A 48,177-nucleotide genomic window follows, 5' to 3' on the forward strand; every position below is an offset into this window, starting at 1 on the left:
TTTGGCTTGTATGTCTCGGGATTTTGGCATATTTATGCCAAAACACCTCGCGGGACAGTGGCATGTGAACAGTAACGCGATCTCTTCTATCACACTCACACATATACCATGTTTTTCAATATAATCTCTTCTGCACTAACTTTTATATTATTCATTAACCCAACCCACTTCATCTGATCCTGTACCTTTAATTCTTCAGTTACACCCTTTTTTTCTGCCATCTGTTTCATAAGCATTTCCACCTGTTCTCTGGCTTCCTGATCTGTCTGGTTCAGATGTTCATTCAGTTTTCCAGTCAATAACAGATACTGATACCTTGCTGATCTGTGTTCTTTTAAGAACTGCTTTCGTAACATTCCATATGTCGGTTCTGCTTCGTTCAAAACCAGATCCGGCAAATAGTAATCTCCATGCAACGTATAACTCATTCCGTTTTTCTCATACTCTGCAATGTTGCACCCTTAATTTATTCCGGCTTAACTTTATCTAAATCCCAATACCATGAATTACCGATTCGTCTTGCCTTAATTCCAAGTTCCTTTTTTGCATTTTCCAGTGTTCTTTTAGAAATATTCAACTCTTCTGCCTTATCAAAGATTTCACTGCTTTGCACAGAAGCTGATGTTTTTGCCAGTTCCCTCAGCATCTTCTTTGCCTGTTCCAGTTTATTTACCTTTGGGGCAATTCCACCAAGCACCTCATCTGCTGTGATTTCATAGTCACCTATCCACTCAAATCCTGTTTCTGTCAGGTGAAATGCTTTGGAATGCCCAAATGCAGCCAGATTATTTTTAATCTGAACCACTGCTATTAAATCCGATTCTCCCTCTATTCTTCATACCAGTAATACGCTCCTGGCTACCGCAAAAAAGTCAATCGAACCCATTCCTCTATGTGCAGCTTTATTTCCCCCAGCTTTATTCATGTGTCCGATTAATAAAATTGCACATTTATACTTTTCTGCCAGCAAGCTCAATCTTTTTGTCATATCCCTTGCTTCATTTGCCCGGTTCATATCCATTGTTCCTCCAAGGTATGCCTGAATCGGATCTAAAATAAGCACTCTCGCACCAGTCTGTTTGATAGCAGATTCCATTCTCTCATCAATCATGAATCCAATGAACTCTGGTATGAACTGGATATAAATAATAAACTTCCCGGTGATATAGAAACAGAAACACAGAAATGGTATGCCGGACTTCGCTTTTATGGAAATAATCCGGAACATTCTTTAAACGCAGATATGTGTAATTTTCTTGCTGATCTGCAGGAGAACAGAGAAAGCCTGGAATCTTATTTCACAGGCAAAGATATGTTTGATATGTGGAAAAAGCAGACGTTGGAATACTACACTTCCAAACCTGTCACCCATAAAGAAATTGAAGAACTGGATTTTGAGACACGAATCCGTAAACGAGATGAACTTTTAACACAGAAATTTTCCAATAACGAACAGAAATAGTATCATAACAGTATCACAGCCAGATTTTCATGAGCTGTCAACTTTCCGGTTGCAGATTCCCACCTTGACTGTTATAATCGAAACATGGGTGCTATCATAACGGTAGGCGGTTAGTCCTTCAGCAGAGGGACTGTGACCCTCTGATTACATAGAAACTCGAAAGAGAATCCACTGGAAAGGAGGGCTAAGCCAATGAGTATTGTGGACTTTATTGCAGTCGTGAGCTTCGGCATCACCTGCTTTTGTGCCGGATACACATTCGGCAAAGATAATAACAAGACACAAAAATAACCGCCCCAGCCTCGCAAACTGAACGGTTATTTTTAATCAATTAAGTATGTGGACTAACCGTCTATCGGTAGCACTCTTTATCTATAATCATATTAGCACGCATGTGTGAAAATGTCAAAAATTTTCTTCATTCTCTTGGTTATTAATCTCCTTAATCAGCTGTACTGCCTTCTCTGCATCATCGGTTTTCACGAATATATCCACACCATATATTCCAAATCCAGGTGCCCCATGCATTGCAACATTCGCACCTGCTTCCTGTGAAAAAGCTGCTATTCCATTTTGCTTTAACATTTCTACAAGTTGTTCTGTCTCTACTATATTCTGTGCATTATAAATTTTTGTCCATTCTACCTTAGATAGGGAAGTTTCCTTTTTCTCCTGAACATTTGACGAATTCTGGTTTCTTTTTCGATTAATAAATGCCAAGAGCCTAAGAATAATAAATGCCACAATAGTAATACCAATCAGAAATCCCAATGCTAATCGTGTTATCTGTGTTTCTGTAGCTCCCATTCTGAATAAGCATACACCATAGATGACGGTAAAAATTCCTGCAAATATCACACTGGTGAAAAAATCTCGCCATCTAGTAGCACTTTTTGGCAAACATTTATCCCATATTCCATTGTACACCATAATAGAGGCGTACAGGATTCCTCCTACCAAAGCAGTTGCTGTCTCTCCTAAAACCAAGCGAATATCCACCGTTAATAACATCTGAATAATAATCGCTAACACACTAATCACAAACATTGATGCAAATGCAAGATTTCCAGCCTTTAATGCTTTTTGTTTCACCCATTCTTCATACACCGCAACTTTGTCCAGTGTTTCTTTCATCTCTTTATTCATAGTCTGGCTCCTTTCTCCATCCAGGAGCTCTCTCATCTCAACATCGTAATATTCAGCAAGTTGAACAAGTATACTGAGATCTGGCATATTTATTCCTGTTTCCCATCTGGAAACTGTTCTTGCAGATACTCCAAACTTTTCAGCAAGCTGCTCTTGTGTAAGCTTCTTTTCTTTACGACATTGCTTTAAAAAAGCTCCAATCTTTTTTGTATCCATGTCTCTACCTCTCTTCCACTTACAGCTTACCAATATATACCAAAATTACCACGACATAAAACGAGAATCCGCTAATTTTCAACTAGACATCGTATGTCTAAAACAAATCAACGGTATTTTCACCTCGAAAACATTCTATTCCTCTATAAATTAACTTTCTCTTTTATGTCTGTCTATAAGCAACTGAATAAACATAACAAACCATATCGCCCATGCAATTAAACAACCGATTTCCGGATACCAAATGCCTATAATCATTCCTGCAATAAAAGGAATTGACATAAATATCATTCTTTTCCCATACACCTTACACATAGCATTTTCATCATATTTCTTTCGTTCTTCTGCTGATTTCATATTATAACCAGACAAGAATTTAGATGCTTGTCCCTTTGACCTATAAAACCATATTCCAAATAAAAGCATAATCACTGCCATTGCAAAGTCAAAAATAATATAAATATAGAACATATAATGCCTTCCTTTCAGTCAATTCCTCAAACCAGAAGTTATTACTTTTTGCATAGTGTGTTTTCTAAAATGATAATAACCACGACATCAACTACAATGATTCCCAATGCAATATATACAAAAAATGCAGGCAAAATATTTTCAAGCAAGCCCATAATTAATGCAAGAATTGCTATAATAGACATTCCAACTCCCATTGTTCTGCATAACTTCTTTTCATCATATTTTTTCTTTTCTTCTTTTGAAGCTGCATTATATCCAGAAATAAACCAGCTTCCGTGTCCAGAAAGTAAAACTATAGAAAGTACAGCAAATATTACAAAGACAATCCACACTATCCAATCAGAACCTGTTGCTAAATCTGCTAATTTCAATTATAGACCCCTCCCTAAATTCCGTTTTTCTTAATTCTAAAAATCTGAAAGTTGTCTTTTAAGATTTCAATTTCGTTAAATCCTCTAAATACATTTCTGTATAGCCACATTCTGGGCAGACTGCAACTCTAACATCATCTATAGTTGTCGCCTTTTGTTTTTCATCTACACGAACAACCATCCCATAGCCACCGCCATTAACTTTAAGTCTTAAATCTAATTTCATACTTGCTCCACACTTTTCACATTTCCTCATTGTTTATACCTTCAAATCCCGAATTTGAGAAAAAGCCCAAAGGACTTTTAATGTCCCTTATGCTTTTCTCTTTTCTTTCGCTGTTTTAGTTCAAACATTCGCTGTTCTTCCGCCTCTTTTTTCTTTCTTTTTTTTTCTTTACGCTCCTGCTTGTTCTGTTCCTGTTGTAATTTCAACGCTTGTTGCGATTTTGTGCCAATGCCAGTTTCCAGTATCTGTTTTTTTGCTGCACGCTGCATCCGTTTCGGATTTCTTTTTATATCCTTTACAATAGCTTCAACAGCTGGACTGAATTTCAAACCAAAATAGTATTTTTGAACATATTCCTGCACTTCATAATCTTTTGGTTCTGCACCAAATGTTACCTTTGCCACAGATAATTTTCCATCTTCAATACGCTCAAATATACCTACCCAAAATGGTTCTTCAAAATATACCGTCAGTTTTCCATTTACTTTGTCCATAAAAATCCCTCCTAAAATTTATTGGGCAAAGAATGGACAACCCGGAGGGGCAGGTTACTTACCCTATTTACATAGGACGGCCGGGCTACCTACCGGCTCTGGCACATCAAAGATGCACGTTGCGTTTTTATCTTTGTTTTGATAACCAAGCCATATGGCACGATTAACTTAATTCGGTAACTTTCGATTTACCTTCACTTTATTTTACCATAGTGCTTTCTAAAGTGCTATTCTAATATATACAAAAGTGTAAAAGGGCAATCTTATCGACTGTCACTTACAATCACACACATACCAGGTTTTTCAATACAATCTCTTCTGCACTGGCTTTTATATTATTCATTAACCTAACCCACTTCATCTGATCCTGTACCTTTAATTCTTCAGTTACACCCTGTTTTTCTACCATCTGTTTCATAAGCATTTCCACCTGTTCTCTGACTTCCTGATCGATCTGATTCAGATGTTCATTCAATTTTCCGGTCAATAACATGTATTGATATCTTGCTGATCTGTGTTCTTTTAAGAACTGCTTTCGTAACATTCCATATTTTCCATATGTCGGTTCTTCTTCTCTTAAAACCAGATCCGGCAAATAGTAATCTCCATGCAACGTATAGCTCATTCCATTTTTCTCATCATAAATCTGTTTTTTCATAGTCTAAATCTCCAATCCTTTGTATTTTGTTTTATTTTTCTTACGTTGTTGGTTTTCAATCTGGCTCTTTTGAGTTGCCCATTCCAACTGTTTCAGAACGCTTCCCTTTGGCATTTGTTCCATTCGACGCTGCTCTTCCAATTCCTTTTGTTCTTTAATATCCTGCTGCACTACATCCTCTACAACTTCTGTTCCCAGAATACGCACCACTCTGTCATATCTGTCCGAAGTCTCCTGTAAACGTTGATTATCATTTGATAATTTTCCATTTTCCTTACGTACATCGTCTAACTGTTTCTGGATATTATCACATTCCTCAACAGATTTTTGATATTTATTTTTCCAACTTTCTACCATTTTGTTAAGTTCTACAACCTTTCCAGCTAATGCAGCAATCTGATTTTTCATCTTGATAAACAATGGCTTGATTTTATTCTCCCTGTAAGGTACTGCACGTTCAAATGTTCCTGCCTCCGGTAAAAACGTCTTAATCATTCCATATTCTTTTATTTCCTTACTGGCATTATCCATAATTGGTTGTAGCACATTCCGTCGATCTTCCAGACTTTTTAGTTCTTTTTCTACGTCCTCTGCCCTTTGTTCTGCTTCTTGCTTCTCCCTAATTGCCTGTTCCTTATCGTCTTTTAAAATCTGGATATCTGCTCTGGATTCCGCAATCTGTGCTGTCAGTTCTTCATTTTCTGCAGTTAGATACTCTTTCTCCTGCTCCAGCTCCTGTACTTCCTTTTTTCGTTCTTTCTTCTTGAAGTTATAAACATCCAAATGTTCCTCATGAGTACCTTTCTGTTCCCATTCAATGCCATGTTGTTTTGCAATCCCTGCCAGAACTTCTTTTTCATGGTTCATCCACTGGTTTAACTCAGTATCATGCTTATTCCCACCTTGAAATCCAAGACTTTTTAATGCCTGTTTCAGCGAAACTCTGGTGTCCATTCCTTTTCCTTTCCAATCAGTTACATAAGGAATAAAATCAATATGTAGATGTGGCGTAGCTTCATCCTGATGTAGATAACAACCAAATACCCGTAGCGTTGGATTCCGTTTCTGGAAGTCCTTTACATACTCATCCAGTACTTTTACAGCCTGACCTCCTTCTGCTGTTCCGACAGCCATATCTTCTCGATTTCCAATCTGGAAAATCACTTCATGGAACAATTTTTCCTGTTTTCCCTGCCGGATTTTTTCATAGTAATTTGTAATCTGCCGATCTTTTCTTTTTCCGATGTTGTATCTCCCCACAGCATCATCAAATAACTCTTTATAGACTTCCTTCAGATTTTCATTCTGGTAACAAATATTTAATTGTACTCTGTCCGGTTCTACATTCTCTGCGAAAAACTCTCTCCTGTTATGAGCCAGAGAGCCTTTCCCAATCATACCGCTAATTGTTCGTTTTATCATAATATTTCTCACCTCTTCTCTGAGCAAGTGCCAGATATGACACATAATTTTTATTTACGCCAGTCATGGCGATATTAAGAAACTTTCGCCGGATACGGCGGTTTTGTTACTTTTGTCAAAAGTAACGCAAAAGCACTTTCGACAGCCGTACCGTCCATCAAAAGTACCCTTGCGCCCTGCCGGGGGCTATCCAATCAAATTATTCCGGTATTCTTGCCTGTACATATTCCAGATCTCCGCAATATGATGTTCCCACCAGATACCATTCTCTTGCCGGATTCATCTCCATTCTTGTCCGTACCCACTTATCATCAACCAGCACCTCAAGACCTTCTCCACAGTGAAATCCCGTATCAATCCATAAGTCTGATGCCAACAATCCATATCTGTCATTACTGCTGTTATATCCTAATCTTCCCTGTTTCATTATATCTTTCTCCCTTCTTCACAACTATCAAATTTACAGTAATCTCACATTCCAGCCATAGTTTTCCGTCTGCACCTTACCAACTTTCTCCTTGTTTACTTCTCACAGGTGCGTGACACGCTCCTGTAAAAAGATAGTCAATAAGAACTGTTACCATCGAAAGCTCTCTTGCATTCCTTTTCTGTCCAGATACTCCTGCCGGAACTTTTCCCGTTCTTCTTCTGTTGGTGCAGTTTTGGATTTACTGTATACCTCACGATTTACCATTGCATCCAGTTTTTTCTCTAAACCTTTTCTTATATCATCTGCTTCCTGTTCCTGATCCAGTAAATGATATTTTATAATCTTTCCAAATAACTCCTCTGGAATCATAACGTTTTTCAAGTTCTCACCTTCTTACAATTTATGTAAGGACGCAACACTACAATGTCTTTACAGATTGCAACCTTGCATTTTAATTCCGCATTTTCTATATACTCTGCAATGTTGCACCCTTAATTTATTCCGGCTTAACTTTATCTAAATCCCAATACCATGAATTACCGATTCGTCTTGCCTTAATTCCAAGTTCCTTTTTTGCATTTTCCAGTGTTCTTTTAGAAATATTCAACTCTTCTGCCTTATCAAAGATTTCACTGCTTTGCACAGAAGCTGATGTTTTTGCCAGTTCCCTCAGCATCTTCTTTGCCTGTTCCAGTTTATTTACCTTTGGGGCAATTCCACCAAGCACCTCATCTGCTGTGATTTCATAGTCACCTATCCACTCAAATCCGGTTTCTGTCAGGCGAAATGCTTTGGAATGTCCAAATGCAGCCAGATTATTTTTAATCTGAACCACTGCTCTTAAGTCCGGTTCTCCCTCTATTCTTCCTACCAGTAATACGCTTCTGGCTACTGCAAAAAAGTCAATCGAACCCATTCCTCTATATGCAGCTTTATTTCCACCAGCTTTATTCATATGTCCGATTAATAAAATTGCACATTTATACTTTTCTGCCAGCAAGCTCAATCTTTTTGTCATATCCCTTGCTTCATTTGCCCGGTTCATATCCATTGTTCCTCCAAGGTATGCCTGAATCGGATCTAAAATAAGCACTCTCGCACCAGTCCGTTTGATAGCAGTTTCCAGTCTCTCATCTATCATGGAAAGTGATTTTTCTGTTTCATCTATAACCATGATTCTTTCACAGACCGCTTCTGCCAGCTCCAGTCTGGGTTTTACCGTATCTGCCAGCCCATCTTCCGCTGTCTGATAAATAATATTTACTGGTTCTGTTACTTTCATATCGTTATCCAGACCTTCTCCTTTAGACAATCTCGCTGCAATATTTAATATCAGCGTAGTTTTTCCATCGCCCGGATCACCCTGAATGATCGTTAATTTCCCATAAGGGATATATGGATACCAGAGCCAGTCCACTGTCTGAGACTGGACATCTGACATCTTTATCATTTTCAATTCTGTTTTATTCTCATTTCTCTGTTCCATAAATTCCTCCATTTTCCCAACTGTTCTCGCCAATTCTCTGTTGTTCTCTGGAAGAATCCCTGCTATAATCAACTTGTCTAGGGTTGACATTTGTGGATTCGTCCCCATTTGTCACATTGCTCCGGTTGTTCGTACTTCCGGAGCTTTTTATATTTTCATCATCCAGCATATCTGCCACCACTTTCTGCTGATCTGGATATAAGTGCCCATAAGTATTCAATGTAATGCGAATGTCCGTATGTCCAAACCTTTCTTTAATCATCAATGGTTGCACTCCCTTATTAATCAGAAATGCCGCATGACTGTGACGAATGTCGTGTACTCTTATCTTTTTTACTCCGGTCTTTTGAACCACCTGTTTTAACTTATGCTGTACCGCTTCATGAACCATTGGAAAAATCCGTTCATCTTCGGGCAACTCATACAGTCTGCTAATATAGTCCTGAATCTCTTTTTTCAGAAATTCCGGTATGGAAATCGTACGGTTCGATTCTTCTGTTTTGGGAGATGTAATCACGTCCTCTCCATGCATACGGTAGTAAGTTTTATTGATATGAAGTAGATTCCTTTCAAAATCAATGTCAGCAGGTGTAATGCTGAGTGCTTCGCCTTCTCTCGCTCCTGTCCAGAATAATAATTCAAACAGCACATAATATTTGCTTCCCGGTTCGATTCCGGTCATAAACTGCCGATATTCTTCAATTGTCCAAAACTTCATTTTCTTTTTTGAAGTCTTTCCCATACGTTTTACTTTGTCACAGGGATTATCTGCCAGATTGTAGATATTCTTCGCATGATTGAACAATGCCGTCATCTGATTCTGTATTGTTTTCAGATAATCATCTGAATATCCTTTTTCAATAATCGTATTCTGCCACTGGATAATCTCTGCTGGTGTGATACTGTTCATCGGTCTGTCCTTAAAATACGGTAACAGTTGAGCATTCATCGTATCTCTTTTGTTCTTGATACTCCTGTCCTTCAATGACTGAGACTTGTCTCGGAAGTAGACTTCTACAAACTCTCCCATTGTCATATCCATGTCTGCTTTCGCTGTTCTTTTATACTCCGCTTCAAAATTTAATGCTTCTTTCTTAGTGCGGAATCCTCTTTTTACTTTTCGCTTTTTGGCTCCTGTCCAGTCCTCATAATAAAATGAAACATACCAGGTTCCTCTTTCTTCATCTTTGTATGCTGCCATACTTTCTCACCCCCTTACATTGCAATCTGGGAATATCCATAAAATTTCTTTTCCCAGAATGCCCTCGGTATCTTGCCCGAAACGGTTACATATCCCTGATCTGCAAGCTCTTTGTTCAGTTTGCGAAGCAGTTTGTAAGCATATCCAAGTGAAATCCCCATGCTCTCTGCAACTTCTTCCGCTGTAATCATATAGTTCTGTCTCTGCATATCATTTCCTCCTTATCTATAATTATCATTTTCACTGATACTATATCATTTTAAATAATCATTGTCAATAATTTTTATCTGTATGAATGATATTTTTCTATATTGTTGATTTTTATCATTTGTGATATACTAATCATAGCTTTTAAGGAGGTGGATAATATGCAGGAATCATCTATTTCAGAAAAAATAAAAGAGCTGCGAACTGATCTGAAGATGAATCAGAAAAACTTTTCCGCAGCTATCGGTATACGTCAGTCAACTTTATCCAGTTATGAAAATGGTGTGGTTACTCCCTCCAATGATGTGTTATTGACTATTGCTCAGAAATTTCATGTCTCACTGGACTGGTTATTTGGATTATCTGAAAATAAAGTACAGATTTCTACTCTCAGCGATATTATTTGGGTTTTATTGCAGATGAATGAATCCAATGAACTCCGGTATGAACTGGATATAAATAATAAATTTCCCGGTGATATAGAAACAGAAACACAGAAATGGTATGCCGGACTTCGCTTTTATGGAAATGATCCGGAACACTCTTTAAATGCAGATATGTGTAATTTTCTTGCCGATCTGCAGGAGAACAGAGAAAGCCTGGAATCTTATTTCACAGGTAAAGATATGTTTGATATGTGGAAGAAACAGACGTTGGAATACTACACTTCCAAACCCGTCACCCATAAAGAAATTGAAGAACTGGATTTTGAGACACGAATCCGTAAACGAGATGAACTTTTAACACAGAAATTTTCCAATAACGAACAGAAATAGTATCATAACAGTATCACAGGCAGATATGCGAAGGTTTTCATTTTCTTCCCATACCTGCCTGTTTTTAATTTATTCGCTATTCTTTACAGCCTTATTTTAATCTTCTGTTCAACAGAAAAACCCCGGAAACCTTACGGTTCCGGGGTATCTTACGTTTGGACACAATGTACCTTGCGGTACTCAATATATATTAGTCAGTGATTACTCGATGATTGTAGCAACACGTCCTGATCCTACAGTACGTCCACCTTCACGATACTTTAATCCCGTTTTACCTCATATTTTTTATGGTTTTCTATCCAAAATACAGTGAAAAACGGCTGATTTGCACCATCTATTTTTATTTGCCTGATTTCTTGGCACCGTTTTGGCACCGGAGAATACTCAAACCGATTCTCTTCTGTAGATACTAGATACTTCTCTACCAACTTTATATTGCACCGGTAATTTTTAACTGTTATAATCGAAACATGGGTGCTACCATAACGGTAGGCGGTTAGTCCTTCTCCAGAGGGACTGTGACCCTCTGATTACATAGAAACCTGTAAAGGAATCCAGTGGAAAGGAGGGCTAAGCCAATGAGTATTGTGGACTTCATAGCAGTAGTGAGCTTCGGCTTAACCTGCTTTAGTATCGGATATACATTAGGCAAAGATAATCATAAACCACAAAAATAACCGCCCCAGCCTGCAAACTGAACGGTTATTTTTGTAATCAATAAGTATGTGGACTAACCGTCTATCGGTAGCACTCTTTTTCTATAATCATATTAGCACGCATCTGTGGAAATGTCAAAAATTTTCTTCTTTCTCAACTACATCTATTTCCATACATTTTTACAACCTATTTCAAGTGTTCCTCAAAAATTGATTCGAGTTCCTTATTCCCCCTCAAGAATTCATACTCTTTCTTATTTTCAATTTCCGAATACAATTCACGAACAAAATTTTTTCCAAGTCCCGAAAAAGCTTTTCCCTGTGCAGTATCTTCATACCTGTAATACAAAGGGGATTGTGTCATATTCCAAGGCTTCTGTGATTCACTTAATAATCGCTTAATTAACTGGATACATTTTTCTACATCTTTTCGATATCCAGCAATCAGCAGATATGGAACTGTGTTGCCATAATTCCATAGTCCAAACAATGATATCATGTGATCTGTAATCTCAGCAATTTTCTCTGCTTTATCATGATTTCCTGTCTCTTCTTCCATTTCTATTAACTTATACAAGTAGCTTTGGATATTGATAACTGCCTGTAGCAATTTCCCTTCTAAGAATAATGCAGCAGTATCTGTTCCTTCCTGATGTGCTAATACACTTGTTTTCATAATCGTTGCATCAATTACAGTATCAGGAATTTTTTTCAAAAGGGCATTTGCTTCTTCATATTTCTCCATTTGGACATATTTTGTTGCAAGTATAAAAACGCTTGAATTTCTCACTCTTTCATCCTGACTATCTGCTGTTCGTTCCAGCCACTCAATAATAGCTGTATTATATTCCATTCGTTCTTCGTCATTAAGATCTGACAAAGTCAAAGATCCGTTCAGAACGGTTGCGATCGTATATATTAATAAGTCGCAATGAGGATACTCCTGTATTTTACGAGATGCCATCTCGAAAGCCTCTGTAAAGCTGTCCAATGAAACTTCCGAAAGTTCATTCACAAATTGTCCAATCTCTTTTTCTGTCAATTCTTCATGAAACGAAAACAATTCATTCATATCAATTTTCAATAGTCGTGCCAAAGCTGGAAGTAATGAGATACGGATATATGGTAACGCTGTATCAGCTCAAAGAATATCTGTAAACTTGGGTGCTGCCCCTTGTTCTCAATGTTCGCAAGGTAGCGCGGCGAGATAAACATTTCGTCGCCTACTTTCTTGCGGCTTTCCTTGCGTCCTTCACGCGCTGCCTTTATCGCTGCCCCAAAAGCCTTGAAGTCGTATTTTGGTACTGGTCTTTTTGCCATAGTTATTCACCCTCTTACATTTTACTGTTCCCCTTTCTTCTTGGATATGTCTACATAGTTCTATCAGTTAGCCAAAATAATTCATATATATATATGTTGACAACAAGCTGCTTTTGTATATAATATTATATAAAAGGGGGGGAATGTTTATGTTACATAGCATGCGTATTCGATAAGCATTGAAATCAAAAAAGATTTTTCCCATTTTCAATATGGGCTTTTTTGTCATGCTTATTTTGCGTATGCTATACAACAAAACTAACGACGTATAGACATAGTATAAAAACTATGCCTTAATTTTGTTGTAGTATTATATGTATAAATGCAGGTCAATGCTCATGTTGAGAATTGACCTGCATTTTTTTGCGCAAAAGGAGAAATATTATGCTTGAAAAATATTGGATAAAATGTCCAATTTGTAACGGAAAGACGAGGGTTCAAGTATTTTATAATACGGTATTAAGAAATTTTCCTCTTTTCTGCCCTAAATGTAAATTAACGCATATCGTTGATGTTGAAAAACTAGAAATCATAATCAAAAACTCTGAAAAACAAACTTTTTAATTTTGAAAAGGAAGGATATTTAAATGAAACACTTACCTAAAAGTACACCTACGGAAATATTGAATGACCCATACGGATTTACTTACAAAGAAATGTCGGAAGTAATTGGAGAGGATAAAGCAAGAGCCTTATATACGGAATTGTATAAACAGCCATTTCACAAAGAAAATCTATCAATATCAACAAAAAAAGTCTATAAAAGTAGCGATACTGAAAAGTATGTTTATGAATTGAAAGATAACAGGTATATTGAAACGGTTTTTATTAAACGGCGAGATGGTGGGACTGTTTGCGTAAGTACGCAAGTTGGTTGTTCTGTTGGCTGTATTTTTTGTGAGTCCGGACGCAATGGTTTTGTTCGTAATCTAACACCGTCTGAAATTGTGCAGCAGGTTGTATTGATACGTCAAAAAGTAAATCGTATCGTTTTTATGGGAATGGGAGAACCTTTATTCAATTACGACAACTTGATTGCAGCAATCCATATTCTTCGAGATAGAAATGGACTTAACTTTCCAACCGACGGCATTACCGTATCAACAGTTGGTCCAGTTAATCAATTAAAAAAATTGCGCGAAGAACATCTAAAAATTCAGTTGACAATATCTTTACATGCAGCAACACAGGCTGCGAGAAACTGTATCATTCCTCATATGCACATGTACGCTATTGAAGATGTTGTTAAGCAAGCATTGTCCTATTCTCAAAGGCATAATCGAAAAGTGGTATTTGCGTATTTGCTTTTACCAGGTATAAATGACCGTTCCTCAGATATAAGGCAACTTGCAAAATGGTTTAAGGGCAAAAATGTTATGATTAACGTGCTGCAATACAACCCGACGAGTAATTCAAAAATTAGAGCACCACAAAAACAAGAAATGGTTGCGTTCAAACATCAATTAGAGCAAACAGGACTTGAAGTTACCATGAGAGTTTCTCATGGTAGAGAGATTAAAGCAGCTTGTGGACAGTTAGCTAATACATATAATAAAGCCAAAAAACAACAGAAATAATTTAATTAAAAGAGCCAGACGCACAGACGCAGAGCCGATAATATGCAGTTTGAAATACTGCTGTTATCGGCTCTTTTTTGATTTTAATTTGTGCCCCTAATAACCATATTGGAGCAAAATCAGAACTGTTGCTTGTCGTTCTTTGATTTCCGCAGCAGCTTTGAAAAATCAAAGCCGCCGTTTCTTTTTATCTTCTAATGAAATGACGCGGTATCACTGTTAAAAGCGGCGGCTAAAGGAGGTAGCCGCCATGAAGCACATACCCTATCGACAAAATCCGACGGTCATTGACATATCAAAAAAAGCCCGACCACCGCCGGGAACCTCTCTACCCTTGACTATGAACTGTCTAATCATCTAAATACTGCTTACAATACCTATACGCCTGTCCGGGCTTTTCGGACAGGCGTATTTTGCTGCTCAAAAAATTTTTTGAAAAAATTTCAAAAAATCTTCGGCGTTTTTCAAAAACGCCGTATTGCCCCGCGAAAAGGGGGAAGCACCACCAACTTTCCAACGAGAAAGGAGGTGAGAATGTGGAACCTAATAGCAGGGAGTTTTACAAACAATGTGCTTTTCAGAAGTTTCAACACCATTTCTTCTGCACTAGCTTTTATATTATTCATCAGTCTAACCCACTTCGTCCGATTCTGTACCTTTAATTCTTCAGTTACGCCCTGTTTTTCTGCCATCTGTTCCATAAGCATTTCCACCTGCTCTCTGCTCTCCTGATCAATTTGATTCAGGTGTTCCGTCAGCTTTCCAGTCAACAACAAATATTGATATTTTGCTAATCTGTGTTCCTTCAGAAACTGTTTCCTCAGCATTCCATATTTCCCATATATCGGTTCTTCTTCATTCAATACCAAATCCGGCAAATAATAATCTCCATGCAAAGTATAGCTTAATCCGTTCTTTTCATCATAAATGTGTGTTTCCATAATCTTATCTCTCCATTTCTCTGTTTTTTGATTTAGTTTTCTTACGCTGCTGATTCTCCATCTCGCTTTTTTTCATTCCCCATGCCAATCTTTCATGAATATTTCCCTTCGGCATTTGTTCCATCCGTCGCTTTTCTTCCAGGACTTTCTCGTTTTGAATATCCTGCTGTACTGCTGTATCTACAGTTTCTATTCCAAGAACACGCACAACACGATCATACCTATCAGAAACACCTTGTAATATATCTTTTTCTTCTGACAATTTCTGATTATCTTTACGTATATCATCCAGTTCTCTCTGAATAGCATTATATTTTTGTTTCACCTTTTGATATTTTCTCTTCCAACCTTCCACCTCTTTCGTAAGTTCTTTAACCTGAGCCGCCATTACAGCAACCTTATTCTTTATTTGAAGAAACAGTGGTTTAATTTTTTTATCTCGATAGGTTACTGCCCGTTCTAGCGTGCCCGCCTCCGGCAGTAACATTTTAACCGTTCCATATTCTTTGATTTCTTTGCTCACACTATCCATAATCGGTTGTAGCTGTTCTCTGCGATCTTCCAGGCTTTTTAGTTCTTTTTCTGCGCTCCCTGCCTTTTGTTCTGCTTCTTGCTTCGCCTTGATTGCCTGTTCCTTATCGTCTTTTAAATTCTGGATATCTGCTCTGGATTCTGCAATTTGTGCTGTTAATTCTTCTTTTTCAGCAGTTAGATGCTCTTTCTCCTGCTCCAATTCCTGTACTTCCTTTTTCCGTTCTTTTTTCTTGAAGTTATAGACATCCAGATGTTCCTCATGAGTACCTTTCTGTTCCCATTCAATTCCATACTGCTTTGCAGTCTCTGCCAGAACTTCTTTTTCATGATTTATCCACTGATTCAGTTCCGTATCATGCTTATTTCCACCTTGAAATCCAAGACTTTTTAATGCCTGTTTCAGTGAAACTCTGGTATCCATTCCTTTTCCTTTCCAGTCCGTCACATAAGGAATAAAATCAATATGGAGATGTGGAGTAGCCTCATCCTGATGCAGATAGCAACTAAATACCCGAAGTGTCGGATTCCGTTTCTGGAAATCTTTTACATACTCATCCAGTACGTTTACAGCCAGATCTCCTGCTTCTGTTCCAACAGCCATATCTTCTCGGTTTCCAATCTGGAAAATCACTTCATGGAACAACTTTTCCTGTTTTCCTTGGCGAATCTTTTCATAATAATTTGTAATCTGCCGATCTTTTCTTTTCCCGACATTATACCGTTCTACAGCTTCATCAAACAGCTCTTTATAGACTTCTTTCAGATTCTCATTCCGGTAACAAATATTTAATTGCACTCTGTCTGGATCAACATTTTCTGCTATAAAATCTCGTCTGTTATGAGCCAGAGACCCTGTCCCGATCATACCACTGATTGTTCGTTTCATCGTCATATTCCTCACCCCGCTTTCTAAAACCAGTGCCAGACATGGCACATAAATTTGTATCTTTGCCAGCTATAGTATAAAAAGAAATATTCGCCGGATACGGCGGTTTTGTTACTTTTGTCAAAAGTAACGCAAAAGCACTTTCGACAGCCGTACCGTCCATCAAAAGTACCCTTGCGCCCTCCGGGGGTACAGAGACCTTTACTCCGGTATCCTTGCCCGAATATATTCCAAATCACCACAATACGGTGTCCCTACAAGATACCATTCTCTTGCAGGATTCATTTCCATTCTGGTCTGAACCCATTCATCATCAAGCAACACTTCCAGGCATTCTCCACAGTGAAATCCTGTATCAATCCATAGATCTGATGATAATAATCCATATCTTTTGTTATAACTGTTATATCCTAATCTTCCTTCTCTCATTGTGCCAATCTCCTTTCATCTACCGTTTCCGCAGGGGCGCCCTGAATCAGGGCTCCCTTTTGAAAATTCTCTTCTACGCCAGTCAACTCCCGACTACACCTTACCAACATTCTCCTTGTCTGCTATCTACAGGTGCGTGACACGCTCCTGTAATAAAGTGTTCAGAAAGAACCTTTACCATCGAAAGTTCTCCGGTATTCCCCGTCTGTCCAGATATTCCTTCCGGAACTTTTCTCTTTCTTCTTCCGTTGGTGCTGTTTTGGATTTGCTGTATACTTCACGATTCACCATTGCATCCAGTTTTTTCTCCAATCCCAACCGTATTATTTCTTCACCATCGTAGTTATCCATCAAAAAATATTGCAAGAGCTGAAAGAATAACTCGTATGGAATCTGTACACTTTTATTTTGCATCTATTCTCCTTTCAAGGTAGCAAGATCCCCTCTTCTTAAGAAATGGTAATCTTGCCATCTTCCATTTTTATTCTGGCAACATCCAATACCATTGCTTTCCACGTTTTACGGAATCAATTTCAAGTTCCCGTTTGGCGTTCCATAGCGTTTTACTTTTGATTCCTCTGGCTTCTGCTTCTTCTGCAATTTTCTTCTGAGTCATTCCTCCATTTGCCAGTATCTCAAGGAGAAATTCTTTTGCTTTCCGACTTTTCTGTCCTCTTCCGTCTCCATTAAGAAGTTCATCGGCACTGATATCATATTCTCCAATCCATTCAAACCCATTATTCTTATCCAGTCTGAATGCAATGGACGTTCCTTCCGGTGCAAGAGAACTCTTCGTATGACATACCACTCTTACTTCCGGTTCATCTTTCACTCGCCCGACAATCAGAACACTTCTTGCAGCAGCCTGAAAATCAATGGAGCCAAGTCCTCGATAAGAAGATTTGCCGTTGCTGTTTTTGTTCATATGACCGATTAAAATAACTGCACAGTGATATTTTTCTGACAGCACTGCGATACGCTTCATCAGTGGTCTGATCTCATTTGCCCTGTGCATATCTACGTCCGCTCCCAGAAAGCCCTGTATCGGATCAAGAACAACCATTTTTGCTTTTGTCTGCACGATTGCTTCTTCCAATCTGACATCTGCCATTGTCAGTGGCTGGTCACTGTCATCAATCACCAGCACCTTTGAACAATCTGCACCTGCAGCAAGTAATCTGGGTTTGATAGTATCTCCAAGTCCATCTTCTGCTGTCTGATAGATTACATTTACAGGTGACACAGAAGACTGTTCCTGCATATTATCTTCAGCATCTAAATCTTCATTCTCACTATCGACTTCATCACTTCGTTTTTCTTTTGTTTTCGTTTTATCAGTAACAGGAAGAATCGGCTCTCCTCTGGTCAGTTTTGCAATAATCTGAAGTACCATCGTTGTCTTGCCTTCTCCTGGATCTCCCTGTATAATGGTCACTTTTCCATAAGGAATAAACGGATAAAGCAGCCATTCTACCTGTTCCACCTCTACTGAATCCATATTGATCAGTTTCAGTTTTGGTTCTATTCTACAATTCTCAATTTTATTTTTTTCATTCATATTCATTCCATCATCTCCTCCTGCCCTTCCGGGCAAGTCTCTGATGAACAGATATTCGGGAATTGTCGTATTTCCCGATTCGTGATATACTGAATCTGCCAAGATGGTATATCAGTGAATCTGATTATCAGAGAACTTGCTCAGATTATTTATCTGGGCTTTTTCTTTTGCCTTTTCAACATTCATCTCTTTCTTCTCCCAATCCGGTAACAGCATTTCCATTTTCATTATCCAGAAGATTTGCAATCTTTCTCTGCTGATTTGGATAAAGATGTCCATAAGTGTTCAATGTGATACGAATATCTTTATGACCTAATCTGTCCCGAATCAATAACGGTTCCACACCTTTCTCAATAAGATAAGCCACATGGCTGTGCCTGATATCATGCACTCGAATTTTCTTCACTCCTGCCAGCTCAATCTGCCGTTTCATCTTATGCTGTACCGCTTCCTGAACAACCGGAAATAATCTTTCTGTATCCGGCATTCCGTAATGACCATCTACAAATTCCTTAATTTCCTCTTTCAGAAATTCCGGAATTTCGATTGTCCGAAAGGACTGTTTTGTTTTCGGTTCTGTGATAATATCCTGCATTCCTGTCCGGTAATAAGTCTTATTGATACTAAGCTGATTCTTTTCAAAATTGATATCAGCTTTTGTAATCGCAAGCAGCTCCCCGATCCTGCATCCAGTCCAGAACAGCATCTCAAACATAAGATAATATCTTGTTCCCGGCTCCATTATCTGTATAAACTGTTTGTACTCGTCCAGTGTCCAGAAGTTCAAACTTCTTGAATCTGAATTTCCCATTCGTTTCACTTTCTTGCATGGATTAACCGGCAAGTCATAGATTTTAGCTGCATGTGTAAACAGACTGGTCAACTGATTCTGAATCATTCTCAGATAAGAATCTGAATAGCCTTTTTTCTGAATTTCATTCTGCCACTGAATAATCTGTGAAGCCTTGATTTCACTCATCATCTGATTTCCGAAGTATGGAACGATATGCTGTTGCATCATATATCTTTTATTTTTGATTGTTCGATCTTTCAGATCATTTTGTTTGTCTGAAAAATAAATCTCAATAAAATCGCTCAGCTTCATATCCATACTTCGCTCATTGCTCAACTTTTTGCTTCGTTCAAACTCCAATGCTTCTCGCTTTGTTTCAAATCCACGCTTTCTGCGTTTTTTCTTCTCACCCATGACATTTGTCTCAAACCACTGGGCTGTCCATTTTTTTGTGTCTTTTTCTCTGTAAGCCATATTGATCCTCCCTAATTTTCTGCTATTTCATAGCCATACATCTTTTTTGCCCAAAACGCCTTTGGTATTCTTCCAGCCATCGTAATATATCCCTGTGCAGATAATTCTTTATTCATAGCTTTCACCAGTTTATAGGCATGAGATTTTGAGCAGTTTAATTCCTGTGCCACTTCATCAGCACTCATCATATAATTGTAACTTGCCATATTGCCTCCTCCTTTCCTCTCCAGATATAGAATACGTTTACTGTATTTCTATATCTGTACGATTTTCGTAAATTGATAATATCATGTATTTCTATCGTTGTCAATATTTCGTAAACACATTTTTACGAACTTCGTACACTATTTTTTCTTTATTTTATTCCACGTCTGTGTTATGATATTTTATAGATTTATGTTTTTCGTAATTTTCTAATATATGAAAAAGGAGGATTCTATGGGTGACGGTAAAAATTTAAAGAAATATCTTGATGAAAAAGGCACAAATGTCCGCAAAATTGCAAAGGCAACCGGAATCAGTGCTACAACCTTATATTCAATTATTCAAAAAGATTCCAATATTCGATTTGATTTTGCATTAAGACTTGCGAATGAATTGCAAATTGATGTGAATGAGATATGTTCTGCCAGTCCATTTTCTGGCACAATTAAGGAAGAAGAGATTTATCCTACACTTCCAGACGGTTTGAACGGAGCATTAGACGCAAGTCGTGTAAAGACTTACTTAAAAAATTCTATGTATCCGCTGATGTACCTTTTCGGTAAGAACAGTATGCCTGATGTAGATAATCTGCTTACATCGTTCTATCAGCTTGATGATGAATCCAGACAGGAAGTTGTGGAAACTATCCGTCTGAAATTACAATATCATCGTGATCCAGAACGTGCTGAACAAATCAAACAGATCAAAGGCTGGTAAAAAAATACTCCTGTGAATAGCAAACATTCGCAGGAGTTTCTTTTTGGCACCGTTTTGGCACCGCTGGTCTTATTTTTTAATTATAAATTTATCTGTATTTCATCTTGCTGATAAATGTTTCACTATTACTAACCTGATAAATTTACGAATAATTCTTTTCTTAGAGTACAGAAAAACCCCGGAAACCTTACGGTTCCGGGGTATCTTACGTTTGGACACAATGTACCTTGCGGTACTCAATATATATTAGTCAGTGATTACTCGATGATTGTAGCAACACGTCCTGATCCTACAGTACGTCCACCTTCACGGATAGCGAAAGTAAGACCCTGGCTCATAGCGATTGGGTGGATCAGTTCGATTGTCATTTCGATGTTATCTCCAGGCATACACATTTCTGTTCCTTCTGGAAGGTTGCAAACACCTGTTACGTCTGTTGTTCTGAAGTAGAACTGTGGACGATAGTTGTTGAAGAATGGAGTATGACGTCCACCTTCATCTTTTGTCAGAACGTAAACCTGAGCTGTGAATTTTGTATGGCATGTAAGTGTTCCTGGTTTAGCAAGAACCTGTCCACGCTCGATTTCGTTTCTCTGAACACCACGAAGAAGTGCACCGATGTTATCACCAGCCTGAGCTTCATCAAGAAGTTTACGGAACATCTCGATACCAGTTACAACTACTTTACGTGTTTCTTCTTTGATACCAACGATTTCAACTTCGTCAGATACATGAAGTACACCAGCCTCTACTCTACCAGTAGCAACTGTACCACGACCTGTGATAGAGAATACATCCTCTACAGGCATTACGAATGGTTTATCTGTGTCACGCTGTGGGTCTGGAATGTAGCTGTCAACAGCATCCATAAGTTCCATGATCTTGTCTCCCCACTCACCGTTCGGATCTTCAAGAGCTTTAAGAGCAGAACCTTTGATTACCGGGATATCATCTCCTGGGAAATCATACTCGGAAAGAAGTTCACGAATCTCCATCTCAACCAGTTCAAGAAGTTCTTCGTCATCAACCATATCACATTTGTTCATGAATACAACGATGTAAGGAACACCTACCTGACGAGCAAGAAGAACGTGCTCTTTTGTCTGAGCCATAACACCATCTGTAGCTGCTACAACAAGGATAGCACCATCCATCTGAGCTGCACCTGTGATCATGTTCTTAACGTAGTCAGCATGTCCTGGGCAGTCAACATGTGCATAATGTCTCTTCTCTGTCTGATACTCAACGTGAGCTGTAGAAATTGTGATACCACGCTCTCTTTCTTCTGGAGCTTTATCGATATCTTCAAAGTTTTCTACTACGTTTCCAGCAACTCTCTCAGCCAGAACTTTTGTGATTGCAGCTGTTAAAGTTGTTTTACCATGGTCAACGTGTCCAATGGTACCAATGTTACAATGCGGTTTTGTTCTCTCAAACTTAGCTTTTGCCATTTTAAAACGTCCTCCTTAAAACAATTGGCTCTTATATTATTATAGAGCATCTTTTCGGTTTTAAACTTGCTATCCTTGATTATATTGCATAATCAGAATATTTGCAAGCATTTTATACAATTTGATAACTTGCATTACCAATTGTTATATCATTACAGCTCACCCACGCCGCTATCACACGAGGTGTTTTGGCATGTATATGCCAAAATTCCATTGCAGAAAACAATCTGGAATGAATTTTTGGCAACGTTACTGAGAACGAAGTGAACAATAACGTTATATCTCCTGCAGTCCGTTGGCTTTAAACACCAACAGACTGCAGATGATCAAAATTATCAGTCTTTCTTAGCAAGAATCTTTTCCTGTACAGACTTCGGAACCTGCTCATATTTCTCAAAGAACATAGAGTAGTTACCACGTCCCTGTGTTCTGGAACGAAGGTCTGTAGCATATCCGAACATTTCGGAAAGTGGAACGTATCCACGGATCATCTTACCACCGCCGATATCTTCCATACCTTCGATACGACCACGGCGGGAGTTGATATCACCGATAACATCACCCATGTAATCCTCTGGTGTAGTAACTTCGACTTTCATGATAGGCTCAAGAAGAACCGGAGCTGCTTTCTGCATAGCATCTTTGAATGCAAGAGAACCTGCAATGTGGAATGCCATTTCAGAGGAGTCGACTTCATGGTAGGAACCATCGTATACGTTAGCATATACACCGACTACAGGGAATCCGCCAAGGATACCAGCTTTCATAGCTTCTTCGATACCTTCGCCGACTGCCGGAATGTATTCCTTCGGAATAGCACCACCAACAACTGTGGATTCGAACTTGTACAGTTCTTCTCCGTTGGCATCCATAGGCTCGAATTTAACTTTACAGTGACCATACTGTCCACGACCACCAGACTGTTTTGCATACTTACTGTCTACATCAACAGCTTTGGTGATTGTCTCTTTGTAAGCAACCTGAGGAGCACCTACGTTAGCCTCAACCTTAAATTCACGAAGGAGACGGTCAACGATGATATCCAGATGAAGCTCACCCATACCAGCGATAATAGTCTGTCCAGTTTCCTGATCTGTATGTGCACGGAATGTCGGGTCTTCCTCTGCAAGTTTTGCAAGAGCTTCACCAAGTTTACCCTGTCCAGCTTTAGTCTTAGGCTCGATAGCCAGCTCGATAACTGGTTCTGGGAATTCCATGGACTCCAGGATTACCGGATGCTGCTCGTCACAGATTGTATCACCAGTTGTTGTGAATTTGAATCCGATAGCTGCAGCGATATCACCGGAATATACTTTATCAAGTTCCATACGTTTGTTAGCATGCATCTGAAGAATACGTCCAACACGTTCTTTCTTGTCCTTAGTAGCATTAAGTACATAAGAACCAGAATTCATTGTACCGGAGTATACACGGAAATATGCCAGTTTACCAACAAATGGGTCTGTCATAATCTTGAATGCAAGTGCTGCAAACGGTTCTTCATCAGAAGAATGTCTTACTACCGGGTTGCCGTCCAGGTCAGTTCCCTCGATTGGAGGAATATCTGTTGGAGCAGGCATATACTCAAGGATAGCATCAAGAAGTTTCTGAACACCTTTGTTTCTGTAAGCAGAACCACAGCAAACCGGAACAGCTGTACACTCGCATGTCGCTTTTCTTAATGTTGCTTTCAGTCTCTCAACAGTTGGTTCTTCACCTTCAAGATATTCCATCATTAAGTCGTCATCAAGCTCACAGATTTTCTCAATGAGCTCTGTATGATAAAGCTCAGCATCTTCCTTCATGTCTTCAGGAATGTCAACGATGGAGATGTCATCACCTTTTTCATCGTTGTAGATGTAAGCTTTCATTTCGAATAAGTCAATGATTCCTTTGAAATCATCTTCTTTTCCGATTGGCAGCTGTAAGCAGATTGCGTTTTTACCAAGACGAGTCTTGATCTGCTCTACTGCACCGTAGAAGTTTGCACCAAGGATATCCATCTTGTTGATGAATGCCATACGTGGTACATTGTAAGTGTCGGCCTGACGCCATACGTTTTCAGACTGCGGTTCAACACCACCCTTAGCACAGAAAACGCCGACAGCACCGTCAAGTACACGAAGAGAACGCTCAACTTCTACTGTGAAGTCAACGTGACCTGGGGTATCAATGATGTTGATACGATGTTCCAGAGCACCTGGCTTCGGTTTGCAGTTCTCTTCCAGAGTCCAGTGACATGTTGTAGCCGCTGAAGTGATTGTGATACCTCTCTCCTGCTCCTGTTCCATCCAGTCCATGGTAGCAGTACCTTCATGAGTATCACCAATCTTATAGTTGACACCTGTATAATACAGGATACGTTCTGTAAGAGTTGTTTTACCCGCATCGATATGAGCCATAATACCAATATTTCTGGTACGCTCTAATGGATATTCTCTTCCCTCTTTAGCCAATGGATTTTCCTCCTATATTAGAAGCGATAGTGAGCAAATGCTTTATTTGCCTCAGCCATCTTGTGCATGTCTTCTTTTCTCTTAACGGATGCACCTGTGTTGTTCATTGCATCTAAAAGCTCATTTGCAAGTCTTTCTTCCATTGTTTTCTCGCCTCTTTTACGAGAGAACATTGTTAACCAGCGAAGAGCCAGTGCCTGACGTCTGTCTGCTCTTACCTCGATCGGAACCTGATAAGTAGCACCACCGATACGTCTAGCTTTTACTTCAAGAAGTGGCATGATGTTGTTCATAGCCTCTTCGAAAACTTCAAGTGCTGGTTTACCAGCTTTTTCTTCGATTCTGGCGAATGCACCGTAAACAATTTTCTGTGCTACACCTTTCTTACCGTCTAACATGATGTTATTGATAAGTTTGGTAACCACTTTATTGTTGTACATTGGATCTGCCAGAACGTCTCTTTTCTGAGTATGTCCTTTACGTGGCACGTTACTTCCCTCCTTAATCATTGTGATTAAATCATCGGTACTCACGCAGATAACTATTGCATGTTCGCACTGGTAAGGTCCTATATTTAACCCGCAACCGGCAGGGTATATGGAATACCGTACAAATTCATAGTTCTAGTCTTCCGTGAATTTTCGATTGATTAATTCCTGCTGTCCTAAACAATAGGATCAGTTCTTAAAATTCTTATGAAACCTTTTTAGAATTATTTCTTTTTCGGTCTCTTAGCGCCGTATTTAGAACGGGCCTGTTTTCTGTTAGCAACACCTGCAGTATCAAGAGTACCTCTGATGATGTGGTATCTTGTACCAGGTAAGTCCTTAACCCTTCCACCACGGATAAGAACAACGCTATGCTCCTGAAGGTTGTGACCTTCTCCTGGGATGTAGCTTGTTACTTCGATTCCGTTGGAAAGACGAACTCTGGCGATTTTTCTAAGAGCTGAGTTAGGCTTCTTAGGAGTTGCAGTCTTAACTGCTGTACAAACGCCACGTTTCTGTGGTGCAGACTGTTCAACTGCTTTCTTTCTTAAAGAGTTGAATGTTTTCTGGAGAGCCGGAGCTGTAGATTTCTTTACAGATGTCTGGCGTCCTTTTCTTACTAACTGGTTGAATGTTGGCATTCCATTTCACCTCCCGATTTATTTCTCCATAGATTTTTCTATGGGGCCTTGCGGTTGCTATTCGTGTAATTACGCGCAAAAAAATTAAACGCTCCTTTTGCACGCTTGCTTATTATATCCCGCAAAACTCGCACTGTCAAGGGATTTCTCGTGAATTTTACAGTATTTTTTCATATTTTTATCATAACCAAAAAATCCTTTCCTCATACACTACATCACCATATTAAACTTATCTGACAATATGCTCCCCCTCCAACCACTTTACTGCCACTTCCCCACTGCGAATCCCAGCGCCGGATAATATTTATTTTGTGTGCATTTGCAGGATGCTTAGAGATACTTAATCTGCAGAAATCTGCGTTATGAGCAGACCGTCTCACGTGTTTGAGCGAAGTTTGCAACGTAGCGAGTTTGAGAGGGCTGCTCATGCTTTTAGCAGATTTCTGCAGATTTATAGCAGTCCTAGTAAATAATGCATTTAAGACAGTTCAGCAGAGTGCGAAAGACAAGGAAGATATCTGCAGGCGTGCTGACGCACGGCAAAGATATCTGACGCAGGATTTCACACTCTGATGGGCTGGATTAAGATGCATTATTTACTAGGACTGCTATAATATCTCTTAGCGTCCGAAACCGCACACAAAATAAATATTATCCGGCGCGTCCCCTTCACTAACAATTGCATTTCCCCCTCCCTTTTATTATAATAACAACTAAAGCAGGCAAATCAACTTGCAGACACACTATAACATTCTATAAACTCAGGAAAGGACACTATAATATATGAAGAAACCCAGCATGATCAGCATCCTTCTGTTTCTGACAGGACTCCTGTGCATCATAGCCCTGATCTTCTTTAACAGGACCACACTGCACCAGATCCTCACTACCGAAAAAGAAGTCGATACAATCTCCGAACAGATCACTGCAAAACACGACGAAGTCAAACAGGCAGTAGACAAGTACACTACCGCCATAGACACAGTCCAGTCAAATATCAATCGCATGAAACAAAAACAACAGACAGCCACACAGAAGAAAACAAAAGAAAAAGCTGAAATCCCGAAAGAACCTTCATCAAAGCCTTCTGTATTCAGCCAGAACAGCACCAGCGCCTCCTCTAATTCCAGTGCCGGCGTTTTCTCCTCCGATGCCGAAACAGGCGGACATATAATAGGAATCGATCCAGGGCATCAGAGTGAGTCCGTGGATATGAGTGCCCCGGAGCCCAACGGTCCCGGTTCTTCTGAAATGAAAGCAAAATGTACCAGCGGCACTCAGGGAACCTACAGCGGTGTTCCCGAATACCAGCTCAATCTGGAAGTCTCTCTTCAACTAAAAGATGAACTGGAACAGAGAGGCTATCAGGTAGTCATGACACGAACAGACAATGAAACAGCCATCAGCAACATGGAACGCGCACAATATGCTGCTTCACAGGGCGCAGAAATCTATGTCCGCATCCATGCAAACGGCGATGATTCCCATACTGCATCAGGGGCACTGACCATGTCACCCTCCCAGAATAATCCTTATATCCCACAACTGTTTGAACAGTCTGATCGATTATCCCGGTGCATCATCGATTCCTACTGTGCTGCAACAGGTTTTCAGAACCTTGGAATCCAGTACACTGACACGATGACAGGAATTAACTGGAGCACTGTTCCTGTTACGATCCTTGAAATGGGATTTATGACAAGCCAGAATGACGATCTGAAAATGAATGACGCAGAATTCCAGAAAACAATGGTACAGGGAATCGCAAATGGCATTGACAGCTACTTTGCATCATGATGATGTAAGTGTCAAAAGGCATTTTGCCCCTGACTTGATATCTGCGGATTGCTACGCAGCTTCGCAGTTCCCGCAATCCTGATTACAATAATAATAATTACGAAAGGAAAACCGCAATGAATAAAAAGCCAAATGAAAAACCTATTTTTCTCTATATAGTGATCGGCATACTGACTGTTGCAGTGATTGCACTGGCAGCTGTTTCATTTTTATCACTGAACCATCTCGTCACACTACAGCAAAAAGTACAGACACTCTCCAAAACCGTAGAGGAGATTTCCACTGATGCAAATACCCTTATCAGTCAAGCAGATCAGTTAGATGAATTAAGAGAACAGGAAAGTTCTGTCAAGGCAGCCACCGGAGAAACATCTCCTGCACAGTCAGAATCCGCTGAACCCTCTTCAGAATCCGAACAGCAGAACGGAACACTTTCCCCTTCCTCCAACAACACATTTACCGACAACACTGATTCCAGCATGGACAATCTCCTGAAACAGGTACAGTCCCTGCTGCCGGCTGATAACGGAACCTGGTCCGTCTATGTCTGCAACCTGCCGAAAGATTCTGAAGGCATGATCAACGATACTCCCATGCAGGCAGCAAGCCTGATCAAACTGTATATTATGGGAGCTGTATACGAAAACTACGATACCCTCTCCCAGTCTCACAACGGAGACGAAATTGACAGTAATATTTCAGCCATGATCACTGTCAGTGATAATGATGCTGCCAACACTCTGGTAAACTGGCTTGGAAACGGCGATGACTCTGCAGGCATGGCAAAAGTAAATGGCTTCTGCCAGGAACATGGTTTCACCAGCACCCAGATGAATCGCCTGCTTCTCGCAGGTAAAGAAAACGGCGACAACTATACATCCGTCAAAGACTGTGGAACCTTTTTAAAGCAGATATACCAGACTGTCAACGGAACCCTTCCCGCTTCTACTCTTCCAAACGCAGATGCAATGTATTATCACTTAAAAATGCAGCAGCGTAAAAACAAGATCCCTGCACAACTTCCAGAAGGCGTCGGTACTGCCAATAAAACCGGCGAACTTGACACTGTAGAAAATGATGCAGCGATCATCTATGATACAGCCAAAGGAATTGACCTTGTAGTATGCTTTATGTCACAGGATCTTACTGATACCGGTGCAGCCCAAAGCACCATTGCTGCAGATGCACGTGCTATCTACGGATATTATAATGAATAAACACACTCTTCTGAATCTACAGTCTATCCAGATAATTGTCATAAATCAGACAGATATTCGCAACCTCCGCAGGTGACTTACTTGATTCGGTTAAAAGAAGGAGGCACATCCCTTAACGGGTTGTGCCTCCTTCTGCAAATTCAACAGGAAGAATCGTCAATGTCTCAATCTCTTCCCCTTTTATTTTCTTTAATAAAAGTTCCACAGCCTTTCGTGCCATATCCGGCACCGGCTGTACAATTGTTGATACCATTATGCCTCTTCAGCTTCCCCCTCTTCATAGGACTTCTCCCATATCTCCGAAAATACTGCCAGCGGACAGTCTGTGAGAAGGCACATGAGAAGGAAACATTCGTATGGATTTACTATGTATATCTCTCCCATTCCACATCGAAGCAGAATATCCTGAATCTCATCCAGAAAATGCTTGTATCTGTTAAAAGGATCATCATCCTCCATTTCCTGGGATACGATAAAGAATTCCAGTGTGATCAGGTCAAAGCGCTCCACCGGGAGTTTGTGGCTTAAAATATTTGTAATCCTCTGCCTGCTGAAACGCTTCTGGCTGAAATGCTTTGCCAGAATGGAGGCAGACATTTTCTTCAAATTGCCCATTTTGTTGATGGGGATTCCGCTGCAGATTACTTTTTCCACATCAGAAGGTGTAATTCTTTCTGCTGTCCACACCTTATCCCCACCTTTTTCCTCTTCATCATGCTGATACAGTCCGGCAATAATCTGCTTCGCATGATATAAAAGCTTTGTAAACTCCTGAAATGCCTGACTTTTCTCAGATATGGGATCTACTCTTTTTGATTTCAGTCGGGCAAGATAATCGATCAGTTTCTCCTCCGTATCAAGGCACAGGTTGCTTCCGTATAAAACCTGAGTATTTTCCACTTCCACAGGAGCGAGTATCTCATATTTTTTCTTCAATTCCTCTGCTTTGTGATAACCCTGCTGCGTACTGTAACAATACCAGTAGATCACCTCGTCCGGATTGTGAAAATCAAAATCCTGTTCTTTCAGTACTCTTGTCAGGAAATCCGACACATCCTCTGTGGTCATTTTCAACCCAAACCCCAGAAGAAAAACGGTTTCTCTTTTTACAGATGCCTGATTCAGCCAGTTATTCACCAGTGCCGACAACTTGGTAGAGGTAGGATTCATGGATTTGGGCGTATAGGTTTCCTTAAAGGAATCTACTACAATCTCCTTATACACTTCCTGTGGAACCTCCGAGAAGGGTTCTTCCAGCTCTGCCCTTTCATAAATATATCTCTTCAGATGGTCGCCAAAGGACACCAGTTCCATCTCTTTATATAAATAGTGGAAAATAACATCCGCATCTTCGTCTTCAAAACTGTCCAGGCTTACCACCTGCCGAAATCTCTGTGCCGCCCTTCTGGTAAATTCATACTCCTGTACTTTATCAAACGCAACATTCTGTTCAAAATCCAGATCCTGCATACGGTTCTTCATGCTGCCCCACCTCTCATTTTTTATCTTTCAGATTTTTCATCCATTCTTTCATTCTGCGGACTGTATCCAGCTTCTGTACTTCACAGAGCACGATCGTCACATTATCTCTCCCACCTTTTTGGAGAGCATTTTTAAGAAGATCATTTACGATCTCCGGGATTTCCATATCCTGTGACAGAATCGCCTCTATCTCACTGTCCGAAAGCATATCTGTTACTCCATCTGAACACAGAAGATATCTGTATCCCTCCTTATGCTCGATTTCTGTCACAGAAGGTTCCAGTCTCTGCAGCTCTTCAGGAAGTCCAAGATACTGGGTTAACGGGGCTTTCCCAACTGCCGTACCACCAAAAACATGGTCTGTGGAAATCTGCTGAAGCTTACCGCCATCCATAAAATAAATCCTGCTGTCCCCAAGATTGCAGGCAAACATAGACTCTGGTGTAAAGAGGAGCATCGCCATTGTGCTTCCCATGCTCCAAATATGATGCTCTGTTCCATATCTGCATACTGCCTGATTCATCTTCTCACATACATCGTCTATAAAATCTTCCGGCATATCCCTCAGCATTCTTTTATTCGCATTATAAAATTTTCCAAATTCTTCTGATGCAAGAAAGGCTGCAATCTCGCCGCAGCTTTCTCCTCCCATACCGTCAAATACCGCCATTGCCGGTGCTCTGTTACCCGAAATAATCTTTGAGCAGATACCCTTTGTTCCTTCATTGTTCACCGGAAGGGATTCCCCAAAACACCAGAAATTATCTTCATTATTTGCCCGGATATTTCCTGTATGGCAGGTATATGCACATTCAATCTGATACATTGCCATTATCTGTCTTTGTTCCTTCTCCCTTCAATGCTTTCAATGAATTGTTCCAGTATTTCTCGCCACGTTTCACGAATTCCTCATTATCTTTTTCGTTATCGTGACATTTTCCATTGGAATCGATCCATCTTATCAGTTCGCCGTCGTTATAATAATAATATTCTGAAGTTTCATCATACCAGATATATGCAAAGAATAACTTCTCTCCCCAGTAGAAATATTCTTCATAAACTCCATCTCCGGATTCTGCCGGATAGACCAGAGCTTTCATGCATTCACTCTCAATATCCAGATTTCCATCTGCCTGCTGAGTGGTCTTTACCCTTCTCAGATATCGCAGAACAGTTCCTTCTGTTCCAACCCAGTCGTAACTGTTCAGATTATCTGTGATAGTTGTTGCCTGCTCCTTGATCGTATCCAGAGCTTTGGAGAAATCTTTGGATCCGGATTTTGTGGAGCTGTATTTCTCATCATCCAGAATTGCGATCGGATTATCCTCCTGTCCTTCCTGAGCATGATCTGTACTTACTCTGTAATAGACGGCGGCCATCATAAGTATCGCTGTACCTGCCACAATTGCAAGCAATGCCCTGCGCAGCAGCTGTTTCTTCCTGCGTCTTCGCTTTCTGGCTTCCACAGCACGCGCAGATCTTATCGCAACTGTTTCTGATGGCGTTTCCTGTGGCTGTATTTTCTGTTCTGCTACAACTGACATTGTTTCTTTATCTGTAAAGCTGCTCTCAGAAACATTGTTTACAGCACGTTTTCTTTTTGCAGCATTCTGAAAATCTGATGTTTTTTTATTTCCCCGGGTATTCTGTACTGACGTATTCTGCACTGTACTTTTTCGTACATTTTCGGCATCTGATATAACATTCTGTGTTGCTCTGCCGTTCTGTGCAATTGCACTATATGATTCTGTTTTATCCGTTCCTGCTTTCTGAACACCGTTTTGTAACTGCCGGATTCTGCCAGATCTTCCATTTTTCAGATCATCCAGCGCACTATAAAGCTCCTCCGGTGTCTGATATCTCTGTGCAGGATCATAAGCACAGGCCTTCATGATAATACGGACAAACTGTGTTCCTGCATCCACAGGTGCACTCATCTGCTCTCCTGCAACACGCTTATTTAATGCATTTTCCTTATCCCTGTAAGTGATAAACTGTTTTTCCAGACTCATAAATGGCAGTCTGTTATGATTCATCAGCCTGTACAGCACAATCCCAAGAGAATAAATATCTACCCTGCTGTCATATTTCTCACCTTTATACATCTCAGGCGCCATATAAGAGTAAGTACCTTTCTTGGAAAATCCGCTCATGGTTCGCTCAAGTTCACGTGCAATTCCGAAATCTCCAAGCTTAAAATCGCCAAATCTGGATACAAAAATATTCTCCGGCTTGATATCCCTGTGAATGATCTTAAGTTTCCGGCAATATTCCAGTGCCTTACTCAAATCCATTCCCAGCTTTATTACCTCTTTCTCAGTAAGCTGCTTTTCCGCACAGTAATCCATAAAACTTGTCAGATATTCCATCCTTATGGAAATCTCCCATCCAATGACATCCAGATATTCCATAACCTTAAAATCTTCTACAGAGACAATGTAAGAGTTTCCTCGAAAGTATTCCATGGTACTGATTTCCTGAATACATTCCTCAACCAGATTCTGAAAATACTGTCTTGTGGACTGCTCATCCCCTGTTTCAGAACGTACGCTGTTCAACTCGCTCTGGCTTCCGGGTATATTGATGATCTTGATAGCAGAATAGAAAGATTTTCCACGTTCTGTTCTCTGTGCCTTATACACCTTTCCAAAAGAGCCTTCGCCGATTTTCTCTATGATTTTCCATTCCGGCCATGCTGAAACCGGAAGTTCTTTATCCATATTGCACCTCCATTTCTGTTCAATTTCTATTTCCTTCCCTGTCCCGGTCAATGCTTTTTACAAGCTGTTACCGGAAACAAAAATGTATATTTATCATAACTGTAAAAATACTTCACAGTTCATTACCTGCTCATAATGTACTGGTATTATAACACAAAAAGCAGTTTCTTTGTATTTTTCTCTTTTTTCGGCAATGGAATGTTCCGGAAAATAAAAGAGAACTACCTCGCCGGCAAAATCTGTCGGCACAGATAGTTCTCTTGTGAATTCATATCAAATCAGTCCGGATAAGTTATCTACTCCGTTGGATCATTCGTTGTCTTCTGCATCGTCTGAAGCCTGATCATCAGCTTCGTCTTCAGCAGCCTCTTCTTCATCAGATTCTTCAACATCGAATTCTTCGTCTTCCGGAAGTTCTTCATCCATTGTGACCATCTCATCATCTTTGATTTCTTCATCTTCCGTAAGTTCTTCGGCTATATCTTCAACCTTTACTTCCGGTTCAGGCATTGTGCTGTTGAGCCTTACATCTCTGTAGCGTTTCATACCGGTACCTGCAGGAATCAGTTTACCGATGATTACATTCTCTTTCAGACCGATCAGCGGGTCAACTTTACCCTTGATAGCGGCTTCAGTCAGAACTTTAGTTGTTTCCTGGAAGGAAGCGGCTGACAGGAAGGAGTTTGTAGCAAGAGATGCCTTGGTAATACCAAGCATAACCTGTTTTCCATCTGCAGGCTGTTTGCCTTCTTTTTCCATCTGCTCGTTAACGTCCTCGTATTCAAGGAAGTCAACCAGTGTTCCAGGAAGGAATTCTGTATCTCCGTTATCTTCGATACGGATTTTCTTCAACATCTGACGAACGATAACTTCGATATGCTTATCGCTGATCTCAACACCCTGGAGACGATATACACGCTGTACTTCACGGATCATATAATCCTGAACTGCACGTACACCCTTAATTCTCAGGATATCATGCGGATTTACGCTACCTTCTGTAAGTTCATCACCTGCTTCAAGGATCTGTCCGTCTGTGATCTTGATACGGGATCCGTATGGAATAAGGTAAGTCTTGGATTCACCTGTTTCCTGATCTGTAACGATAACTTCACGTTTCTTCTTAGTGTCATTGATAACAGCAACACCAGGAATCTCTGTGATGATGGCAAGACCTTTCGGCTTTCTTGCCTCAAAAAGCTCCTCGACACGAGGAAGACCCTGTGTGATATCTCCACCGGCAACACCACCACTGTGGAAAGTACGCATGGTAAGCTGTGTACCTGGCTCACCGATAGACTGAGCAGCGATGATACCGACAGATTCACCAACCTGTACCGGCTCGCCGGTTGCAAGGTTCGCACCGTAACATTTCGCACAGATACCAACTTTACATTTACATGTAAGGATTGTACGGATCTTAACTTTCTCGATAGATCCGCCTGTCTGGTTGTCCACGCCTTCTTTCATGATGCGGGCAGCACGTTTCGGTGTGATCATATGGTTGGCTTTTACGATAACTTCGCCATCTTTATTCTTAATTGTCTCACAGGAGAAACGACCTGTGATACGCTCCTGAAGTCCTTCGATCTCTTCTTTACCATCTACAAAAGATTCTACATACATACCTGAGATCTCATCTCTGTTTTCACAGCAGTCTGTCTCACGTACGATCAGCTCCTGAGAAACGTCAACCATACGTCTTGTCAGGTAACCTGAATCGGCTGTACGAAGAGCTGTATCGGACATACCTTTACGTGCTCCATGTGCAGACATGAAGTATTCCAGTACGTCAAGACCTTCACGGAAGTTTGACTTGATAGGCAGCTCGATGGTGTGACCGGTTGTATCGGCCATCAGTCCTCGCATACCTGCAAGCTGTTTGATCTGTTTATCGGAACCACGGGCACCGGAGTCAGCCATCATGAAGATGTTGTTGTATTTATCAAGACCTGTCAGCAGAGCATGTGTAAGCTCATCGTCAGTCTTCTTCCATGTATCAACAACTTCTTTGTAACGCTCTTCCTCGGTGATAAGACCACGTTTATAGTTCTTTGTGATAAGGTCTACAGTATCCTGAGCCTGTTTGATCATTTCCGGTTTCTGAGGCGGAACTGTCATATCGGCAATGGCAACAGTCATGGCTGCACGTGTGGAATATTTGTAACCTGTAGCTTTGATCGCATCAAGAACCTCAGCAGTCTTTGTAGCACCGTGAGTATTGATAACTTTTTCAAGAATCTGTTTCAGCTGTTTCTTGGCTACCAGGAAGTCAACCTCAAGAAGAAGTTCATTTCCCGGAACACTTCTGTCTACGAAACCAAGATCCTGTGGAAGGATTTCGTTAAACAGGAAACGTCCAAGTGTAGATTCTACTGTACCGGTCAGAACGGATCCGTCCGGCATTGTCTTGCTGCAGCGAACATGGATTCTGGACTGCAGTGTGATTACTTTATTCTCATAAGCAAGGATTGCTTCGTTTACGCTCTTAAAGAACTTGCCTTCACCCTTGTTTCCAGGTCTTTCCTGAGTCAGATAGTAGATACCAAGTACCATATCCTGTGAAGGAACGGCTACAGGACCACCATCAGAAGGTTTCAGCAGGTTGTTCGGTGATAACAGAAGGAAACGGCACTCTGCCTGTGCTTCCTGTGAAAGCGGAAGATGTACGGCCATCTGGTCACCATCGAAGTCAGCGTTGAATGCGGTACAAACCAACGGATGCAGTTTGATCGCTTTACCTTCTACAAGGATCGGTTCGAATGCCTGGATACCAAGACGATGCAGTGTAGGTGCTCGGTTCAACATAACCGGATGTTCTTTGATAACATCCTCCAGAACATCCCATACAGCAGGCTCCAGCTTCTCAACCATTTTCTTGGCGTTCTTAATGTTGTGTGAAGTTCCGTTGGCAACAAGCTCTTTCATAACGAAAGGTTTGAACAGCTCAATGGCCATCTCTTTCGGAAGACCACACTGGTAAATCTTAAGTTCCGGTCCTACGACGATAACGGAACGTCCGGAATAGTCAACTCGTTTACCGAGAAGGTTCTGACGGAAACGTCCGGATTTACCTTTCAGCATATCAGAAAGGGATTTCAGGGCTCTGTTTCCAGGACCTGTTACAGGACGTCCGCGACGACCGTTGTCGATCAGGGCATCAACAGCTTCCTGAAGCATACGTTTCTCGTTACGAACGATAATATCCGGTGCACCTAATTCCAGAAGTCTCTTCAGACGGTTGTTACGGTTGATGATTCTTCTGTAAAGATCATTTAAGTCAGATGTAGCAAAACGTCCGCCATCCAGCTGAACCATAGGACGAAGATCCGGCGGGATTACAGGGATCACTGTCATGATCATCCACTCAGGACGGTTTCCTGACTCACGGAAAGATTCTACAACTTCCAGACGTTTGATGATTCTGGCACGTTTCTGGCCTGTAGCATCTTTTAATTCTTTTTTCAGTTCCACAGAATCTTTCTCAAGATCAATTGCCTCAAGAAGCTCTTTGATGGATTCTGCACCCATACCTACACGGAAATCATATCCATAAGCCTCACGTGCATCCTGATATTCTCTCTCTGTAAGTACCTGTTTGTACTGGAGTCCGGAATTAGCCGGATCCAGTACGATATAGTTAGCAAAGTAAAGAACTTTCTCCAGAGTTCTCGGAGAAATGTCAAGGATCAGTCCCATACGGGACGGAATTCCTTTGAAATACCAGATGTGGGATACCGGAGCAGCCAGCTCGATATGTCCCATACGCTCTCTACGTACAGAGGATTTGGTAACTTCTACACCACATCTGTCGCAGACAACGCCTTTATAGCGAATCTTTTTGTACTTTCCACAGTGGCACTCCCAGTCCTTGCTCGGTCCAAAGATTCTTTCACAGAAAAGTCCGTCTTTCTCCGGCTTTAAGGTACGGTAGTTGATGGTCTCAGGTTTTAAAACCTCGCCTCTTGACCACTCTCTGATTTTCTCAGGGGACGCCAGTCCGATTTTGATGGCATCGAAAGTCATTGGCTGATATGTTTCATTGGCGTTAGTTGTTTCTGCCATGTATTCTTTCCCCTTTCTTACTCTTCGTCATTGTCTTCAAGAGCCTCATCCAGCTCAATGAAGTCATCCTCATCTTCATCCTCGTCAATGTCAACGAGTTCTTCTCCGTCAAACTCCTGCTTTGTATAGCCATGTTTGCCGTAGTCTTCTTCTCTGTCATGATGTCTTCTGGAATCTCCCTCGATGACAGAACGAAGGTCTGTGTCACCGTAATCTACAGATTCAAGAAGATGTACTTCTGTATTGTCATCCTTGAGTACCTTCACATCCAGACCAAGAGACTGAAGTTCTTTTAAGAGAACCTTGAAGGATTCCGGAATACCCGGCTCAGGAATATTGTCACCCTTGATGATTGCTTCGTATGTCTTAACACGTCCAACAACATCATCGGATTTTACTGTCAGAATTTCCTGCAGTGTGTAGGATGCACCGTATGCTTCCAGTGCCCAAACCTCCATCTCACCAAAACGCTGTCCACCGAACTGTGCTTTACCACCCAGTGGCTGCTGTGTTACCAGAGAGTAAGGACCTGTAGAACGTGCATGGATCTTATCATCAACCAGATGGTGCAGTTTCAGATAGTGCATGTGACCAATTGTTACAGGACTGTCGAAATACTCTCCTGTACGGCCGTCACGCAGACGCACTTTACCGTCTCTGGAAATCGGAACACCCTTCCACAGTGCTCTGTGGGCTTTGTTCTCATCCAGATACTGCATTACATCCGGTGCTAAAATGTCTTTGTATTTCTCGCGGAACTCTTCAAAGTCTTCTGTGTTTACATAGTCGTTTGCAAGTTCCAGTGTATCCTGGATATCATGCTCGTTTGCACCCTGGAAAATAGGAGTTGCAACGTTGAATCCAAGTGCTTTCGCAGCAAGGCTTAAGTGAATCTCCAGGACCTGTCCGATATTCATTCGGGAAGGCACACCCAGAGGATTCAGCACGATATCAAGAGGACGTCCGTTCGGAAGGAATGGCATATCTTCAACAGGAAGTACACGGGAAACAACACCCTTGTTACCATGACGTCCGGCCATCTTATCACCAACGGAAATCTTTCTCTTCTGTGCGATGTAGATACGTACGGACTGGTTAACGCCAGGTGACATCTCATCGCCGTTCTCTCTTGTAAATACCTTGGCATCTACGATAATACCGTATTCACCGTGAGGTACTTTCAGAGAAGTATCACGTACTTCACGTGCTTTCTCACCAAAGATTGCACGAAGAAGTCTCTCTTCTGCCGTAAGCTCTGTCTCTCCCTTAGGAGTAACTTTACCAACAAGGATATCGCCGGCACGTACTTCAGCACCGATACGGATAATACCACGCTCATCCAGATCCTTCAGAGCGTCATCACCCACACCAGGAACATCACGTGTGATTTCTTCCGGTCCCAGTTTGGTATCACGGGCTTCACATTCATATTCTTCAATATGAACAGATGTATAAACATCGTCCATAACAAGTCTTTCACTGAGGAGTACCGCATCCTCGTAGTTATAACCTTCCCATGTCATGAATCCGATCAGCGGGTTCTTACCAAGAGCAAGTTCTCCGTTTGCTGTGGAAGGACCATCTGCGATAACCTGTCCTGCCTCTACGTGCTCACCCTGGAATACGATTGGTTTCTGGTTATAACAGTTACTCTGGTTACTTCTCAGATATTTAGTCAGATGGTAATCATCTTTTGTACCATCATCATTCTTAATGCTGATATCTGTAGATGTGGAACGAAGTACAGTACCAGATTTCTTTGCAACTACGCAGACACCGGAGTCAACTGCTGTCTTCACTTCCATACCAGTACCAACTACCGGAGCCTCTGTTGTCAGAAGCGGCACAGCCTGACGCTGCATGTTTGATCCCATCAGCGCACGGTTGGCATCGTCGTTCTGCAGGAACGGGATCAGGGCAGTAGCGACGGAGAATACCATACGAGGAGATACATCCATGTAATCAAACATATGACGCTCATACTCCTGAGTCTCTTCACGGAAACGACCGGATACATTCTTATGAATGAAATATCCTTCTTCGTCCAGAGGCTCATTCGCCTGTGCTACATGGTAATTATCCTCTTCATCAGCAGTCATATATACAACCTCATCTGTTACACGAGGATTCTTAGGATCTGATTTGTCGATCTTGCGGTATGGTGCCTCAATAAATCCGTACTGATTGATTCTTGCATAAGATGCAAGAGAGTTGATCAGACCGATGTTAGGACCTTCAGGTGTCTCGACAGGGCACATTCTTCCGTAATGGGAGTAATGGACATCTCGAACCTCGAATCCGGCTCTGTCTCGTGACAGACCGCCAGGTCCCAGGGCGGAAAGACGTCTCTTGTGTGTCAGCTCACCAAGAGGGTTGTTCTGATCCATAAACTGTGACAGCTGGGAAGAACCGAAGAACTCTTTCACTGCTGCAGTTACAGGTTTAATATTAATCAGGGACTGTGGAGAAATATTCTCTGTATCCTGAGTTGTCATTCGCTCACGAACCACACGTTCCAGTCTGGAAAGACCGATTCTGTACTGGTTCTGAAGCAGCTCACCTACCGCACGTATACGACGGTTGCCCAGGTGGTCGATATCATCGGCATTGCCAAGGCCATATTCCAGATGCATATTGTAGTTAATAGAAGCAAAGATGTCTTCTTTTGTGATATGCTTCGGGATCAGATCATGGATATCTCTGTGGATTGCTGCAATCCTGTCTTCTAATGTATCATTTTCTTCCAGAATGTTTTCGAGAACAGGGTAGTATACTGCTTCTGTAACACCGATGCTCTTTGGATCTTCAATTTCCGGAAGATAGTGGCGGATATCAACCATTAAGTTAGAAAGAACCTTGATTCTACGGTCTTCCTCGCCAAGGATCCATACATATGGAACAGCGCTGTTCTGGATGGTATTTGCCATTTCTTTTGTCACAACAGTTCCTTCTTCTGCCAGGATTTCGCCTGTAGAAGCATCAACAACATCCTCAGCCAGTCTGTGACCAACGATTCTTCTGTTGAGGTGGAGCTTCTTGTTAAATTTATAACGTCCAACTTTCGCAAGGTCATATCTTCTCGGATCAAAGAACATTGCATTGATAAGGCTCTCCGCACTCTCAACTGCAAGCGGCTCACCCGGACGGATTTTCTTGTATAATTCAAGAAGACCTTCCTGATAGTTGGTGGATGTATCCTTTGTAAAACTTGCAAGGATCTTTGGCTCTTCACCGAAGAGATCAATAATCTCTGCATTGCTTCCTACACCAAGTGCTCGGATCAGAACAGTGATCGGAACCTTTCTTGTTCTGTCAACACGTACATAGAAAACATCATTAGAGTCTGTCTCATATTCCAGCCATGCACCTCTGTTCGGGATAACAGTACTGGAGAACAGTCTCTTACCAAGTTTATCATGCGCTATTGCGTAATAGATTCCAGGGGAACGTACTAACTGGCTGACAATTACTCGTTCTGCACCATTGATGACAAAGGTACCTGTAACAGTCATGATCGGTAAATCTCCCATGAAAATCTCGTGTTCGTTGATTTCCTCTGTTTCTTTGTTAATCAGTCTCACTCGAACCTTCAAAGGTGCGGCGTAAGTTGCGTCACGTTCTTTACACTGTTCGATAGTATATTTCGCATCCTTCTCGTCAAATGTAAAGTCGATGAATTCCAGGCTGAACTTTCCGCTGTAGTCCGCGATCGGAGAAATATCATCAAAGACTTCCCTAAGTCCTTCATCAAGAAACCATTTATAAGAATCCCTCTGGACTTCGATCAGGTTTGGCATTTCCAGGACTTCTTCTTGTCTCTGGTAGCTCATACGCATGCTTTTTCCAGTTTTTACAGAACGAATTCTGTTTTTTTCCATTGACGTTTCACCCCTGTTTTTTCTTTAAATTTATTATAACTTGACCCTTTTTGCCAAAAGACATAAAGGCACATCTTGCCATAATATAGCATTCTTCACTATAGCACAGCAAGTTGCGCCTGTCAATCACTTTTTTGATATTTTTTTAATTTTTTCAAATAATTGCAACAGTCACTATTTCGTTACTGTGAACGGAGCGAACAGTAACGCTATTTCTTCGGGATTTTACTGTTTCTTACGTGGATACGATTTGAATATCCATTTCCTTCAAAACGATTGCCTTTATAACTGCTGATATGAGAACGGATAAATTCCGCCGCATATCCTCTGTTGCTGCGGAAGGAATTTCCGTCTGCCGAAATCCCCTTTGATCCGGCAATTCGCAGACCTGATTTTTTATTGGAACCACAGACATTTCCCTGCACAGAAGAATGATTGCTTCTTATATTGAGTTCAATTCCATTGATCGCATTTTCAGAAACAAAATTATCCGCTACCATTGCTGACTCACATCTCTGCAGAAGAATTCCTCTTGCCTTATTTTTAAAACTGTAATTGCCATCAACCACACTCTTATCAATACATTTTACAAGTATGCCATTTGCCGCACTGGTACTGACTCTGTTGTGTTCAATACGGCTTCCTGCTGCAAGCCCTGAAGCCAGAATCCCATCTTTCATAAATCCGGAGACTGTATTTCCGTAAATCCGGCAGATTTTCTGTGAAGCCTCTGTTCCGACTGCATAAATCCCATATCCGTTTCCGCCGGAAAGATTGTTATAGGAAACTCTGATATTGCTTCCCTTGGCAACACTGATCCCCATATTGTTGTAGGTATGACTATCAGAAAGTCTGACTGTGTTCCCCCTGCATGAACAGTCTTCTGCAAGGGAAAATTTAATTCCGTCGCAATTTCCGCTGATCGTATTATTTCTGGCTGTAACTCCGCGAATAATATATCTTCCCGCCGGAATTCCATTGGTCGTCGGATTTGCTGTATTCTCAGGATCATCATCTTCAGAAGGAATAGTTTCTCCTGCTGAGCCCAGAGATACCTCGCCTGTGATCCAGATTCCATATCCATTCCATTGTTTGCCATCTATTACGGTTGGTTCCAGAACTGTGATCTGATTATCAGCGATCAGAATATTCTCTGCGTACTGATTTCCCTCCGGAGATACTTCCTGACCGCTGACAGTATGTGCATTTCTGGTATAAACAGAACGCACATAAACACCACCGCCCACATTTGTCATGGTATTTCCCGTCACAACCGTATCCTGATAATTCAGGCACCATATTGCTCTCTTTTTCAGATTATTAAACCGGTTGTTACTGATCGTGATATTTTTATACGGTTTATCAAACATCATGCTGTGGCTTCCAATGCCGGCAAATACATCTTCAAAGGTATTATCCTTTATCACAATGTTCTCACAGACACTTCCGTCATATGGAAGATATCCCGGGAAAATTCTCGGCATACAGGCATCCAGCTGGATACATTCCTGTCCGCCGCCTGTAAACTCTTTCCAGTAGCCCCTGAACGTACATCCTGTAATTTCTGCATTCTTCACTCCTGCAAGTTCCAGAAAATGCGATTTAAGGTTATTAAGAAATGTAACATTCTTCACTGTAACATTCGTAGCATGACCGATCCTAAAACCTACAAACCCTCCAGGTCCTCCCTTGTCTTCCACACATTCATAGTTTGAATCCCAGGTTCCGCCATCGATAGTTATATTACGGTATCCCTCGTATCCGCCTGCAGATTTCTTTGTATCGCCAAGACGGAGCAGGATTTCTTTTCGCGGTGAAGTCTTTGTTATCGTGGCACCCTCTGCATATAGATAGATATTGCTGTACATATGCAAAGTTCCCGTAAGTGTATAATTTCCAGGCGGCACGATAACTTTGCACTGCTTTTCATCCGTTGCCTTGTCCCTGGCCTGTGCCAGCAGTGTATTTAACTTTACAGTAATATCCTCTCCATCCTGCACATTCAGCACAAGTTCCTGCATATTTTCGCGGAACTGATCCGCATCCTCCGCTGAAAAAGTTTCAACGTCTCCATCACCGAAACCGTCGTCATCCCCAAATTCATTCTCTTCAGTTTTCTCTGCCGACTGCGCATCCGGTATTGACACATCTCCAAAAGTCTCTGAATCTTCTGATGAATCTTCAAACATCTGTCCTTCTTCCAGTTCAGCCGCCTGTACTTTTACACCTGCATATGGAGTCAGGCAAAGCTGGGCTGCAATGATGATACCAAATATGACTGCCGTTTTTCTTTTCATCATAGTCTGTAATCCTCCGGCTCTGTAAAAAAAGCAGGAATACCAGTGGCATTCCTGCTTGCAAATCTTCTATATATAATAGGAAGATAATTATTTAAGGTTAACCTTAGCGCCTTCAGCTTCAAGTTTTGTTTTGATATCTTCAGCTTCTGCTTTGGATGCGCCTTCTTTAACAACCTTAGGAGCTCCGTCAACCATTTCTTTAGCTTCTTTAAGACCTAAGCCAGTTACTTCACGAACAACTTTGATAACTTTAACTTTGTTTGGTCCAACTTCTGCAAGTTCTACATCGAACTCATCTTTTTCTTCTGCTGCTTCTGCTGCTCCAGCTGCTGCTACTACAACACCTGCTGCTGCGGATACACCAAACTCTTCTTCACAAGCTTTTACTAAGTCGTTTAATTCTAATACAGATAATTCTTTGATTGCTGCAATAAATTCTTCTGTTGTTAATTTTGCCATTTTAAATTCCCTCCATATAATATTATTTAATTCGGTAACTCTTCAGCATCCTCGTGGATGGTGATTTTCGAATAGTTACTAGATTCGTTTTATGCCTCTGGCATTAAAAATTATTCAGCTGCTGCTTCAGAGCCGTTTTTCTCAGCGATCTGATTAAGCACACGAGCGAAGTTTGTAATCGGAGACTGGATGCTTCCAAGCAGTTTGCCGAGAAGTTCTTCTCTGGACGGGATTCCAGCCAGTGCCTGAATACCTGCCTGATCGTTGTAGTTTCCTTCAACGATACCTGCAACTAATTCTAAAGCCGGTGCTTTCTTTGCGAATTTATCAAGGATTCTTGCAGGAGCAGTTGCGTCTGTAGCAGAGATTGCTATAGCGTTTGTTCCATGTAAATGCTGGATAAGTCCTTCGCACTGAGTACCTTCGAATGCGCGATGCATCATTGTGTTTTTGTATACTTTGTATACAACACCAGCTTCTCTTAATTCCTTACGTAAAGCAGTATCCTGTTCAACTGTAAGACCGCTGTAGTTAACAAGTACTACAGATTCTGCATCTTTCACGTTGTTGATAATTTCGTCTACGATTGGTTGTTTAAGTTCTACTTTTGCCATGAAATGGTACACCTCCTTATAGATTTTGTATACCGCTGCAAATGAGTAAATAAAAAGCCTTACTGTCTGGCAGTAGGGCTTGCGTAATCTTACATAAAAATATAAAGAATACTTAGTCCTCGGTAGGCGTTTACAACTTATGCCTTGCGGCACCTACTGTCTTCGGCAGCGTTCTGGTATAAGATAGCATATGAGATTTGGGTTGTCAAGAGGTTTTTTCGGTTTTTTGTTGATTTTTTCATTAAGGGACGCGTAAGCAGGATTCTCTTTTGGGGTTCAGTTTCGGGAGCAGGAACTCTAAGGCCTGCAAAATCTGCTAAGTGCATGAAAAAAGAAGGCAAAACTCGCCTGCGGCTCAGACAGTTGCCTTCTTTTTTCATAACGCAGATTCCGCAGGCCTAAGAGTTGCTACACTCCCTACAAGATTCACCCCAAAAGAGAATCCTGCTTACGCTGGTAGTTGGAAAATTGTCGTTACTGTTCACACACCACTGTCCTGCGAGGTGTTTTGGCATGAATATGCCAAAATCCCGAGACATACAAGCCAAAATTCCATTGCCGCAGGCAATCTGGAATGAATTTGGGCTACGTTACTGTGAACGGAGTGAACAGTAACAAATTGTCAGTATATCTAAAACAAATTTCTGCTATATTGATGCAGGGTGAGTTCTTCATATGCGCAGTATAGGTATGAGATGTAACAAATCACGCTGTTCTTACATTGTTCCGAATATACGGTCTCCGGCATCTCCAAGGCCTGGGCAGATGTAGGCGTGATCGTTTAATTCACGATCAAGATGTCCACAGTAAATCTGAACATCCGGATGTGCTTCGTGGAGACGTTTGAGTCCTTCAGGGGCTGCGATGATGCACATGAATTTAATATTTTTTCCGCCCTGTTTTTTGACAAAGTCAACGGCTGCTTCTGCGGAGCCACCGGTTGCGAGCATTGGATCTACGATCACTGAAATTCGCTCATCAATTGCTTCCGGGAGTTTGCAGTAGTATTCGTGTGGTTCATGGGTTACAGGATCACGATAGAGTCCTACATGGCCTACTTTTGCAGATGGCACAAGTGTGAGAATACTGTTTACCATTCCAAGGCCTGCGCGGAGCACAGGGATAACCGCCAGCTTCTTTCCTGAAATCATTGGTGTCATGCAGGTTTCAATAGGGGTTTCTACTTCTACATTTTCTACAGGAAGATCCCGGAGAGCTTCGTATCCCATGAGGATTCCAATCTCTTCTACTAATTTACGAAATTCATTTGTTCCTGTGTTTTTGTTTCTCAGCATGGATATTTTATGCTGGATCAGCGGATGATTCATAATATAAACGTTTTCCATTATCTTAATTCCTCGCTTAGTTGAATATTTGTTACTTTTTATAAATTCTACATCTGCTTACGTACAATGCGGTATTCGTCACCCATCTTGAAGTATGGACACTGATTGAAGTTTCCGGTGATGAACTTCACCATTTCATCTTCGTCAAGATTTATTTCACAGGTGTAGCATTCATAGTCGTCATCATAACTGTAGTTTACACAATATTCGCAGTTTACTGCATCGGACATTATTTACTCCTCTCTTTGTTTCCGGCATATTTCATTTCTATCCGGTATCTCCTTTTGGATTTTTTATGTTGCCTTTGTACCTGTGCAAAGTTTGCTGTTTCTGATATACTATGGTGTTGGGATCAAAAGATATTTCTTCCCTGAACTATTGCTTATAGCAATTCCATAAAATAACTATGAGGTTACATTTATGATATTATATCATATATCTGCAAAAAAATTAATAACACGCTGTACTTTTTCAATGCTCGCAGCATCTCTTATATTATGTCCGGCTGTTTTTTCCGGATGTTCGGCAAAAACGGAAAATGTCAAAAATACGGATGCCGGTTCCCAGGATCCCATCTCTGCCACTGCGATCAAACTGAATACTGCAGTTACGGTCACTATCTATGATTCTCAGGACAGAGAGCTGCTTACAGAATGCATGAATCTTTGTGACAAGTATGAGAAAATATTCAGCCGCACCGCAGATGACAGTGAATTATATCAGTTAAACCATCGGGAACTTACACCTGTGAAGGGGACAGAGAATACTTATCAGGTGTCGGCTTCTCTGGCGGAGCTGGTTTCTAAGGGACTTGATTATTCTGTATTATCTGAGGGTGCATTTGATATTGCTATTGAACCGCTGACTTCTCTGTGGGATTTTACTGCTGAAAATCCAAAAGTGCCCAAGGACAGTCTGATCCAGGCAGCACTGCCCAAATGTAATTATCACAATATCTCTGTTGATACAGATAAAAATGAGATTACATTAAAGACAGACGATACTGCAATCGAACTCGGTGCCATTGCCAAGGGTTATATCGCAGACCGCCTGAAGGATTATCTGGTTTCTCAGGATGTAAAAAGTGCGATCATCAATCTTGGCGGAAATGTTCTCTGTATTGGCGAAAAAACAGACAATTCTGCTTTTAAGATCGGAATCCAGAAACCATTTGCAGACCGAAGCGAAACTATTGCTGTTATGGACATCAGGGATAAGTCAGTGGTTTCCTCAGGAATTTATGAGAGATGCTTTGAACAGGATGGCACTTTGTATCATCACCTGCTCAATCCTAAAACCGGCTATCCTTATGATAACGGGCTGATTGCAGTTACCATTATTTCCGATCAGTCTGTGGATGGAGATGCGCTGAGCACGACCTGCTTTGCTCTTGGTCTGGAGGATGGCATGAAACTGGCCGAGTCTCTGGACGATGTACAGGCATTTTTCGTAACTTCTGATTATGAGATTCACTATACCAGAGATTTCCAGAAAAAAATCAAAGTTACGGAAACAGAATAAATCTGTCTCTGATGACTTAAATTGAAAAAACAGAAATATAAATCAACGATTATTAACTGGCGTTTTGACTTAATCAATAGATTTTGATTTTCAAATCATACAATCCACACTAATTTCTTGACCTAATTTGCAATTTGTAAATTTCCAGTCAAATATTTTTGCCTGTTCGCTTGACTTAATTTGTTATTCTATAAAATCTCAGTCAACATACTGTTAATTATTTCATGACTTATATGAAACTTTTTTTGATTTAAGTCAATATTGTACATAGCTGACAAAAGTCCCCTGCTTATTGCTTTTCGCAACCTCCGCAGGGGACTTACCCTATTCAGTTAAACTTATCACTCAGCCTGACAGTTCTTCTGACGATTATTCATTTTTAGGATAATAAGCGGGAATCCTCGGCAATTCAATTACCGAGATGAAAGCGCAAACTGTGCATATCTGCACTCATAATAAATAAAAATAACAAAATGATTTTCATTCAATTTCTCCCTTCTCCTCCCTATAAAAAGCTGTATCCAGCATTATAAAAAAAGAAAATATGTTCGATATTTTATTGCGAAATTTTTGATATCATGGTATACTATATGCATGAAAGAAAATCTTATACATTATCGCACTTGTGTGTGTAATATTAATTACCATATGGTATGGTCGGTAAAATACCGGCGGAAGATATTAAGTGCGGAGGTCGAGGCATATCTGCAGGAACTGGTGCAGGAGATCGCAGAAGATAAGGGCTTTACGGTCCATCTGTTTGAATGTGGGGAAGGAGACCATGTACACTGTTTTGTGTCAGCCCCTCCGAAATTATCCATAACTGCGATCGTGAAATACCTGAAGGGGATCTCCGGCAGGAAACTTTTCGAACGTTTTCCGGAAATAAGAAACCAGCTTTGGAAAGGGGAGCTGTGGAACCATTCCTATTATGTGGAAACGGTCGGATCTGTATCGGAAGAAAATATCCGCAGGTATATCGAACATCAGAGCAAAGCGTACTGATACGATGGAGGAGAGGAAATGCTGCTGTCAAAGAAAACATCCATAAAGGTCAGCCGGGAATATGCGAACCTCATCGGGC

45 protein-coding genes, 2 pseudogenes and 1 other annotated feature are annotated in these 48,177 nt (G+C 40.9%); of the genes and pseudogenes, 9 read left to right on the forward strand and 38 right to left on the reverse strand.

Features of this window, described 5'->3' with window-relative positions; all coding sequences use genetic code 11:
- Positions 1 to 95: 95 nt before the first annotated feature.
- Complete coding sequence (locus LJE11_RS11820) at positions 96 to 428, reverse strand: TnpV protein (RefSeq protein WP_186993973.1); 333 nt, start codon at positions 426 to 428, stop codon at positions 96 to 98.
- Positions 429 to 466: 38 nt separating this feature from the next.
- Positions 467 to 1,111: pseudogene (locus LJE11_RS20410) on the reverse strand (AAA family ATPase); the annotation flags it as partial.
- A gap of 132 nt (positions 1,112 to 1,243) precedes the next feature.
- Here LJE11_RS20410 and LJE11_RS11830 point away from each other — a divergent pair.
- On the forward strand, positions 1,244 to 1,462 hold the full coding sequence (locus LJE11_RS11830; RefSeq protein WP_019163084.1) for a hypothetical protein: 219 nt from the start codon (positions 1,244 to 1,246) through the stop codon (positions 1,460 to 1,462).
- Between the two features lie 405 nt (positions 1,463 to 1,867).
- Here LJE11_RS11830 and LJE11_RS11835 read toward each other — a convergent pair whose 3' ends face one another.
- From LJE11_RS11835 to LJE11_RS11890, 12 genes are all read right to left on the reverse strand, one after another.
- A complete protein-coding gene (locus LJE11_RS11835; RefSeq protein ID WP_227296011.1) occupies positions 1,868 to 2,824 on the reverse strand; it encodes a helix-turn-helix domain-containing protein in 957 nt (318 codons plus the stop codon).
- Positions 2,825 to 2,974: 150 nt separating this feature from the next.
- Positions 2,975 to 3,295: a DUF3784 domain-containing protein gene (locus tag LJE11_RS11840; protein WP_227296014.1), complete on the reverse strand. Its 321-nt coding sequence runs from the start codon at positions 3,293 to 3,295 to the stop codon at positions 2,975 to 2,977.
- A 41-nt stretch (positions 3,296 to 3,336) separates the two neighbouring features.
- Entirely contained in the window at positions 3,337 to 3,669 is a 333-nt protein-coding gene (locus LJE11_RS11845) for a DUF3784 domain-containing protein (RefSeq protein WP_161285590.1), read from the reverse strand.
- Positions 3,670 to 3,727: 58 nt separating this feature from the next.
- Positions 3,728 to 3,925, reverse strand: a complete 198-nt coding sequence (locus tag LJE11_RS11850) for a zinc ribbon domain-containing protein (protein ID WP_008373560.1) — start codon at positions 3,923 to 3,925, stop codon at positions 3,728 to 3,730.
- 47 nt (positions 3,926 to 3,972) lie between these two features.
- Entirely contained in the window at positions 3,973 to 4,389 is a 417-nt protein-coding gene (locus tag LJE11_RS11855; protein ID WP_161285591.1) for a YjdF family protein, read from the reverse strand.
- A 283-nt stretch (positions 4,390 to 4,672) separates the two neighbouring features.
- Positions 4,673 to 5,047, reverse strand: coding sequence for a TnpV protein (locus LJE11_RS11860; RefSeq protein WP_161285592.1), 375 nt, complete (start codon positions 5,045 to 5,047; stop codon positions 4,673 to 4,675).
- Between the two features lie 3 nt (positions 5,048 to 5,050).
- On the reverse strand, positions 5,051 to 6,469 hold the full coding sequence (locus tag LJE11_RS11865) for a plasmid recombination protein (protein WP_276513514.1): 1,419 nt from the start codon (positions 6,467 to 6,469) through the stop codon (positions 5,051 to 5,053).
- A gap of 199 nt (positions 6,470 to 6,668) precedes the next feature.
- Entirely contained in the window at positions 6,669 to 6,896 is a 228-nt protein-coding gene (locus LJE11_RS11870; protein WP_008373529.1) for a DUF5348 domain-containing protein, read from the reverse strand.
- A 150-nt stretch (positions 6,897 to 7,046) separates the two neighbouring features.
- On the reverse strand, positions 7,047 to 7,280 hold the full coding sequence (locus tag LJE11_RS11875) for a complexin-2 (RefSeq protein ID WP_330412578.1): 234 nt from the start codon (positions 7,278 to 7,280) through the stop codon (positions 7,047 to 7,049).
- Positions 7,281 to 7,395: 115 nt separating this feature from the next.
- A complete protein-coding gene (locus LJE11_RS11880; protein WP_227296017.1) occupies positions 7,396 to 8,397 on the reverse strand; it encodes an AAA family ATPase in 1,002 nt (333 codons plus the stop codon).
- The gene (locus tag LJE11_RS11885) at positions 8,369 to 9,586 is read right to left on the reverse strand and encodes a site-specific integrase (protein WP_173792153.1); all 1,218 of its coding nucleotides are present in this window, start codon (positions 9,584 to 9,586) and stop codon (positions 8,369 to 8,371) included. The genes LJE11_RS11880 and LJE11_RS11885 overlap by 29 nt, the downstream gene beginning before the upstream one ends.
- 14 nt (positions 9,587 to 9,600) lie before the next feature.
- Positions 9,601 to 9,795 carry a hypothetical protein gene (locus tag LJE11_RS11890; protein ID WP_008373524.1) on the reverse strand — a complete coding sequence of 65 codons (195 nt, stop codon included), beginning with the start codon at positions 9,793 to 9,795 and terminating at the stop codon, positions 9,601 to 9,603.
- A 159-nt stretch (positions 9,796 to 9,954) separates the two neighbouring features.
- On the opposite strand from LJE11_RS11890, the gene LJE11_RS11895 reads away from it, so the two are divergent.
- A complete protein-coding gene (locus LJE11_RS11895; RefSeq protein WP_227097291.1) occupies positions 9,955 to 10,569 on the forward strand; it encodes a helix-turn-helix domain-containing protein in 615 nt (204 codons plus the stop codon).
- 843 nt (positions 10,570 to 11,412) lie between these two features.
- Here LJE11_RS11895 and LJE11_RS11900 read toward each other — a convergent pair.
- Both LJE11_RS11900 and LJE11_RS11905 read right to left on the reverse strand, forming a co-directional pair.
- Positions 11,413 to 12,297 (reverse strand): XRE family transcriptional regulator, encoded by an 885-nt coding sequence (locus LJE11_RS11900; protein ID WP_226799365.1) that lies wholly within the window; start codon positions 12,295 to 12,297, stop codon positions 11,413 to 11,415.
- A gap of 32 nt (positions 12,298 to 12,329) precedes the next feature.
- Positions 12,330 to 12,545, reverse strand: a pseudogene (locus LJE11_RS11905) (helix-turn-helix domain-containing protein); the annotation flags it as partial.
- A gap of 384 nt (positions 12,546 to 12,929) precedes the next feature.
- Between LJE11_RS11905 and LJE11_RS11910 the strand changes: the two are divergent.
- On the forward strand, positions 12,930 to 13,109 hold the full coding sequence (locus LJE11_RS11910) for a cysteine-rich KTR domain-containing protein (protein ID WP_002588768.1): 180 nt from the start codon (positions 12,930 to 12,932) through the stop codon (positions 13,107 to 13,109).
- A 23-nt stretch (positions 13,110 to 13,132) separates the two neighbouring features.
- Complete coding sequence (gene rlmN, locus LJE11_RS11915; RefSeq protein WP_002569187.1) at positions 13,133 to 14,122, forward strand: 23S rRNA (adenine(2503)-C(2))-methyltransferase RlmN; 990 nt, start codon at positions 13,133 to 13,135, stop codon at positions 14,120 to 14,122.
- Positions 14,123 to 14,586: 464 nt separating this feature from the next.
- Here the strand turns inward: rlmN and LJE11_RS11920 are convergent, their stop codons facing one another.
- The 7 genes from LJE11_RS11920 to LJE11_RS11950 all read right to left on the reverse strand — a co-directional run bounded on the left by LJE11_RS11920 (position 14,587) and on the right by LJE11_RS11950 (position 19,943).
- Positions 14,587 to 15,063: a TnpV protein gene (locus LJE11_RS11920; protein WP_008793036.1), complete on the reverse strand. Its 477-nt coding sequence runs from the start codon at positions 15,061 to 15,063 to the stop codon at positions 14,587 to 14,589.
- Between the two features lie 4 nt (positions 15,064 to 15,067).
- Complete coding sequence (locus LJE11_RS11925; protein WP_015541741.1) at positions 15,068 to 16,483, reverse strand: plasmid recombination protein; 1,416 nt, start codon at positions 16,481 to 16,483, stop codon at positions 15,068 to 15,070.
- A gap of 201 nt (positions 16,484 to 16,684) precedes the next feature.
- The gene (locus LJE11_RS11930) at positions 16,685 to 16,912 is read right to left on the reverse strand and encodes a DUF5348 domain-containing protein (protein WP_008373546.1); all 228 of its coding nucleotides are present in this window, start codon (positions 16,910 to 16,912) and stop codon (positions 16,685 to 16,687) included.
- A 174-nt stretch (positions 16,913 to 17,086) separates the two neighbouring features.
- Positions 17,087 to 17,326, reverse strand: a complete 240-nt coding sequence (locus LJE11_RS11935) for a hypothetical protein (RefSeq protein WP_008793133.1) — start codon at positions 17,324 to 17,326, stop codon at positions 17,087 to 17,089.
- A gap of 67 nt (positions 17,327 to 17,393) precedes the next feature.
- Complete coding sequence (locus LJE11_RS11940) at positions 17,394 to 18,476, reverse strand: AAA family ATPase (protein ID WP_055152729.1); 1,083 nt, start codon at positions 18,474 to 18,476, stop codon at positions 17,394 to 17,396.
- 169 nt (positions 18,477 to 18,645) lie between these two features.
- Positions 18,646 to 19,737: a site-specific integrase gene (locus LJE11_RS11945; protein WP_227296019.1), complete on the reverse strand. Its 1,092-nt coding sequence runs from the start codon at positions 19,735 to 19,737 to the stop codon at positions 18,646 to 18,648.
- A gap of 11 nt (positions 19,738 to 19,748) precedes the next feature.
- Positions 19,749 to 19,943 (reverse strand): hypothetical protein, encoded by a 195-nt coding sequence (locus LJE11_RS11950; protein ID WP_008373537.1) that lies wholly within the window; start codon positions 19,941 to 19,943, stop codon positions 19,749 to 19,751.
- Between the two features lie 232 nt (positions 19,944 to 20,175).
- Between LJE11_RS11950 and LJE11_RS11955 the strand changes: the two genes are divergently transcribed.
- A complete protein-coding gene (locus tag LJE11_RS11955) occupies positions 20,176 to 20,658 on the forward strand; it encodes a helix-turn-helix domain-containing protein (RefSeq protein WP_008790928.1) in 483 nt (160 codons plus the stop codon).
- 257 nt (positions 20,659 to 20,915) lie between these two features.
- Here the strand turns inward: LJE11_RS11955 and tuf are convergent, their stop codons facing one another.
- From tuf to rpsL, 4 genes are all read right to left on the reverse strand, one after another.
- Entirely contained in the window at positions 20,916 to 22,109 is a 1,194-nt protein-coding gene (gene tuf / locus LJE11_RS11960; RefSeq protein ID WP_008705156.1) for an elongation factor Tu, read from the reverse strand.
- Positions 22,110 to 22,444: 335 nt separating this feature from the next.
- Positions 22,445 to 24,565 (reverse strand): elongation factor G, encoded by a 2,121-nt coding sequence (gene fusA / locus LJE11_RS11965; protein WP_008705157.1) that lies wholly within the window; start codon positions 24,563 to 24,565, stop codon positions 22,445 to 22,447.
- Between the two features lie 17 nt (positions 24,566 to 24,582).
- Positions 24,583 to 25,053, reverse strand: a complete 471-nt coding sequence (gene rpsG / locus LJE11_RS11970) for a 30S ribosomal protein S7 (RefSeq protein WP_020993199.1) — start codon at positions 25,051 to 25,053, stop codon at positions 24,583 to 24,585.
- A 224-nt stretch (positions 25,054 to 25,277) separates the two neighbouring features.
- Complete coding sequence (rpsL, locus tag LJE11_RS11975) at positions 25,278 to 25,694, reverse strand: 30S ribosomal protein S12 (protein ID WP_008705161.1); 417 nt, start codon at positions 25,692 to 25,694, stop codon at positions 25,278 to 25,280.
- Between the two features lie 783 nt (positions 25,695 to 26,477).
- Here rpsL and LJE11_RS11980 point away from each other — a divergent pair.
- Both LJE11_RS11980 and LJE11_RS11985 read left to right on the forward strand, forming a co-directional pair.
- Positions 26,478 to 27,491, forward strand: a complete 1,014-nt coding sequence (locus LJE11_RS11980) for an N-acetylmuramoyl-L-alanine amidase (protein WP_227296021.1) — start codon at positions 26,478 to 26,480, stop codon at positions 27,489 to 27,491.
- A 116-nt stretch (positions 27,492 to 27,607) separates the two neighbouring features.
- Entirely contained in the window at positions 27,608 to 28,708 is a 1,101-nt protein-coding gene (locus LJE11_RS11985) for a serine hydrolase (RefSeq protein WP_118330531.1), read from the forward strand.
- Between the two features lie 112 nt (positions 28,709 to 28,820).
- Here LJE11_RS11985 and LJE11_RS11990 read toward each other — a convergent pair whose 3' ends face one another.
- The 11 genes from LJE11_RS11990 to LJE11_RS12040 form a co-directional block, all read right to left on the reverse strand.
- On the reverse strand, positions 28,821 to 28,961 hold the full coding sequence (locus LJE11_RS11990; RefSeq protein WP_154108133.1) for a hypothetical protein: 141 nt from the start codon (positions 28,959 to 28,961) through the stop codon (positions 28,821 to 28,823).
- Positions 28,961 to 30,190, reverse strand: coding sequence for a hypothetical protein (locus tag LJE11_RS11995; protein WP_055058314.1), 1,230 nt, complete (start codon positions 30,188 to 30,190; stop codon positions 28,961 to 28,963). Before LJE11_RS11995 ends, LJE11_RS11990 begins: the two co-directional genes overlap by 1 nt.
- A 13-nt stretch (positions 30,191 to 30,203) precedes the next feature.
- Positions 30,204 to 31,022, reverse strand: coding sequence for a PP2C family protein-serine/threonine phosphatase (locus LJE11_RS12000; RefSeq protein WP_118585943.1), 819 nt, complete (start codon positions 31,020 to 31,022; stop codon positions 30,204 to 30,206).
- Positions 31,003 to 32,910, reverse strand: coding sequence for a serine/threonine-protein kinase (locus tag LJE11_RS12005; protein ID WP_227296023.1), 1,908 nt, complete (start codon positions 32,908 to 32,910; stop codon positions 31,003 to 31,005). Before LJE11_RS12005 ends, LJE11_RS12000 begins: the two co-directional genes overlap by 20 nt.
- A 309-nt stretch (positions 32,911 to 33,219) precedes the next feature.
- Positions 33,220 to 36,975, reverse strand: coding sequence for a DNA-directed RNA polymerase subunit beta' (rpoC, locus tag LJE11_RS12010; protein WP_227296025.1), 3,756 nt, complete (start codon positions 36,973 to 36,975; stop codon positions 33,220 to 33,222).
- Positions 36,976 to 36,992: 17 nt separating this feature from the next.
- The gene (rpoB, locus tag LJE11_RS12015; protein WP_227296027.1) at positions 36,993 to 40,853 is read right to left on the reverse strand and encodes a DNA-directed RNA polymerase subunit beta; all 3,861 of its coding nucleotides are present in this window, start codon (positions 40,851 to 40,853) and stop codon (positions 36,993 to 36,995) included.
- A gap of 209 nt (positions 40,854 to 41,062) precedes the next feature.
- A complete protein-coding gene (locus tag LJE11_RS12020; RefSeq protein WP_227296029.1) occupies positions 41,063 to 43,153 on the reverse strand; it encodes a right-handed parallel beta-helix repeat-containing protein in 2,091 nt (696 codons plus the stop codon).
- A gap of 87 nt (positions 43,154 to 43,240) precedes the next feature.
- On the reverse strand, positions 43,241 to 43,612 hold the full coding sequence (gene rplL, locus LJE11_RS12025) for a 50S ribosomal protein L7/L12 (RefSeq protein WP_008705176.1): 372 nt from the start codon (positions 43,610 to 43,612) through the stop codon (positions 43,241 to 43,243).
- Between the two features lie 110 nt (positions 43,613 to 43,722).
- Complete coding sequence (rplJ, locus tag LJE11_RS12030) at positions 43,723 to 44,226, reverse strand: 50S ribosomal protein L10 (RefSeq protein WP_227296032.1); 504 nt, start codon at positions 44,224 to 44,226, stop codon at positions 43,723 to 43,725.
- Between the two features lie 41 nt (positions 44,227 to 44,267).
- Positions 44,268 to 44,410: a sequence feature (ribosomal protein L10 leader region), on the reverse strand.
- A gap of 532 nt (positions 44,411 to 44,942) precedes the next feature.
- A complete protein-coding gene (upp, locus tag LJE11_RS12035; RefSeq protein ID WP_055053923.1) occupies positions 44,943 to 45,572 on the reverse strand; it encodes a uracil phosphoribosyltransferase in 630 nt (209 codons plus the stop codon).
- Between the two features lie 47 nt (positions 45,573 to 45,619).
- On the reverse strand, positions 45,620 to 45,802 hold the full coding sequence (locus LJE11_RS12040; RefSeq protein ID WP_008705180.1) for a DUF6472 family protein: 183 nt from the start codon (positions 45,800 to 45,802) through the stop codon (positions 45,620 to 45,622).
- A gap of 190 nt (positions 45,803 to 45,992) precedes the next feature.
- On the opposite strand from LJE11_RS12040, the gene LJE11_RS12045 reads away from it, so the two are divergent.
- Together LJE11_RS12045 and tnpA are read left to right on the forward strand one after the other, a co-directional pair.
- Entirely contained in the window at positions 45,993 to 47,093 is a 1,101-nt protein-coding gene (locus tag LJE11_RS12045) for an FAD:protein FMN transferase (protein ID WP_195303065.1), read from the forward strand.
- 594 nt (positions 47,094 to 47,687) lie between these two features.
- Positions 47,688 to 48,098: an IS200/IS605 family transposase gene (tnpA, locus tag LJE11_RS12050; protein ID WP_202018854.1), complete on the forward strand. Its 411-nt coding sequence runs from the start codon at positions 47,688 to 47,690 to the stop codon at positions 48,096 to 48,098.
- The last annotated feature ends 79 nt before the right edge of the window (positions 48,099 to 48,177 follow it).

The sequence above is a fragment of the Blautia sp. DFI.1.216 genome (assembly GCF_020594215.1).
Classification (GTDB): domain Bacteria; phylum Bacillota; class Clostridia; order Lachnospirales; family Lachnospiraceae; genus Blautia_A; species Blautia_A wexlerae.

Coding starts and splice junctions, on each gene's coding strand:
- LJE11_RS11820 (WP_186993973.1), bottom strand. CDS start 428: ATGAGTTATACGTTGCATGGAGATTACTATTTGCCGGATCTGGTTTTG.
- LJE11_RS11830 (WP_019163084.1), top strand. CDS start 1,244: ATGTGTAATTTTCTTGCTGATCTGCAGGAGAACAGAGAAAGCCTGGAA.
- LJE11_RS11835 (WP_227296011.1), bottom strand. CDS start 2,824: ATGGATACAAAAAAGATTGGAGCTTTTTTAAAGCAATGTCGTAAAGAA.
- LJE11_RS11840 (WP_227296014.1), bottom strand. CDS start 3,295: ATGTTCTATATTTATATTATTTTTGACTTTGCAATGGCAGTGATTATG.
- LJE11_RS11850 (WP_008373560.1), bottom strand. CDS start 3,925: ATGAGGAAATGTGAAAAGTGTGGAGCAAGTATGAAATTAGATTTAAGA.
- LJE11_RS11855 (WP_161285591.1), bottom strand. CDS start 4,389: ATGGACAAAGTAAATGGAAAACTGACGGTATATTTTGAAGAACCATTT.
- LJE11_RS11860 (WP_161285592.1), bottom strand. CDS start 5,047: ATGAAAAAACAGATTTATGATGAGAAAAATGGAATGAGCTATACGTTG.
- LJE11_RS11865 (WP_276513514.1), bottom strand. CDS start 6,469: ATGATAAAACGAACAATTAGCGGTATGATTGGGAAAGGCTCTCTGGCT.
- LJE11_RS11870 (WP_008373529.1), bottom strand. CDS start 6,896: ATGAAACAGGGAAGATTAGGATATAACAGCAGTAATGACAGATATGGA.
- LJE11_RS11880 (WP_227296017.1), bottom strand. CDS start 8,397: ATGGAGGAATTTATGGAACAGAGAAATGAGAATAAAACAGAATTGAAA.
- LJE11_RS11885 (WP_173792153.1), bottom strand. CDS start 9,586: ATGGCAGCATACAAAGATGAAGAAAGAGGAACCTGGTATGTTTCATTT.
- LJE11_RS11890 (WP_008373524.1), bottom strand. CDS start 9,795: ATGCAGAGACAGAACTATATGATTACAGCGGAAGAAGTTGCAGAGAGC.
- LJE11_RS11895 (WP_227097291.1), top strand. CDS start 9,955: ATGCAGGAATCATCTATTTCAGAAAAAATAAAAGAGCTGCGAACTGAT.
- LJE11_RS11900 (WP_226799365.1), bottom strand. CDS start 12,297: ATGAATGAATTGTTTTCGTTTCATGAAGAATTGACAGAAAAAGAGATT.
- LJE11_RS11910 (WP_002588768.1), top strand. CDS start 12,930: ATGCTTGAAAAATATTGGATAAAATGTCCAATTTGTAACGGAAAGACG.
- rlmN (WP_002569187.1), top strand. CDS start 13,133: ATGAAACACTTACCTAAAAGTACACCTACGGAAATATTGAATGACCCA.
- LJE11_RS11920 (WP_008793036.1), bottom strand. CDS start 15,063: ATGGAAACACACATTTATGATGAAAAGAACGGATTAAGCTATACTTTG.
- LJE11_RS11925 (WP_015541741.1), bottom strand. CDS start 16,483: ATGAAACGAACAATCAGTGGTATGATCGGGACAGGGTCTCTGGCTCAT.
- LJE11_RS11930 (WP_008373546.1), bottom strand. CDS start 16,912: ATGAGAGAAGGAAGATTAGGATATAACAGTTATAACAAAAGATATGGA.
- LJE11_RS11935 (WP_008793133.1), bottom strand. CDS start 17,326: ATGCAAAATAAAAGTGTACAGATTCCATACGAGTTATTCTTTCAGCTC.
- LJE11_RS11940 (WP_055152729.1), bottom strand. CDS start 18,476: ATGAATATGAATGAAAAAAATAAAATTGAGAATTGTAGAATAGAACCA.
- LJE11_RS11945 (WP_227296019.1), bottom strand. CDS start 19,737: ATGGCTTACAGAGAAAAAGACACAAAAAAATGGACAGCCCAGTGGTTT.
- LJE11_RS11950 (WP_008373537.1), bottom strand. CDS start 19,943: ATGGCAAGTTACAATTATATGATGAGTGCTGATGAAGTGGCACAGGAA.
- LJE11_RS11955 (WP_008790928.1), top strand. CDS start 20,176: ATGGGTGACGGTAAAAATTTAAAGAAATATCTTGATGAAAAAGGCACA.
- tuf (WP_008705156.1), bottom strand. CDS start 22,109: ATGGCAAAAGCTAAGTTTGAGAGAACAAAACCGCATTGTAACATTGGT.
- rpsL (WP_008705161.1), bottom strand. CDS start 25,694: ATGCCAACATTCAACCAGTTAGTAAGAAAAGGACGCCAGACATCTGTA.
- LJE11_RS11980 (WP_227296021.1), top strand. CDS start 26,478: ATGAAGAAACCCAGCATGATCAGCATCCTTCTGTTTCTGACAGGACTC.
- LJE11_RS11985 (WP_118330531.1), top strand. CDS start 27,608: ATGAATAAAAAGCCAAATGAAAAACCTATTTTTCTCTATATAGTGATC.
- LJE11_RS11990 (WP_154108133.1), bottom strand. CDS start 28,961: ATGGTATCAACAATTGTACAGCCGGTGCCGGATATGGCACGAAAGGCT.
- LJE11_RS11995 (WP_055058314.1), bottom strand. CDS start 30,190: ATGAAGAACCGTATGCAGGATCTGGATTTTGAACAGAATGTTGCGTTT.
- LJE11_RS12000 (WP_118585943.1), bottom strand. CDS start 31,022: ATGGCAATGTATCAGATTGAATGTGCATATACCTGCCATACAGGAAAT.
- LJE11_RS12005 (WP_227296023.1), bottom strand. CDS start 32,910: ATGGATAAAGAACTTCCGGTTTCAGCATGGCCGGAATGGAAAATCATA.
- rpoC (WP_227296025.1), bottom strand. CDS start 36,975: ATGGCAGAAACAACTAACGCCAATGAAACATATCAGCCAATGACTTTC.
- rpoB (WP_227296027.1), bottom strand. CDS start 40,853: ATGGAAAAAAACAGAATTCGTTCTGTAAAAACTGGAAAAAGCATGCGT.
- LJE11_RS12020 (WP_227296029.1), bottom strand. CDS start 43,153: ATGATGAAAAGAAAAACGGCAGTCATATTTGGTATCATCATTGCAGCC.
- rplL (WP_008705176.1), bottom strand. CDS start 43,612: ATGGCAAAATTAACAACAGAAGAATTTATTGCAGCAATCAAAGAATTA.
- rplJ (WP_227296032.1), bottom strand. CDS start 44,226: ATGGCAAAAGTAGAACTTAAACAACCAATCGTAGACGAAATTATCAAC.
- upp (WP_055053923.1), bottom strand. CDS start 45,572: ATGGAAAACGTTTATATTATGAATCATCCGCTGATCCAGCATAAAATA.
- LJE11_RS12040 (WP_008705180.1), bottom strand. CDS start 45,802: ATGTCCGATGCAGTAAACTGCGAATATTGTGTAAACTACAGTTATGAT.
- LJE11_RS12045 (WP_195303065.1), top strand. CDS start 45,993: ATGATATTATATCATATATCTGCAAAAAAATTAATAACACGCTGTACT.
- tnpA (WP_202018854.1), top strand. CDS start 47,688: ATGAAAGAAAATCTTATACATTATCGCACTTGTGTGTGTAATATTAAT.